This is a genomic window from Phycisphaeraceae bacterium (genome assembly GCA_019636655.1).
Taxonomy (GTDB): domain Bacteria; phylum Planctomycetota; class Phycisphaerae; order Phycisphaerales; family UBA1924; genus JAHBXB01.
The window spans coordinates 575879-633319 of record JAHBXB010000002.1; the positions used below are offsets into that span (position 1 = coordinate 575879).

A 57441-nucleotide genomic window follows, 5' to 3' on the forward strand; every position below is an offset into this window, starting at 1 on the left:
GTTCCAGTCGCTGGCGCAGGCCGTCTGTATCCGGCCCCTGATGGTGAGCAGCAGCGGCGCTGGATTGTCCGAGGCGCCGGGGATGTCCTCATCACTGAACCGGAGGGAGAGCACCTCGGTGAACTCGCCCGGCACGGCCGTGCTGATCGACACAAGGAAGACATGTTGGCCGCCGGGCTCGAGAGCCTGGAACGGCGTCAGGGTGGCGGTGATCGCCGGTGTGTCGGGCGCGGTGAGAACCTCGTCCAGGTCGAGCGCCGCCGTGAGCAACCCGGGCGACGCCACGTTGAAGATCGACACCGGGGCTTCAGGAGCAGCGGAGCCCAGGGTGACGGCGCCGAAGTCGACTTCGAGACTGGTCGTCGCCGCCTCGGCGGAGAATGAGGCACGGGCGTGTTCGGCGACTTCGACATGAATCTCAGACGAGACCACCTGCGTCACGGGGGCGCCCGGGCTGTCGGTCGTCACCGTGACGCTGCCGCTTCGTGGACCGGAGGCCTGAGTGTCGATGGGGCTCTGGACCCGGACCGGCGCGGAGGCCGCCGCGGCGACGCCGCTGATCGGGGGCGCCGCGAGACCCCCAGCGGCCTGGACCGTGAATGAGAGCAGATCCGCGCCGATCGGGATGCTCACGAGCGCCGAGTTGGTGATGGACACATCGAGCGAGAGAGGAGTTCCCCTGATGACCCTCGGCGCGGGCGTGGTCACCACCACGTTCATCCGTGCGGGAAGCTGGTAGTCGGCGACGACGGGGAGATGGTCGGACACGCGTTCCAGGGTCTGGAGGAGACCGGTGATGTCCGCCGGGGTGACACCGGGGAAGTACGGTTGCAGCCATGATGGGGCGGCGACGGAGAGGTTGGCGTTGTAGCTGTGCCCGGAGTTGCCAAGGGCGTGGTACGTGCCGGGGATGTAGGCAAAGCCGCGCCCGGAGAGGACCGGAGCGGTCGTCATCTGCCAATCGAACCGATCGTCAAGGCCGCCGCCGGTCTGGCCCGGGTAGTTCTGGTTCATGGAGACAACGGGCGACTGGGTGTGGACGTCAGCGAAAGCGGGGTTGCTGCCCCAGAGGCCGACGCGATTCAGGGGATCGAACGCCTGGCCGTCGCCGGGAGCGGTCAGCGTGGACCACATGGTCTCGTTGCTGCCGTAGATGTTGAAGTCACCCGAATAGATGATCCGGGCATTGGGGCCGAGCGCGGCCGCATCAGCCCGGACCATCTGCGCCTCGACGTTGCGGCGGATCGCGTCCGAGTCGCCGGCCTTGTAATGGTTTGAGTAGAGGTAGAAGTCCGCCGCGGAGGTGTAGCCAACCGGGCGGAGCCGGAAGCGCATGGGCTGGCGTGGGGCGCCGGAGCCGCTGGTCGTGCCGATGCGATTCTGGCCGATCAACTGGACCGTCTGCGTGTTGAAGATGATCGCCTGCGTGGTGTCGCCGGCGCCGGCCAGTGTGGAGCGGGCGTAGATGCCCGTTCCGTAGGCCGCGTCCAGGGTCGCGAGGATCGATTGCGTTACGGCGAGCGCGGCGTCCTGCTCCTGGAGGGAGAGGACATCGATCGGCCGGGCGATTCCCGAGCGGGTCTCGGTTCCGATCGCGGTCAGGACGTCCTGCATCCCGGCGCGGTTGGCGCCGCCGGTGTTGTACGACACGATGCGGAGCTGTGCGCAGGCGGTCGAGGCGAGGACCATGGCGGCGGCGCAGGCCGCGGTGCGTCGGGCGGCGGGGAGTTCATGTCGTGGGTTCGGCATCGGCGCTTCCCGGGGCGGGGGGGAGGGGGGCAAGCGGAAAAGGGGCTCTCCGCGCGAAGCGGAGAGCCCCCGGGGCAGAAACAAACAGGCGCGGGCCTCTTACGGACAGCCAAGGCCGCCTGGGGTGGTGCCGCCGACCCAGTTCTGAATAAACACGGCGATGTCGGACGGCTCGATGAGGCCGTTGCAGTCGACGTCGGCCTGGAGCGCGATGCTCGGGCCGGGGTTCGCGATCGCGTACGACCACGACTGGATGTACTGCGCGATGTCGGCGGGCTCGACCGTCCCGTTGCGATCCCAGTCGCCGACGCACTCGCTGCTGTCCGAGACGCCGTTCGCGCCGCCCGCCACGGGGAAGCCGTTCTGGGCGGGAGCGCTCTTGGTGAAGCAGTCGGGTCCGATCACCACGGACTCCTCGGTCACCTCCATGCGGAGGTAGGGGGCGAGGTAGACGCCGTTGAAGGTGAACTGGCCTTCGAGCCCGGCGCCGACGTTGGCGACGCCCTCGACGACGATGCGGAACGTGGCGCCGGAGTTGAGGGCGGAGATGATGATCTGCTTGCCGGTCGGATCGATCGTGGTGAGGTCCAGCGTGTGACGCTCGGCGCCGTTGCCCCAGTTGACGTCATAGAGCCCGGACCCGAGCAGGTACTTGGTGCCCAGCTGCGTGCCGCACTGGTCGGCGTCGAGCTGGCACACGATCGGGCTGCCGGGCTGGATGCTGGTGGTGGTGTCGGTCACGACGTAGAACATCAGCGTGCCCGTGGTGTACCAGCTGGACGGTGGGTACCCCTCGGTGAGGTCGATGCTCATGGCGGTGATGTCGCCGACGTTGCCCGAGAACGAGCGGGCAAACGAGTCGGCGTAGCCGTTGTTGCGGTAGTCCAGCACACCGAAGGAGCGGAACTGCCCCTGGCCGGGGCCCTCGATGTTGAAGTAGGACTTGCCGTTGGCGCCGGCGCGGGGGCCGCTGGCCAGCACCGTGGCGTTGTCGAAGCTGTAGCCGCCGATGATCTCGCCGGCTTGCGCGATACCGACAGCACTCGAACAGGCGAGCAGGAACGCGGTCAGGGAACGCTGCATGGGGTTTCCTCCAGAATATAAAGATCATGTCATCGTGGTGTATGGCACACGCCGCCGACCACATAACAAGTGACGTGATGAAATTAGACTGCACGCGGTGCAATCACAACTCTCCGGATGACAAGCTTGGATCAACGTTCCGTGAACGAGCCGCTACACAGAGCGGTCTCGGGCGGCGTCACGCAGGAATACAGGGGTTTCCGTGGGCACGAACCGGCAACATGGTGCGCCGACAGAGGAGTGATCTCTCTCGCTCCGGTGCGCGTGCGTGCGCTAAGAGTGCAAAGATTGCAAAGATCACTGCTGTGATCGTGTGCATTTCTTAACCGGATCGACGCGATCCAGACCTGCGAGAGTTCCGCCTGCGTCCCTAGACTCGAACGAGGCTGCGTGATTTGGGCGGCCGTGTGGAGGACGCATGAGACAACGAGGATTTACGCTGATCGAACTGCTGGTCGTCATCGCGATCATCGCGTTGCTCGTCGGCCTGCTGCTGCCGGCGCTCGCGGGCGCCCGCGAGGCCGGGCGCGCGGTGGTGTGCCAGGCGCACCAGCGCGGCGTCGTGCTCGCCATGGCGGGCTACGAGACCGACAACAAGGGCTTCCTGGTCGGACCGAACACCTCGGGATCGGATCTGCAGCAGAATCGTCCGTATGTCGAGGGATCGGACTCGCCGACCCAGGACTGGGACTTCGTGTCGCCGCTGCTGGGCGACAGCCTCAACCTGCCGCGTGAGCAGCTCCTGAAGTTCCAGGAGATCTGCATGACCAAGCTGCGGTGCCCGTCAAACAGAACGAGGTACCTCCGGCGGTTCGCCGGATCACCCCTGCCGATGGAGGCCCGCGGCGAGCAGCCCTTCACGCTGAGCTACCTCACGCCCGCGTACTTCCAGTTGTACCCGACCGGTGTTAGCACCGTGAACGGACGGTCCGTGGAGTCTGTGCCGTCAAACGAGCCGATCGCCCTGGACCGCGGGTACTCGCCGCGGATCGACCTGATCGGCGACAGCCCGTCGAGAAAGATCATGGCCTTCGAGGGGGCGAGGTACTTCGACCCGGCGTACAACGGCTTCGACTACACGACGAGCACGAACGGCACCGGGCTGGTCGGAACCCCGCAGGGCAACTTCCTCTCCCGCGGCAACGCGTTCATGGGCTCCGGGGAGAACTACATCCGGGAGTCGTGGCGCGGGTACAAGCCCAGCGAGGTGTGCAAGCAGATCTCGCTGAGGCACTCCGAGAAGATGAACGCCGGGATGTTCGACGGCCACGTCGAGGCGCTGGACAATGTCAAGAGCGCGAACCCGGCGCTGTACGCCCCGTCCCGCTCCAGGCTGGTGTCGCCGTTCCAGACGTGGTGGATGAACCTCGGGCCGGCCAACTCGCCGCTCAAGATTCCCAACGCGGTGATCCCCTAACTCAGAGCGGCGTCGTCGCGGGCGCCGGCTTCAGAACCGAGGCCCGGGCGCCGTTTGGCCCGGCCAGCCCCCCGGTCAACGTTCCCCCGCCTCAGGCGGCGGGGAACGGCCCGGGCGGTGATACCATGCGGACAGGCGCGGCTCCTGGGCACGACAACGGGCCACGCCGTGCTGTTGTGCCCGTCCGTCATCCACCCGCCCATCACCTGCCCGGGGATCTGGAAGCCAATGAGCTACGCCGTTCTCGCACGCCGGTACCGGTCGCAGTCGTTCGACGAACTGGTCGCCCAGGATCCGATCACGCGGACGCTGCGCAACGCGATCGAACAGAACCGCGTCGGCCACGCCTACCTCTTCTGCGGGACGCGCGGCGTCGGGAAGACCTCCACCGCCCGCCTCTTCGCCAAGGCCCTCAACGCTCCCGGCGACGAGCCCGCGGACGTTGCCGAGGCGATCATGCAGGGGCGCGATGTCGACGTGATCGAGATCGACGGGGCGAGCACCAACAAGGTGGACGACGTCCGCGAACTGATCGCCAACTGCGTCTACCGCCCGCTCCGCGGCCGTAAGAAGATCTACATCATCGACGAGGTCCACGCGATCTCGACCCAGGCGTTCCAGGCCCTGCTCAAGACCATGGAGGAGCCGCCGGAGCACGTCGTCTTCATCCTCTGCACCACCGAGTCGCACAAGGTTCCCGCGACGATCCAGTCCCGCTGCCAGCGGTTCGACTTCCGGCCGATCCCCACGGCCAAGATCGCCGAGCACCTGCGGCGCGTGCTGGCGGACGAGAAGATCAAGGCCGAGCCCGAGCTGGTGCACATGGTGGCGCGGCTGGGGAACGGCTCGATGCGCGACGCCCTGTCGCTGCTGGACCGGCTGCTCGCCGCGCACGATGCGGACACGAGCGGGGCGCTCTCCGTGGCGCTCCTGGAGAGCCTGCTGGGGATGCCCGACCGGGTCCTCGTCACGGGCCTGATCGACGCGCTTGCCGACGGCGACGCCGCGGCGGCGCTGACCAGGTCCGACGAACTGCTCAAGCGCGGCACGCCGATCGATCAGTTTCTCTCTACGCTCGCCGACCGGCTCCGCGATCTCATGGTCATGGCCGCCTGCGGCGCCAAGACCGACCTTGTGGAGATCTCCCCCGAGGCCCGCGCGGAGACCGCGGCCCAGGCCGCCCGGTTCGACCCCGCGGGGCTGGTGCACATGATCGCGCTGTGCGACTCGGTCGCCCGCGCCGTGAAGAACACGGCGGCGCCCCGCGCGGTGCTCGATGCGCTCATGGTGCGGCTGGCGATGACGGAGAAGCTGGCGGACGTCACGAGCCTCGTCTCGGGGCGCGGCGGCGCCGCCGGGATAAGTGCCCCCGCGGGCAACGGGAGCGCCGGGCCAAAAAAACGCTGAGGGGAGCGGACGAGGCGCCCCCGCCCGCACCCGCGGCGGAGGCCGCACCGCTCCCCGGGCCCAACCCGCCCGCATCGTCCGATCCGCCACGCGCCGCTCCGCCGGCACCGGGTCCGTCCGGGATTGTCCCGCCGTGGAGACTTGCGACCGTGCGCGTTGGCGGCATCACCGGCTCCCCCGCCGCGGCCGCGCCCACCTCACCACCGCCCCCGGCATCTGCACCGCCCGCGGCCCCCGCCCCCCCCCACTTCCATTCCGCATCAGCCGAGGCGGCCCCGGCCGGCGATGACGACAGGGAGCCAACCACCGCTGCGCGGCCGCCGTCAGACCCGATGACGAATCCGCTCGTCAAGAAGGCGGTGGAACTGCTGGGGGCGAAAGTGGTCGACGTCCGGCCGCGAGGGCCTCGCCAGGAGTAGCCGCTACCTCGTGCGACACGCCCCGGTATCGCAGGACGCTCCGCCGGTGACGCGACCGCCAAGCCGGTGCCGGTTCGCCGCGATTACGCGGTAGGAGGCGTCCGCGACCTGCCGCAGGCCGGGGATGTAGTACGCCATGGCAATGGGCCGCAGCAGCGGGCGGGTCGCCAGCATCCGCGACACCGCCTCAAACCCGGCGAAGACCCGACCATCTGGCCGCACCAATCGGATTGCGCGGCTGGCCTCATCGAACGAGACCTGCGGGAACCGGGCCATCACCTTCGGGTCGTTGGAATCGAGGGCCACGACCGAGCCCGGTCGAGCGAGGCGCAGCAGCCGACGCGTGCTGGCGACGCAGAAGCGGCACTGCCCGTCGAACAGCAGCGCTGATGGCGCGGGGACGAGGGCCATGAGCCATCGTAGTCGGTGGGCGCCGCACGCGGGCCCGTTGGTGGTAGGATCCGCACTCGCTCCGGCCGTACCGACCCCGTGCTCCCGCGACACTCCGTGGCGGAGCCGGCGCCGGGCTCGCCGGACGCTTCGAGGAGCACACGCCCATGTCCAGCCGATTCGGGATGATCACGATCGTTGGTGCGATGGCAGTGGTATCCGCCGCGATGCCCGGGTGCAAGAGCCCCGACAAGGGAGCGAGCGGCGCCACGCTGCCCGGTGTCAAAGTGAACCCTGCAAACGTGCAGGCGATCGCGATGTCGCCGACGCCGCCCGCCAACGCCACGCAGACGACCTCGATCGGCGAGGGCGCGACCACGATGTGGACCGCGGATTCGCCGACCGACACAGACACCTCATGGGTCGCCGAGATCGACATCGACGGGGACGGAGTCGTCGAGGAAACGTCGCTCCTCTGGGACGACGAGAACAAGATCCTTTTCGCCTATGCCAGCACCGACGTCCCCTGCGCCCAAGGCGGCATGGCGATGGCCTCGCTCCTGATCGGCGTGAACGGCAAGGACAACCCGCGCGGCAGGGCGCCCGGATCGGGCTTCTATGCCGTGTTCCTCGACGCGAGCGAATGCGGCGCCGCACTCGCGGGTCTGTATGGCGCCAGGTTTGATGCGAGCGGCGTCATCATCGCCGAGGGCGCGGTCGTCATCGATCAGACGGCCGACGATGTGACCATCGTCGCGGTGGGCATGCGTCAGGCCGGGAACTAATCCAAAGAAGCCGCGCCATCGGGCGCTCCCGCACCCCCAGAACGCGTTCGGGAGCGCCCCGCGGGTCCGCATCGAGTCACTGAGCACTTATACTCGCTCCATGAAGGCCCTCGAGTCCTACACGATCCAGGAGTTCCTCGATGCCGTGTCGGCCAGGACCCCGACACCCGGCGGCGGTGCCGTCGCCTCGGCCGTGGGCGCCCTCGGGGCGTCGCTCGCGGGGATGGTGGTCGCGTATTCGGTAGGCAAGAAATCACTCGAAGCCGGACGCAGCGAGCTGGAAAAGGCTGTGCTGGCTCTCACACGGGCACGCGCCGTGCTGGCGGAACTGGCCCGCGAGGACGCGGCGGCGTACGAAGCCGTCAACACGCTGATGCGGCTCCCCGAGACCGATGAGCGCCGCGCGAGGGAGTGGGCGAGCGCGGCCTCGCTTGCCGTGGAGGTGCCCCGGAGCGTCGCCGGGGCGTGCTGCGATCTGCTGCGGCTCTTCGAGCACCTCGCGCCGATCACCAACCCGCAGCTGCGGTCCGACCTCGCGATCGCGGCGGTGCTCGCCGAGGCGGCGGCACGCTCGGCGTGGTGGAACGTGGCGGTCAACCTCCCGCTGCTCGCGGATGAAGCAGAGCGCGGGCGGCTCCGGTCCGGGATGCTGGAGATGCTCGCCTCGGCGCGGGAGCGCCTGGCGAAGATCGAGCGAGCCTGCGGCGGCTAAGGCCTACTTCTTCGCCGGCAGCAGCGGGTGGCGGAGAACCGCCATCGCGGGGATCGGCGGGTAACGCAGGCGGTAGCGAAACAGATGGAAGTCGCCAAGGTTGTGCCCCAGCCGCGACGCGACATTCGCGGCCAGTTCGTGGTACCTCGGCACGTCTGGCGAGGGTGTCTCCGGCTGCATCAGGCCCAGGTCGACGATGTCGGTCGGCACCGGCAGGATCGCGGCCTCCGAGCCCGGATCCGGGTACTGCGGACCGCCCGGGAACTGGCTGTAGACATGCACGCTCGGATTAAGCGCAAACCCCAGATCGCGGTGCACGAACAGATCCAGCGAGAGCGATTCGACCGGGGTGCACAGGTTCGTACCGTGATCGCCGGGTTCGCCAGGGGAGGCCTCGTACATGGAAACCGAGCCGCGGTCGATCCACCCGCTGAAGACCGTCGCCGCCGCGGTATACCCGACGGGCCCTTCCGAGAGCATGTACCGCATCACACCCGGTGGATACTCGACCACGCGGAGTTCCGGAAGCGGCGCGGTGCAGTAGTCGTGCAGGAGCGGCGCCTCGAAGCCCGTGACCCGCGGGTCGATCGGCTCCTCGTGGCTGGCGTGCCCGTTCTGCGTGCCGATCTCCCCCCCCCAGTCCTTGCGCGACGCGATCGCCCACGGAACATCGGGCCGCAGCCGGCAGAAATCGATGAGCCCGACGCACACGGCGAGATCGAGTTTGCCCGCCTCTTTGCTCGGCGCCATGAAACTCAGCCCGATCTGCGATGCCGCACGCACGCCAAGCAAGGCACTATTGGCCTGGAACCCGTTGCGGCGGAAGGTCTCCAGCCTCTTGTGCGCCGATTTCCGCGCCCCCACGCTGACCATCATCTCCAGCGTCTCGCGGTCCCGGGTGTGGGTCTCGATGAACCGCTCGAACTCTTCCTGCGCCCGCCAGAGCGATTCGACCCGCTCCGCCGTGGCGCCGTGCTTGGCCATCGCCGAAGCGAAAATCCGCAGACCCGCGCGGCTGGGAAGGTGCTGCAGCGACTCCCACGGATCTTCCTCACGCACAGCCCGTGCAATCCGCCACGTCAGCGTCTTGTCCAGGCCAAAGCGTCGCGAGACGTCCTGCGGCTCATCAGGGTTTGCTCCGACCGAGGTCAGAAGCTCAACCAGTGCCCGGCGCAGACGGTGGACCGCCAGCTTGCCGTCGTTCAGTATCGGTTTGGGTTCAAGGGTTGTCACTGGATACTTGGGGGGAGTAATCGGCGCGTCATGGTGCTTGGCGTCACCGTACAGGGGTTTCAGCAACGGAACACCGGGAGTGTACGCCAAGACGAGCCGCCGCCCAATGTCAAAAGAAAATTCTCCTGAGAAAACTGGAAAGAAACCTTGCGAGGATCCTTTGCGAAGGTACAGTTGCCCCGTTGCGGTGTCCGTGTGACCGCGGGAGCGGAAGGAGCTCGGCATGACTTCGAGGCGTTCTCGAGAGTTTGACCGGAGCGGATTGCGGAACAGCCGCGTACTCAGGAGAGAGACGATGACGAAGACTGCAGCACTGATGATGGTCGCGGCGGTGGGGTTGGCGAGCGTGGCGAACGCCGACGTCCTCTGGGACCAGCAGCCGGCTTACGACAACTTCAACCTGCCCGGCTTTATCGATACCGCGGGCACCGCGAGCCAGTTCGGCGGCTCGTACGCCAACTTCGTGGTGAGCGACGTCACGGTCCCGGCGGGCGGCTGGACGGTGCAGAGCGTGTCCACCTACTTCAGCGACCTCTCGTTCCAGGGCACGATCAGCACCGCCGTCCTGAACATCTTCCCCAAGTCCGGCGCCCTGCCGGTCGCGGGCAACGACCCCCGCCTGTCGCCCCTGGGCGGCGGCATCTCCGTCCCGGTGGGTGATGTGCGGACAACCGGGGGCGCCACGGTGCAGCCGGTCATGATCCTGACGGCCTCGGGCCTGAACATCAACCTCGCCGCCGGCGAGTACTGGATCGGCCTGACCCCCACGCTCACGGGCGGGTTCTTCGGGGTCGACGGCCACTGGCCGACCGAGCCCACGATCGGCGCCGCCTCGGCGAGCCGGTACTACGACAGCCAGTTCGGCGCGAGCCCGTGGACGAACGACAACCCCGGCGTTGACGCCGCGATCACCGTGACCGGCGTCGTCCCGGCCCCGGGCGCCGTGGCGCTCCTGGGTCTGGGCGGGCTGGTCGCGACGCGTCGCCGCCGCACCAACTGAGTTCTCACGACGTACCTCCGGGGGCTCCGCGGAAGCGCGGGGCCCTCGCTTCCCCAGGTCAACATCCTCAGACACCGATCTCACGGAGGCTTCTAGATGGCGAATCAACGCGTGTTGCGCTTCGTAACGCCCATGGTGTGCGCGGGCATCGCTTCTCTTGCGGCTGCGCAGCAGCCGAAGATGATCATCACCGGCATCAACAACGACATGGCGGCGACGGGCAACGGCGTTTCGGGCCTGGTCAACGTCGGACTCACCGGCGCCAACTCCAACTACTCGACCGTCCCGATCATCTGGTCGCGCGGCTCGGGGTACACGATGATCCCCGGCACGGCGCACCCGGGCGGCACGACCGTCTCGTGCTCCGCGGACATGGGCGCCCTGGCCATGGGCTCGCCCAACACCGCCAACTGGGGTTCGCTGAACTGCTTCAAGGGCTACGACTCGAGCGGCAACCTTCTCCCGCAAACCCAGCCGTGCTACATCCCCGCGATCAGCCACCGCTGGACGCAGGCTGGCGGATGGGTCAGCACCGGCTCGCTCCCCCGCTTCCCGGACCCGGTGACGGGCCGCATGATCGGCGGCACCCGCTGCGACGGGGACATCAACCTTCCCAAGGACATCTCCGGCAACGGCCGGTACGTGCTGGCCAACGCGTGGTCCGCCGTGGCGACCAACAGCTCCGGCGGCGTCGCGACCGGACTCTGCGGCAACTTCTTCCCCTTCCGCTACGACTCGGTGACGGGCGCCGTCGAGCAGCTCCCGGTGCAGCCGGGGACGAAGACCTCGCGCGCCGATTACATCAACTTCGACGGCAGTGTTATGACCGGCTACGACCTCGGCCAGACCGACTACGACGCCAACGACGACGGCATCCCCGACTCGATCGAGATCGGCCGCCGCCTCTGCGTCTGGCGCAACGGCGTGCAGACCCTGCTCGACACGACCTTCGGCGCCAAGGACAACGCGGCAATCAACGGGCCCGGGACGATCCTCGCCTCCGGCGCGACCTCGCTCTACGTCCGCCAGCACTTCCCCGGGCAATCCGGCGTCAAGCTCGTCCGCTGGACCTGGAACGGCAGCGCCTACATCCCCGAGAACCTCGGCCGCCCCGCGGACTATGTGGACCCCAACATCGGGACCCAGATCCCCTTCAGCGACCTGTGGGTCACCGGCGTCAGCGACGACGGCAACACCATCATCGGGTCAGCCCAGTACGGCGACCCGCCACCCGCGACCACCGGCCTCCGCCGGCCCTTCATCTGGCGTCCGTCGATCAACGGCGGCGTCCCGATGGACCTGCAGGCCTACATCGCCTCGATCGACAACCAGGCGTCGCCCATCTTCGTCCCCGGCCTGAGCCCCACCTACGCCTCGTCGCTCAGCGCCGACGGCAACGCCGTGCTCGTCACGCTCTTCGACGGCCGCAGCACCTGCGCCCCGCCGGTGCGCAGCCACCAGACCGGCAACGCGGGCATCATCTATCTCGACGGCAGCGGCATCGCCTGCGACCCGCCGCGCATCGGGATGGGCCCCGAGAGCTGGGCGGACACCTCCGGTCTCCGCTACGGCGTCTCCCTCAACGTGGTCGCCTCCGGCTCCTGGCCCCTCGAGTACCGCTGGCAGCGTGAAGACCCCCAGAACCCCGGCACCTGGAACGACCTCGACGAGTCCTGCCTGAACTTCAACGAGTTCGTCGAGTGGGAATACGAGGGCGTGTACAAGAACCAGCTCCGCATCGGCCCCGGCAACTTCGGAGGCAACCGCGCCGGCAACTACCGCGTGGTCGTCTCCAACTCCTGCGGCAGCGTCGCGAGCGCCCCGGCCACCGTCACCTTCGTCACCGGCGCCTGCTGCCTCAGCGGGGGGTGCTTCATCGACTACAGCTTCAAGTGCGTGACCGAGTACGGCGGCACGTACATGGGCGACAACTCCACCTGCGAGTCCGCCGTCTGCTTCCCGGTTCCCGCGGACTGCTTCAGGAAGGTCGCCGCTCCGCAGAACGGCGTGAACATCGCCGGCGGCAGCGACGGTATCGCCGATGAGACGCAGTGCGTCGGCGACTGGGACCGCAACGGCGTCGTCGAGCCGTCCGACATCGCGCAGTTCATCCAGGCCTGGTCCTACGCCGTGGCCAACCCCGGCACGCCCGGCGTCAGTCTCTACGCCGATGTCGACTGCAACCAGGTGGTCGAGCCCTCGGACATCGCCGTGTTCATCCAGCGCTGGGTGGGCGGCACCACGCCGGGCAACCTCGGCTGCAACTGATTCAACTGATCGGAGTCGGCCTGCCTTTGGGGGCATGTCCGACGCCATCCTGGGGCGATCCGCTCTACCTCCGCGGATCGCCCCTTTTTCATGCGCCGGTCGGACCCTGGACGGTTTCCCGCAGGTGCGTGCGGCCACATTCCACCCGGCATGCCGTCCCTACACTCGCCCGTGAACCCCGCCCTTTCCCGGACCGACCGGCTCACGATCATCCTCGAGATGCTCCGCGCCGTCAGCCGTCAGACCGATCCCAACCTCGCCTCGTTCGAGTTCTCCTCCCGCTACTGGCGCCTCAGGCACTTTGATTTCTTCCTCTCCCTTTCAACCCGCGGCCTCGACAAAGGCCAATACAAGATCACGCGCCGCCGCTCGGTCCAGCAGATCCTCGCCGACATCGATCGCGGCGGCCCCGCCCAGAACCCCTGGGCCGAGTGGTCGAGCAACCCCGTGCTCACCGGCGGCTTCCTCGGCGAGATCATCGCCAAGGCCGAGCCGCAGTTGTTCCGCAACCTCCGGCTCACCAACGACCCGGTCGTCGGCGACCTGCTCGCCGAGATGGGATCGTGCATCGCCGTCCCGCTCTACGACTCCGGCGAGCCCCTCAACTGGGCGCTCACCTTCCGGCGCGAGCCCGACGGCCTGGACGAGGAGGACCTCGAGGAATCGCTCATGGTCGGCAACCTCGTCGGCACCTCCACCCGCAACCTCGTCGCCGCGAACGAGGTGCGCCGCCTGAACGCGACCCTGCGGGCCCAGTTCGACGAGGTCGCGCGCGTGCAGCAGTCCCTCCTGCCGGCCGCCCACCCGGAGATCCCCGGCCTGAAGCTCGCCACCAGCTACCTCCCCTCCGATGTGGCCGGCGGCGACTACTACGACTTCTTCGAACTCCCCGGCGGCCGCTGGGGGATCCTCATCGCCGATGCCTCCGGGCACGGCGTCGGCGCCGCCACCGTGATGGCCATGCTCCACGCCATCCTCCACGCCTACGACGGACTCGCGCACGGGCCCGCCGCGGTCATGCAGTACGCCAACAAGCGGCTCACCGCCGCCCGCATGGACGGCGCGTTCGTCACCGGCGTCTTCGCCACCTACGACCCCGCCACCCACCGGCTGTCGTACGCCCGCGCCGGCCACCCGGCGCCGCTGGTCAAGGACGGCCGCTCGGGCGCCGTCTACCCGCTGGAAGGGGCCGCGACGCTGCCCATGGGCATCACCGACGACTACGACGTCGCTGAAGCCTCCGTCACCCTCCGCCCGGGGGACACCGTGGTCATGTACACCGACGGCATCACCGAGGCCTTCGCGCCGGGGACCAAGTCGATGTTCGGCACCGCCGGAATGATCGACGCCATGCTCCACTGCTCCGGCGATCCGGACTGCATCGTGGACTCCATCCACTCGGCCCTGTACAAGTTCACCGGCGTGCGAACGCGGGCCGACGACCAGACGCTCGTGGCATTGCAGGTCAGCGCCCCGGCACGCGGCTGACGCGCCGCAACGGCACGAACCTACCCTTCCTCCAGATGAGCCCGCGCGACCCGACACCACCAGCCCGCCCGACCGAGTGGTTCGCCCAGCCCGATGGCCCCGAGCAGGGCAAGGGCCTCCGCTTCGGCTGCACCATGTGCGGCAACTGCTGCTCCGGCCCCGAGGGGTACGTGCTGCTCAGCCCCGCCGAGATCACCGCCCTCGCCGGCCGCCTCAAGATCTCCGAGACCGAGTTCCGCCGCGCCTACATGCAAACCACCTCCGAGGGCCCCTCGCTCAAGGAAGTGCCCGCCCCGGCGCCCGCCAAGGGTCTCGACTGCATCTTCCTCGACCGCGCGAAGTTCCCCGGCAAGGCGGTCTGCGGCGTCTACGAAGACCGCCCCACCCAGTGCCGCACGTGGCCCTTCTGGCCCAGCGTGGTCAAGACGCGCCAGACCTGGGAACGCGCGAAGCGCACCTGCCCGGGCATCGACTCGGGCCGGCTCGTGCCCGTCCAGCAGGTGCGCATCCAGCGCGACGCCTTCGAGATCTAGACCGCCCATGACCACCAGCGACGCCCACAACAAGAGCGACCTCGTCGCCGCGTGGCGCCACGCCGCGGCCCGCGCCGAGGTCTGCGAGGGGCTGCTGGGCATCTACGCCGATGTCGCCGCGGCGATTAGCGAGCGCGAGCCTGTCTGCCGCGTCTCGGGCCGGTGCTGCAACTTCGAGCGCTTCGGCCACCGCCTCTACGCCACCGGGCTCGAGACGGCGTACACCCTCTCGCGCGTGGACCGCACCGATTGGGGACGCGCTCCCTGCGGTTCTTCCCCCTCCTCCGGACGGGTCATCACGCTGGAGCAGGTGGGCGCGGCGCGCGTAGCGGGCGGCTGCCCGTTCCAGACCGGCACGCTCTGCGGCGTCCACCAGATCCGCCCCCTGGGCTGCCGCGTCTACTTCTGCGACCCCACGGCCCAGGAGTGGCAGCAGGACCTGTACGAACACCAGATGACGTCGCTCCGCGCCCTCCACGACCGCTTCGGCATCGAGTACCGCTACGGCGAGTGGCGCGAGATGCTCGAGGCCTTCGCCTGATCATCGATCACCGCGGCGACACCCGCGTGAAGACGTACGCCCCCGCGGTCGCGCCCCACACCTGCCGGCCCGAGGCGTCAAACCCGCGGTCCCACGAGACGATCTCGCCCGGCGTGACCCGGATCTGCGTCGTGGCGTACGCCGAACCGCCGATCGAACTCGCGCACCCGGTCCCAGTCGTCCCCCCCTCGAACGCCCCGTCCCCCGCGCGGCTCAGGACGACCGAGCACCCCGGGCTCAGCGTGAGGTCCGTCGGCGCCAGCGCATCGAGCGGAGTCGGCTCATCCCACGCGCCCGCAAAGGCGAACGCCGGCTCGGGGAGCGTGTAGACGTCGCATCGGATCTCGCCCGATCGCAGCGCCGTCAGGTGGTGCACGCGCTGGCGGTAGGGCTGCTGCTGCATGTCGGCCATCGACTGCTCGACGTACAGCCAGACCCCGCCGCTGCCGCTTGCCTGCGGGTTGTCTCCCCAGATCGGAACGATGTGCAGCACCACCGGCTTGTAGTTCGCCGGGTCCTCCTGGGCCTGCCTGGCGTTGGAGAACCCGCCGGTCATCCATGTGGCGAGGGCCTCCAGCCCCGGCCCCGAGCGCGCCGCGTTGTTCGACGAGCACGCCCCGAGCGCCAGCGCGCCCAGCAGCAGGCCCAACAACATCATCACGCGTCCGGTTCGTGCGGTGGTCATCATGCCCGCAGTCTCCCCGATCGCGTCCGCCCGGGCAAGCCGCGGGCTCCGTGCGTCCGTGCAGAAAAACGCCCGCACCGATCCGGCGCGGGCGTTGAGGGTGTTCGGCGAATCGAGGCCGGACCTAGGCCACAGCATCCCCGAGCTGCTCCAGCCGCACGATCGTGCCGCCCGGAACGCCCATCGTCGCGAAGCCGCCGCTGGGCTGCAGGCCGCCCAGGGTCAGGTCGAAGTGCCGCATCTGCACGACCACCGGCAGGTTCGCGGTCACCTCGATGCTGTAGTAGAACCGGCCGTTGTTGATCCCCTGGTCCAGCACGGCCTGGATCGAGTTCATCACGTAGTCGTACCGCCGGCCGCCGTTCACGACCACCGGGTCCAGGTTGAGCACGAAGCCGTCGCTGTACCGCAGGGCCAGGTTGACGGTGACGGGCGTATTGGCGCCCGTGAAGAACACGCTGTTGGGGTTGTACACCGAGATCGTCTCGAACAGGTCTCGCCCGGCGCGGGGGTCAGTCCCCGTGCCGTCCATGAACCCCTCGCCGAAGGCCCACGACGTCGCCGCGATCGGCGAGATCGGGTTGGACGCCGCGTCCACGTTCGTCGGAACCGTCGGGAAGAACTGCGTGTGCACCCAGCCGCCGTAGACCTTCGCCGACCCGGCACTGTACCGCACCGTGTACGCGCCGCGGTTGGCCAGGATCGGCGACTGCACGCCGAAGTTGTACGACCCGCGGCTCTGCGGCTGCACGATCACCGCCGCGGGGATCTGCAGATCGGCCTGCCCCGCCTCGCTGAACGTCAGGTTCAGGTTGATCACCGCGGAGGTGGTCCCGGGGTTGAAGAACGACACGATGTCTGTCGTGCTCGTCCCCACGTTGCCGTAGGGGATGATCCCGAAACTCGACCCCGCGCCGTCGAGCCCGATCTGCGTGAACCCCTGCGGGTCCACCGGCGAGCGGGAATCAAACTGCGTCAGCGCCGCGACCAGCGGCTGGTTGGAGACGACCTGGATCGCGAACGGCGTGTTGTTCGCGATCTGCGCGATCTCCGTCAGCGACAGCCCGCCGCGCCGGAAGTGGTCCGTGTCCACGTTCAGCGTGAACGACGAGAGGTTCTGGAAATAGAAGCTCACCTGGATCGAGGCGGTCTTGTCCGTCGGGTTCTGCCACACCAGGAATGAGTTCACGCCCGCGTTGCCGATGACCTTGAGCGCATCCGCGAAGCCCCACGTCGTCGACGACACGCGGGAGAACGACTCGCCCGTCGCCGTGCCGAAGTCGTAGTGCGAGATCGTCCCCACCAGCGGGTTGGTCCCGTTGATCTCGATCGAGTACGGGATCCCCTGCGGCACCAGGTCGTCCAGCGACGGCGCCCCGTTGGTGCCAAAGTGCGAGATCGTGATCCCGCCGCGGGAGTTGGGCGCGATCGAGCCCGTGTAGATCACCTTGTCGCGGAACCACTTGGTCAGCGACGGGTTGACGCCGATGTTCCCCGGCGTCAGCCCGGAGGAGTCAAGGACGAAGAACGCGTCCGCGTTCGCCAGCGTTCCCACCAGCGTGATCACGTAGTTCCCCGCCTGCCCCGTCACCTGCACGTTCGCCGGGCCGACCCCGCTCAGCGCGCCCAGCGCCGTCTGCAGCTCCGCCGGCGTCGTGTTCACGCTCAGCAGCGCCGTCTGCGCCGACGCCGTCGGGTTGAAGTACACCAGCCGGAACTGCCCCGTCCCGCCGCCCAGGTTCAGGAACTGCGAGTTGTTCGCCACCTCCGACCGGACGATCACCTGGTAGTCCGTCTGCGTCGAGTTCAGGTTGCCGATCGGCAGGAACTCGTTGATCGTGCTCCCGGCGAAGCCCTCCGGGTAGTACGACGTCTGCGAGTAGTACGACTGGATGTTCTTGCCCTTCACCACCTGCGCCGCCTCGACGTACACCAGCTCCTCGCGCGACACGCCGTCCGCCGGGTTGAAGCCGGGGCCGACCGGCGTCGTCGAGAAGTTCCCCGATTGCGGGCCCGTGAACCCCGGCAGCGCCGACAGGTTCTCCGTCTGCAGCCCCACGATCGAGAAGATCACGTTCCACGACGCGTCGTTCGCCACCCGCCCGAACACCGTAAACCCGCCCGAGTTGTTCGGGTTGTCCAGCGCCGCGTTGTCGTCCAGGTTGAAGTAGAACTGATCCGTCGCCGAGTTCGGATCGCTCGTCTTCGCCATCGCGATCGTCCGCTCGACATTCGGCCGCAGCGGGCTGAACTCGTTCACCACCGCCGTCTGCGTCGGGATCGTCCGCACGCCCTGCGTCTGGTTCTCGTAGCGGAACCCGCCGCCCTGCAGCACGAACGGCCGGTTCCGGTCGTCCTCGATGAACGCCAGCCGGTGGAACATCGCGTCACCGTAGTCGCCGCGCTGCACATACCCCAGGAAGTTCTGCACCGTCAGCGTCGGCAGCGGGGCCCCGTTCGGCGCCACCGAGTCGTACAGCTCGATGTACACATCCCCGTAGTTCGTGTCGAACAGCACCACCGTGTTGTTGATGCTCACCAGCTCCGCCGGCGTGGGGAACGGCGCCCCCGAGAACAGCGCCCGGGATTCCAGGTGCTCCAGCATCACGGCTTCACCGGCAGGACGGACCGAGGTCGCTTGGTGGCGGCGCTTCATCAGATGGATCTCCCGAGGTACCAGTGTGTTATGTATTGACCGCCCCCAGCGGCTTGTAGTTTATCCCACAATCCAGCCCGCTGCACGCCCGCCCCGCCGGTGACCCCAAGCCGCCTCGGAGCCTCCGCGCCCGCTACGATCGGTCACGTGACTCCCGCGACACGACAACTCACGCGTGGGGCGGTCGAGGTCCACGTCCCACCCCACGCTCTCGTCGCCCCGCGGCCGGCTCCCGACACCACCCGCCCCGGCCCCGCCGCCACCCGGATCGTTGCCGTCGTCCCCTGCTACAACCGCCCGGACGACCTCGCCCTGCTCCTGCGCGACCTCGCGGCCTCCCGCCACACCGGGATCGACCTCTCCGTCCTCGTCGTCGACAACGCCTCCGACCGCGCCCTGGCCGACACACCCACCCCCCCCTCCCTCGCCGTCCGGACCCTCCGGCTTGACTCCAACACCGGCGGCAGCGGCGGCTTCAACGCCGGCATCGCCCGCGCCCTCGCCGATGGCGCCGCCTCCAACTCACTCCCCGACTTCCTCTGGCTCGTCGACAGCGACGCCCGGGTCCAGCCCGACACCCTCCGTCACCTTGCGACCCCCATGCTCGCCGACCCCGCCATCGCCGCCGCCGGCGCCGCCATCGCCGACCCGCGCACCGGCGAGGTCTTCGAACTCGGCGGCCGCGTCAACCGCCGCAACGGCAAGTTCGAGCCCGTCTGCCGCGGCCGCGCCGGCGCACCGGCCCTTGTCGAGTGCGACTACGTCGCCGCCTGCTGCGCCCTGGTCCGCACCAGCGCCGTCCTCCAGGCCGGCCTCATGCCCGACGTCTTCCTCAACGCCGACGACGTCGAATGGTTCATCCGCCTCGCCCGCGCCACAGGCGGACGAATCGTCGCCGTCCGCGACGCCCTCGCCGCCCATCCCACCTTCGACCGCTTCCCCACCTGGGCCCGCTACTACATCGCCCGCAACGCCTTCGGCCCGATCCAGTCTCTCCGCCTCGGCCCCCTCGCCCGCGCCCGCCGCGCCCTGCGCGAAGTCGCCCGCAGCGCCGGCCAGCGCCTCATGGGCCGGAGCGACCTCGCCGAACTGCACCTCCGCGGCCTCGCCGATGCCGGCCTCACCGGCCCGGCCCGCGAACCGCTCGAGTTCGAGGCCTTCCACCCCTTCCGCCTCCTCGCCGCCCACGCCGAGAGCCTCCGAATCCCCCGCCGCGCCCAGGTCCGCGTCGCCGTGGAGCCCCACCTCGGCGTTCCCTCCGCGGTCCGTGACGAAATCCTCGCCCAGGTCGCCCTCCTCGCCCGCGACGGCCGAACGGTTTCCCCCGTCCGCGCCCGACCGCTCTGGCTCCGCCTGCTCATCGGCCCCGGCGCCCACGTCGCCATCACCCCGGCCCGCGGCCGGCCACGCTCCTGGCTCACCGGCCGCGGCGTCATCGCCGTCACCCCCCAGGGCTTCGTCGCCGTCCGAGTCCCGCCGGTTCGAACCTCTCTCGCCGCCGCGCGCGTCGTCCTCCGCGGCCTGGCCCACACCACTCGCCTCACCCGGCGCGAGCCCGACCCCGTCGCCGCCCCCATCCCCCCGCTCACCGGCCTCCCGCGCCCCTCGCTCGGCGTCGTCGTCGTCTCCTACAAGCGGGCCGCCGCGGTCGTGCGCACCCTCGAGACCCTCACCGGCCCGTGCGGCCTCGATCCCGCCTGCCTTATCGTCGTCGACAACGCCTCCGCCGACGGCACCGCCGACGCCGTCCGCGCCGGTCACCCCGGCGTCGAGATCATCGAACTCGCCCACAACACCGGCGTCGAGGCCTTCAACACCGGCGCCGCCGCGCTCCTCGCCCGGGAGAAGGCCCCCGCGGCGATCCTGGTCCTCGACGACGACGCCGCGCCCGATCCCGCCGCCCTCGCCGCGGCGCTCGACCTCATGGCCGCCCGCCCCGATGTCGCCGCCGTCGCCCTTCACCCCAAGCACCCCAAGACCGGCCAGAGCGAGTGGCGCTTCGGCGTCAACGCCCAGCCGCAGGACCGCTGGCCCGTCATGGGCTGCGGCAACCTCGTCCGCTCCGCCGCCTGGCAGCGCGTCGGCGGCTACGAGCCATCCCTTTTCCTCTACCGCAACGACACCGATCTCGCCCTCAAACTCCTCGGCGCCGGCCTCCTCGTCCACTTCAACCCCCAGTGGGTCGTCTGGCACGACAGCCAGGCCACCCGCCGCAAGAGCCCCCGCTGGCACCAACTCGCCACCCGGAACTGGATCTGGGTCGCTCGCCGGCACGCCCGCGGCGGTCCCCGCCTCGCCGCGATCACCCTCGGCTGGCTCTGGGCCCACGCCCTGGCCGGCCTGAGCCCGTCGCGCCACTGGGCCACCCTGAAGGGTTTGATCCACGGGCTGGCCACGCCGCCGCGCCCCGCCGAGATCGCCGACAACGGTCGCGGCCTCGCCGCCCTCCTCCGGATGCAACTCCGCTCCCGGTCCGGAGCCCAGCCGGGCGAAACCACACGGCCAGCGCAGTAGCGTCGCCGCCATCTCGGCCCCCAATCGCACGCCCGCCGACCCGCGCATTGACCGAAGATCGCCGCCAAATCAGCGCGATGGGCGACCCCACGCCCCGCCGGTGGTACAAACCCCATAACCGCAACGTCCGAAAACCCCCGCAGACCACACCCCTCCCACCCGACCATCCCGAACACGCCGCACACCTTGCCTTGATTCAACGTCTCCCCCGATCCGGTCGATTCAACTCCCTGTCGTGGGCCGGCATCACGGAGTGTCTTTGATGAACGCGACCAGCAGGGCTACGGGTCTCGGCGGCGTGGATTCCATCGGTCGGCTCGAGTCCCTCGAGCCGCGCGTCCTGCTCGCCGCGTTCACATGGACCGCCGAGGAGGTCTACCTCACCGAACTGGTCAACCGCGCCCGCGCCAACCCCATGGCCGAGGCCGCGCGCCTCGGCATCGACCTCACCGACGGCCTCACCGCCGCGGAACTCGCGCGTCTCGTCCCCAGCGAGCCCCTCGCGCTCGAGCCCTCCCTCACCATCGCCGCGCGCCTCCACTCACTCGACATGGCCGAGCGCGACTTCTTCGACCACGTCAACCCCGACGGCCTCAGCCCCACGCAGCGCGCCCAGGACCAGGGCTACGCCGGCACCGCCGGCGAGAACATCGCCGCCGGCTACGACACCATCGACGAGGTCCACAAGGCCTGGCTCGTCTCCATCGGCCACCGCAAGAACGTCCTCAGCCTCCACTCCAACTTCTCCTCCACCTTCCACTACGACGAGTTCGGCCCCGGCTTCGCCTTCACCGAGATCTCGCCGTTCTACGACTACTACTCCCAGGAGTTCGGTGTCCAGTCCGGCGCCCCGGACCGCTACATCCTCGGCGTGGTCTTCACCGACGCCGACTCCAACGGCTTCTACGGCGTCGGCGAGGGCGCCAACGACATCCGCATCGATGTCTTCAGCGCCGCCAACCAGTCCCTCGTCGGCTCCTACACCACCGACTACGCCGGCAACTACCAGATCGCCGTCCCCTCGGGCACCTACAGCGTCGTCTTCACCAACCTCTCCACCGGCAAGACGCTCACCCGCCAGACCGCCGTCTCCGACGTCAACGTCAAGCTCGATGCCCTGACCACCCAGATCATCACCTCCCCCGGCGGAAACCCCGCGCCCATCGACGACCACGCCAACGCCGGCGACTGGTCCGGCGCCACGCCCGTCTTCCTCCAGCCCGCCACCGGCGACGGCGCCGCCGGCGGCATCATCGACCCCGCCACCGACACCGATCTCTTCCGCTTCACCGTCTCCGCCACCGGCACGATGACCATCCGCGTCCTCACCCCCGGCAGTTCGCTGGTCGGGGCCGTCCGCCTCTTCGGCGAGAGCTTCAACCCCCTCGGCTCGGGCATCCCCAGCGGCGACGGCGGCGACTCGGTCCTCTCCATCTCCGTTGTCACGGGCCAGACCTACTACGTGCAGGTCGAATCCGGCGACGCGGCGAGCACCGGCGGCTTCACCCTCTCCATCGACGGCCCCGCGCTTCCCCCCTCCGGCGGCGGCGGCGGCACCGTCCCCGGCCTCCCCAACCCCTACATGGCCGGCACCGGCCAGAACATCTACGGCTCCGCCACCGCCTCCGGACGCCTCACCGTCCTCACCACCAACAACGCCGGGCGGCCCGTCGTCCTCCAGCGCGCCGAGGGCGGCGTCTGGGTCGCCGACGACCTGCTCCAACTCTCCGGCGGCCCCACCAGCGCCAGCGCCCCGCAGACCTGGACCGATCCCAAGGACGGCCTCACCTACGCCGCGGCCCGCTCCTCCCAGGGCCTCTTGCTCTTCATCAACCACGCCAACGGCTCGTGGGATGTCCGCAACCTCACCGCCGAGATCGCCGGCTCCACCGCCATCGTCTCTCAGCCCACCGTCTTCATCGAGACCGTCGGCACCGTCCACATCGCCGGCCTCAACGCCTCCGGCCATCTCGTTATGTACGAGCAGATCGCCGGCGCCGGTATCGCTGGTAAGTGGTCGTGGCGCTACGTCGATCTCACCACCCGCGACCTGAATCCCCAGGGCTTCACCACCCCCGCCTTCGCCGGCGACCTGATCTCCTACGTCACCTCGTGGAACGGCATGAACATCGCCGGCCTCGACTCCAACGGCGACATCCAGGTCGTCTGGATCGCGGGCGACATGACACAGTGGGCCGTCGACAACCTCAGCCAGATCACCGGCGCCCCGGCGCTCACCGGCAGCCTCACCTCGTTCCTCACCCCCTGGGGCGGCATCAACCTCGCCGGCGCGGATGCCCAAGGCAAACTCAGCATCACCTGGTGGCTCCCCGAGTTCCTCGGAGCCTGGCGGACCAACAACCTCACCGACGACGTCGGCGGCCCCGTTCTGAAAGCGACCTCCGCCGCCTCATACGTCACGCCCTGGGGCGGCCTGAACATCGCCGGCATCGACAACGACGGCCGCGTCGTCGTCTACTGGTGGGCCCCGGGCATGAAGGAACTCTTCGGCAGCGACTACTGGCGCGTCGACGTCCTCTCCGACACCGTCCCCGCCGGCACCGACCTCCCCACCAGCCGCCTCATCGGCGTGAGCTACAACGCCACGATCAACCTGCTAGGCGCAGGCGAAACCGGCGAGATCATCCGCTACTTCTGGCAGATCGGCGGCGTCTGGCAGGCCGAGAACGTCTCCGACCTCGTCGCCCCGGCGTGATCACGGCACCAGCCGCTTCGCCGCGTGCAGCAGCGCGCGGAACGGCGCCGACACCACCCGCGGCAGGCGATCCATCACCCCGTACACCGACCGCGAGAACCGCACCGCCGGCTTGGCCTCGTAATGAACCCGCAGCGCCTCGACCTGCGCCGCCGCCGCCTGCACCTCACCCGTAAGCCGGGCCACATCGTTCCACGCCTGGTTGCGCTCGCGGATCAGGTCGTCCTTCCAGGCCCGCAGGTCGCGGATGGGAATCGCCTCGAGGCTCTCGTCCAGCCAGTTCGCCTCCGACCGACGCAGCAGCACGTTGGACTGCACCATCACCTCGTCGGCATGCCGCAGGTAGAACTCCCGGTGGTTCGCCACCAGCCGTGCGAACAGGGCCCCGTGCTTCTTGCCGGACTCGACGATCATCGTCACCGGGCTGTGCCGGCGCCACACGAACAGCGGCTCGCGCACGCGGACCCCGCGCCAGCCGCGGGACGCAAACCGCAGCCACAGGTCCCAATCCTCGTACCCATCGCGCATTGATTCATCGAACCCGCGAACCTCGTCGAAGCACGCGCGCCGGACCAGCGTCGTCACCGGGTGCAGGTTGGTCACCATCAGCAGCACCGGGTCCCAGCCCGGCACCCGCCAGATGCCCGTGCCCAGTTCGACCAGCCGCTCCTGGCAGTACGCGTGCGATACCGGAGCGCCCCCCGGCTCGGCATCGGCCTCCGTCATGGCGCGCCGAAGACGAGCGACGAACGTCGGCTCTACCCAGTCGTCCGCATCCAGGAACACGAGGAACTCGGCCTCCCGCGCCAGCGGGTGCGCCGCCCCCGCGTTGCGCGCGGCGGGAAGACCGGCATTCGCCTGGTGCACCACCTCGAGCCGGCCCCGAGCGCCCGGCAGATCGATGCACCGGTCGCACAGCGCGGGGGTTGAGCCGTCGTTCGAACCGTCGTCCACGATGACGACCCGCATGTCGGCCAGGGGGCACCCCCCCGTTCCCCCCTCTCCCCCTTGCGACTCCTCCTGGATCTGGGCCAGACAGGAGATGACGGCATCCGCCACGAACCGGCCGTGGTTGAAGCACGGAATGACAACGCACACCCCCCCCTTGCTCGGGTCGGCCACAGCGGGCGCGGCGGTTTCGGGTGGGTGCGGCATTGCTCGGGGGACCACCGGGTGCTGGAGGATAAGGTATGGCGGGGGGTCCGTGTTTGGCGGGTGGGTGGGTCTTGTGGTGGAGTCAGGGGGTTGGGGTGCCCATACTTCACCCTCGCATGAAGCCTTTTTGGACCTACGCAAAGCAAATGCTCAGGCACCGCGGGCTCTTCGCGGCGTCGCTGCTGTTCGCGGTCCTGTCGGCCGGGGGACTGGGGGCCGGGCTGCTGGGGCTCGGGCCCATCCTTAAGAACATTCTCCCGGCCCCCGGGGCGGCGGACGCGGCGACCGGCCTGCGGGCGATGGCCCAGGGGCAGCAGGACAAACTGGCCCAGTGGGGCCTCCATATTCCCACGGCCTGGATCGAAGCGCTCCCCACGGACCGGTACACGTCGGTCGTCTGGGTGGTGGTGGCGCTCGGCGTGCTGACGGTCATCGGGGCGGCGTGCAACTTTCTGCACGCGTTCTGCTCGCTGACCGTGGTCAGCCGCGTGATCGCCACCATCCGGCGCGATGCGTTCCGCAAGGCGGTGCACCTTCCCCTCAAGACCGTGGTCGGCACGGGCACCGCGGACGTGGTGAGCCGGATCGTATACGACACCGCCACGCTCGGATCCGGGTTCAACGCCCTGTTGAGCAAGGTGACGGCGCAGGTCAGCAAGGGGATCGCGGCGTTGATCGCGGCGTTCATCCTCGACTGGCGGCTGACGCTGGTGGCGATGTTCGTGGCGCCCGGGGTGGCGATCGTCATCCGCAAACTGGGCAAGAGGATCCGGCGGGCCTCCCGCTCCGCGCTGCAGTCGCTGGCCGGGCTGTACCTCGCCGCGGGGGAGACCCTCGGCGGCCTGCGGGTGGTCAAGGTGTACACCTCGGAGCGCACCGAGGCGGGGCGGTTCCACCGGATCAACAAGGAGGTCGTGCGCCAGGAGATGCGGGTCCGTACCGCCCGGGCGATCTCGAGCCCGCTGATCGAGACCCTGACCATCTTCGTGCTCGGCGCCCTGGCGCTGGTCGCGGCGAAGCAGATCATCGACGGCGGGATCGACCCGCGGAACTTCCTGCTGGTCTTCGGCTCCCTCGGCATGGCCGCGGCGCAGCTCCGGCCGCTCACCGGGTTCATGAACGACGTGCAGCAATCCAGCGCCGCGGCGGACCGGCTGGCGCAGCTGCTGGCCCACGAGCCCGAGCCCGGGCACGGGCGCGGCCCGGACGGGAAGCGGCTGCCGACGCTGGCGCGGCACAGCCGGAGCATCGAGTTCCGCGGCGTGACGTTCTCGTACCCCGCCGCGGCGGCCCCGGCGCTCAGCGGCGTCAACCTGCGGATCGAGTACGGGCAGACCGTGGCGGTCGTGGGGCCCAACGGCTCGGGGAAGACAACACTCCTCTCGCTGGTCCCGCGCCTGTTCGACGCGGACCTTGGCGAGGTGCTGATCGACGGCACGGATGTGCGGAGCGTCTCGGTGCGCAGCCTGCGCCGGCAGATCGGCGTGGTCACGCAGGAGGTCGTGCTCTTCCAGGGGACGATCCGGGAGAACATCGCGTACGGCGCCGACGGCGAGGCGAGCGACGAGGAGGTGCACGCCGCCGCGCGCCGGGCGCGCGCGGAGGAGTTCATCCTCAAGAAGCCCGGCGGGTACGGCTGGATGCTGGGCGAGGGGGGCGGCGGGCTCTCCGGCGGGCAGCGCCAGCGGCTGTCGATCGCGCGGGCCATCCTGCGCGACCCGGCGATCCTGATCCTCGACGAGGCGACCAGCATGGTCGACGCCGACAGCGAATCCAAGATCGCCGAGGCGCTGACGGAGTTCGTGCGCGGCGGGGCGGACCGGCGCGACCGGCGCACCTGCCTCATCGTCGCCCACCGCCTGAGCACCGTCGTCAACGCGGACGTCATCGTCGTGATGGACCAGGGGCAGATCGTGGACCAGGGGCGGCACGACGAGCTGCTCGCCCGCTGCGCCACCTACCGCCTGATTGCCCAGACCCAGCTCCTCCGACCGCCGCCGGAGCCGCCGGACACCACGCAACGGACCGCCCCCGTCGAATCGGCGCCGGCAACGGCGGGGGCGTAGGCGGGCGCCCGACCGGAGTCCAGATCCATGCACACCACTACGCCCGACGGAACGGTGATCGAATCGCGGTGCGATTTCTGCTCCGCGCTGTACGGCGAGAACATCATGATCGAGGGACACCAGGGTAGCCTGCTGTGCCTCAAGTGCCTCACGGCGGCGTACACCGACCTCGTGCTCGCCGGCGGCGGCGACGCGAACCGCGGCCGCAAGTGCACGATGTGCCTCGAAGAGCGGAGCCAGCCGCAGTGGGAGAGCCCGGCGACCTCGGCGTGCGTGTGCCTGCGGTGCATCAAGCAATCCGCCACGGCGCTGGAGAAAGACGGCGAATCGGGGTGGGCGCGGCCGAAACGGCCCGACGGGACCACGCCCGAAATCGGAGACGGCGTGTACACCTGAGCCGTCGCGGCGGGCGGGCGCGGGGTGGTCCGCGGCGAGCCGTTCATGGGATCCATCCAAAGTGCCGGAGCACAGCCCGGGTGGGCGGGATGATCGCGTGGGCGTGCGCGGCGTCGAACTCGGGCGCGTCGCCGCGGGAGAGCCAGGCGGTATCGAGGTACTCCCACGCGCCGGCGGGGCTGGCCGGCGCAGTGCGCGGGTCGATCGGTTCGGCGAGGCGCAGCACGGCGACGAGATCGTCGCTCATCGCGATCGAGTCGCGGGCGAGGCAGGCCACCTCGGCGCCCGACCAGTCCAGATCCAGGCCGAGTTCCTCTCGCGATTCGGCGGCGAGCGCGGCGGCGATCTCGCGGCGGGCGAGGGTGTGCGGAGCCGCGGCCGGCGCGGCGGGCGGATCGATGCCCCCGGAGGGGGCGAGTTCCCACATCGCCGGGTAGATGCGGGTCTCCCGGGAGCGGCGCGCGATCAGGACGTGCTCGGCGCCGCTTCGTGAACGGCCGACGATCACGCCGGTGACGGAGAGTTGGTACGTGCCCGTGGTGACGCTCGCCGCGGCGGGCTCGGCGCGCTGGACGGCGAGGAGTTTGTACGAGCCGATTCGGGCGGTGATGGTGGCGGCTGGGGCATCGACCGAGACCGTCTGCAGGATCGGGGCATCGAAGAGGCGCGGGTTGGCGGCACGCATCGCGGACCAGGCGGCTTCGACTCGGGCGCTTTGGTCCGCGAGCCCGGGGGGCTCGTCGGGGGTTGGCGTGATGACGATCCGGAGTGATCGGCCTGGAGAGAGGGCGGTGACCTGCTGAGAGGCGAGGTAATCCGGCGCGGGGTTGCGGCCGGGCGTGGTCATGCGCCGGTGAGGGAGTCGAGGGTGGGGAGGTTGGGGATTCCGAGGGCCTCGGCCTCGCGGGCGAGTTCGCGGTGGGCCATGGCCTGGGCCTGGCGGATGGCGTCGTTGATGGCCTCGGTGATGAGTGACTCGGCGTACGCGGCGGAGGCGGGATCAGCGAAGGCAGAACGGGCCATGGCGGGATCGAGGCGAACCTCGAGGACCCTGAGTTTGCCGTCCATGGAGACGCGGACGGCGCCGGATCCGGCGGTGCCGGAGGCGCGGATCTCGGTGAGGCGGACCTGGATGCGCTGGCCGGCGGCCTTGAGCGCGTCCTTGTTCTTCATCAGCCCGGCGAGGGCTCCAGCGGCTTTGAGGCCTTCGAACATCGGCGTGTCTCCTGGTTCAGAGGAGCGTACACCAGAGCCGGACGGATCTGTGCCGCACTCGGGCGGAATGCGCCGGGGATTCCGTCATCGCTAGAATCGGCGCCGCCGGTGGGGTGGCAGAGTGGTCGAATGCGCCGGTCTTGAAACTCTGTCATACCCCCTCCAGAACGCCAGAACCGCCATCAAGCAGTCGATTTAGGTCGACTTTGGCTCCATTCTCTAGTATACATTCCTGTATACAGAAACGGCCCTTGTCCGGAGCCGTTTGCCGGCTACGCTGCGGTCCATGAGCAACCACGCCGACGCAATGATCGAGTCGATCTCCAGGGCCGTAGAACCAATCGATGCCAAGTTCGGACCCGGATATGCCGAGAAGAATCCTTCGCTGCTCGCCGGCGTCTTGATTGTCGGTGCCATCCATGATCTGAGCACCGAGGTCAGCATCCTCGTTGAAATCCTCAACGGCATCAACGGCACCACCTTCAAGCGTCGAGACTAAAGCAGCCCCACCTCCTCCGCTGCTCAATCTCTACCACAGACAGGCTCCTGGCCCCTTTTTCGAGCCGCTTCGCATACTCGCAACTGCGCTACCCTTGCCCCATGGCGACCAAGCAGACAATTGCCTCTGAAGCGGCGGCATTGACCGAGGACGCGAATCGACTGCTCCGGTTCATGCGGATCTGCGACAACCGATGCAGACGGAACCGTGAGGGCGAGATCGTCGTTGGAGGGGCGACCTTTGACGAGAGCTGCTTGGAAAAGCTCGGTCGCATCGGGGCTATCGAGGATGCCCCCGGTACAGCTGCGGAGATTCGACTGCGCCGAGAAGGCAAAGCCTTTGCCGATTCTCTCCTCATCCATCGCCCCTGCTAGACAGCCTCAACAATCTTCCGGTCGTTGATCTTCGGCGAGTCTGGCAATCCGACCGAGACGCACCCTGCCTTTCTGCGAACATCGGTGGCAAAGAAATGTCCATGAATTCGATCTGCGCAATGGACAGAAAGTGACACGGCAACGGGGCAATCAGGTAGCATGTCAGAGTGAGATACTGGGTTTCGGCTGGAGGTTCAGTCGTGGGTTCGTTGACTTGATTGGAGAATGTTCACGGTGGTCCCATTTGGATCGTCACTTGATATAGTCGCACATAACCATGCATGGAGCCTTGTCATGGAGAAGGTGGATTCCGGACATCATCGACTTTGGCGGCATGCGCTAGCGGCAATCGGATTGTCGATTGCGATCTGTCCCTCGGTATTGGGGTCGCCCACCTGCCCACCCGACTACGACAACAACGGGTTAGTTGAACCGGCTGATATTGCCGCATTCATTCAAGCTTGGACAAATAGCTTGAACCAAGGCACTCTTGAAGCAGACTATGACCACAACGGCGTTGTCGAACCAGTTGACATTTCAGTGTTTGTCGCCCAGTGGAACGCCCTGGTCAACGCCGGGGGTTGTCCGCCTTCGATTACGCTTTCGGTATCACCGACATCCGGATCGATCGGCACCCCGATCACTCTTTCACTCTCGCCCGCAAATGCTCCCAATGCATTTGACAGCAACTCGACGGCATCATGGACGGGGCGGTATGTTCCTACTGTTGGTTCGCCAACTTCTGTGTTCACGGTCTCTTTTAGTTCTGCGGACGTGCAAGAAACCAGCGGGTCTCAGGCGGTTATTCTGCTCGGATCTGGCACCTGCTCTCTGCCGACAGGAATTGAGAACCTAGGGCCTGGTATTTTCGATGGAGTGATCACCGCAAACCTGACTGGCGGCGCAACACCGGCAAGCGCCGTAACAATATCATGCGAGACAGATGCCGCCACTTGGGAATCTGTCCACTATCCCGATGGACCCGGCGGACTCGGCTCCCCCACTATTGGCGGTGCATTGACGAGCCCTCCGATCATGCGACTTGGCGTCACCCATCCAGATCCGCAGCATCCAGCTGCGGCCACTCTCATGGGCTCAAACGCATTTCACCTGGCGGCAGTGCTCAGGATATCTGAAAACGCTGCGAGCGCAACTTCGGCACCCTCCACAGTATCAGTTGACTTGGTGACATACGATTCTTCGGGTGCCGAGACAGATCGATATCGTGGATTAGTTTTGAATAAGATACTTTCTGATGGCGACCCCTCGCACATCACTTATTCAAACGATCTTCTAAAACCGATCATCATTGTTGATACCGCCATCGATCGGTCGGCATATCCAAATTTCGTACTATTGCGCGGCACGTCTGGCGGCAGCGCCGTAGTAGTTCCCGGAACATAATGAGGAGCCCTAGCGATGGTTTGGCATAGGCGACACTGTTTATTCGTGCTAAGCAGCATATTATGTGCCCTTGCCGGCTTTGGCTGTTCGAGCGGGCGAAGTCCTATCAATGCAGGAACGGGACAGGTTTCTTTATACGCATGGGTTGTGCTTGCCCAAAATGAGGTGATGGGGAATGTGTCAAACCGTGGTTGTAGGCTTACAGTGGACGAAGTAATTGCGACGATGCGTCACCTTCAAGCCAACTCCTCCATCTACGGATTAAATACTCAGTTTGTTTGGACGCCAAACGAGCTCGCGACGGTCCACGATATAGAAATCCCTGCTGGAGGCCCAACCCAACGAACACAGTCATCGGCGTATTGGTACGAGCCCACAAATGGCTATATTATGTGGGAAAATCACTACTGGGATGATAATTGTATAAATGTATATTTTGTCGGCAACGTGCAGCCAGGTGGGAGCGCATTACCTCCAACACCTCCGCCCGACCCACGGGATATACTTGCTGCCACATATGACCCAGGGGCACCGAATGCGTCGTTTGTGCAATCTCCGGCATACATCCGAATCAATGATGCTGGCTTTGATTTGGCTTCCGGGTTCTTCATCAATCCGAGCACTTTCCTTTCGCTCAATGTAATCGAGCACGAAATGACTCACTATTTGGGTCGATTTGCAGGTTCATATCCGGCAACGGGAAGTTTTTATGATGGTACCGAACACGATATCGCTACGCCGCTTCCTCGAAATAATATTCTACGGGCCGGCGGAGCTCCGCCGGCCGCTCCATTGACAATTCCGGGCTCTGTCACGTTGGCGGATTCGGAAAAAAAGCAGATTTGGGACAGAATAATTGCAGGCAGGTGGAATCTCCCGTGATATCCCATCAAAACACCCGAGGTCTATATGATTAGGACGCTTGCTATTACGATGTATTTCCTTTGTCTCTGTGCCCTTTCAGGCGAACCAGATTACGCATTGACTAGGTTGGAAAACTACAAGCCAACCGAAGGATCGTTGGTGCTCAAGGATATTCTGCATTCGGTCAATCAGACCATGCCAACTGGTGATTATCAGAGTTGGCAACGTCTTCGTACGATTATCGGAGACGAATCGCTTGTGCCTCAAGTTCGAATGGGCGCACTAGATATCGTCTTGCAGAAGGCCGACCAGCGGATTGCTAGCGAAGTGCTTGTAGACGGCTGCAGATGGTCTGAGCTTGTGGCATTAGGCCAGGGATCGAACTCTACGCTCGTGTTGCTGGTCGATCGGCTGTTGGAACATCTTGCGACCTCTCCGTGGAGAGAATGGTCGGGATCGTCTGTCGCAGGAATGACCCTTATCCAGAACGGGGCGATTGGCAAAGGACTCGGCTTAGAGTCCCACGGCAAAGCAATGCTCGCTCTATCGAACTCTACTGCGGCCATTGCTGACCGGCAGCAAATAGCATTACGAATCATAGCGGCCACAATGGGACACACTGAGACAAGTCCAGTATTGATTGCCTTGCTCGACGAGTCGTGCTTCCCTGCATTGCGCGAAATGGTGCATCGCAGCGCCGACCCCTTGACATTTCAATACCACGCTACTGCGTATCTAGCCTACCTCGGTGACGAAGGGGTGTTGCCAACTCTACGAGAACGGGAGCGGTCGTTTCGATTATTCACCAATCGAACTCCTGGCTATGAAGACATAGGCCCTCGAATGGCGAACTTGATCGGCATGTGGATCGAAGAGATTGAAATGCAGCATCCTCCGACCGCGCTGCTGGACTTTATAGCATCAAATAGACGACTCGAAATAAACGAATCCCATTGGCGAGAATGGGCCGTAAGACGAGCTGTGGAGATTGGGCTTGACAAGCGCGGTATCCGTGAGGCGATATTGAAGTTCGCTAGTCGAGTGCAGCCAACGGTTGTTCGCCATAAGAAGACTGGGGATAGCCGAGTTTTTTACTATCAGCTTGTTCCGGTCAAGCGAGTTGGATTATCACTGAATATTCTATCGCCCGAGGACTTGCCTCAAGTGCATGTGCCAGTTGATGCCAATCTCGAACAGCACTAAGGGTGTCCTCTTTCGGTGATCGAAAGACACAAGGAATGGCAAACGAGCACTCGTGGTTTGAGATCGTTGGCGCATGGGCAGGGCTGCTCGGGGGAGTGATAGGGGCACTCTCTCTTGTTGTCTCTTGGCCGTACCGCCAAGTCCACGGATGCAAAGCATGCGGAGGAGCGGGAGGCGAAGAAGCCGAGGCCATGCGCCTTGGAGGCGGGTCGCTTGTCATCCGAGTTGTCAATACAGGCTCAGTGCCGATTCAGCTTCGACTCCTGGAACTTGTATACAGCACTTCAAGGGCATTCGGAGATGCCCATAAGTCATTGATCTTAAAAGATTTATAGCCGCCGGTGGGGTGGCAGAGTGGTCGAATGCGCCGGTCTTGAAAACCGGTAGAGGCGTCAGTCTCTCGGGGGTTCGAATCCCCCCCCCACCGCTTGACCGCGGATGCACCGCAACCTTCTGCATGCATCTGGGACCATCGAGCGTTCTTCGCGAGAGCATTGGTTGTTCTCATCGACGGGGGTGGTGTCGGAGGCGCCTGCCGGCGCGATTGGCGCTCAATCGTCATTCGCTCGCGGGTCGCCTAGGCCAGGTCGAAGCGGTCCAGATTCATCACCTTGGCCCACGCGGCCACGAAGTCGCGGACGAACTTCTCCATCCCGTCGGCGCTTCCGTATACCTCCGCCAGGGCTCGCAGCTGAGAGTTCGAGCCGAAGACCAGGTCCACGCGGGTGGCCGTCCATTTCAGATCTCCCGTCTTCCGATCACGCCCTTCGAACGCGTCGGCCGCGGGCGAGGCCGGCTTCCACTGCGTCCCCATGTCCAGTAGGTTCACGAAGAAGTCGTTGGTCAACGCCCCGGGCCGAGTGGTGAACATGCCGTGCTTCGTCCCGTCCGCGTTCGTGCCGAGCACCCGCATGCCGCCGATGAGCACCGTCATCTCCGGCGCCGTCAGGGTCAGCAGTTGGGCCTTATCGATCAGCAGCGCCTCCGCCGGCATCGCGTACCGGCCCTTCAGGTAGTTGCGAAAACCGTCCGCGTTCGGTTCGAGCACCGCGAAGGCCTCCGCATCGGTCTGTTCCTGCGACGCATCGGTACGGCCCGCCACGAACGGGACCGTCGCCTCCACCCCCGCCTTCCGCGCGGCCTCCTCGACCGCAGCGCATCCGCCCAACACGATCAGGTCCGCCATCGTGACCTTCTTGCCGCCGGTCTGCGACCCGTTGAACGTCTCTCGGACGCCCTCGAGCGCCTTGAGTACCTTGGCCAGCTGCGCCGGCTGATTCACCGGCCAGTCCTTCTGCGGCGCCAACCGGACGCGGGCGCCGTTCGCACCGCCCCGCTTGTCCGACCCCCGGAACGTCGACGCCGACGCCCACGCCGCCGAAACCAGCTCCGACACGGAGAGTCCTGACGCCAGCACCTTGCTCTTGAGCAAGGCGATGTCCCGAGCGTCGATGAGCGGGTGGTCCACGGCCGGAACCGGATCCTGCCAGATGAGTTCCTCCGCCGGAACCTCCGGGCCGAGGTACCGCGCACGCGGCCCCATGTCGCGGTGCGTCAGCTTGAACCATGCCCGCGCGAAGGCGTCCGCGAACTCCTCCGGGTGTTCCATGAATCGCCGCGAGATCTTCTCGTACGCCGGGTCGATCCTGAGCGACAGGTCCGTCGTCAGCATCGTCGGAACCAGCTTTTTCGACGGATCGTGCGCGTGCGGGATCGTCGCCTTCGCCCCCTTCGCGACCCACTGGTGCGCGCCCGCCGGGCTCTTGCTGAGTTCCCACTCGTGCCCGAAGAGCATCTCGAAGAACCCGACGCCCCACCTGGTGGGCGTGGCCGTCCACGTTACCTCCAGCCCGCTCGTGATCGTGTCGCCGGCGCATCCCTTGCCGAAGGTGTTGCGCCACCCCAGCCCCTGCTCCTCCATCCCCACTGCCTCCGGCTCGCGCCCGACGTGCGACGTGGGCGCAGCGCCGTGCGTCTTGCCGAACGTGTGTCCGCCCGCGATGAGCGCCACCGTCTCCTCGTCGTTCATCGCCATCCGCGCAAACGTCTCGCGGATGTCCACCGCCGCCTTCACCGGGTCCGGCGTGCCGTCCGGACCCTCCGGGTTCACGTAAATCAGGCCCATCTGCACCGCGGCCAGCGGCCGCTCGAGGTTGCGGCTGTGCGTCTTGGCGTGAGGATCGTCATCGGAGACCGTCACGCCGCCCGGCTTCTCAACCCCCTCGGATCCGCTCGCGTACCGGATGTCGCCGGCGAGCCATGTCCGTTCGGCCCCCCAGTAGACGTCCTGGTCGGGCTCCCATACGTCCTCGCGCCCGCCGCCGAAACCGAAGGTCTTGAGGCCCATCGTCTCGAGCGCCACGTTGCCCGCGAGGATCATCAGGTCCGCCCACGAGATCTTCCGCCCGTACTTCTGCTTGATCGGCCACAACAGCCGCCTCGCCTTGTCCAGGCTCACATTGTCCGGCCAGCTGTTCAGCGGCGCAAAGCGCTGCTGCCCCCGCCCGCCACCGCCGCGCCCGTCTCCGGTTCGGTAGGTCCCGGCGCTGTGCCACGCCATGCGGATGAACAGCGGCCCGTAGTGCCCGAAGTCGGCCGGCCACCACTCCTGCGAGTCCGTCATCAGCGCCGCGAGGTCCTTCTTGAGCCCCGCGTAGTCCAGGCTCTCGAACTCCTTCGCGTAATTGAAGTCGCGCCCCATCGGGTCCGACTTGGACGAGTGCTGGTGCAGGAGGTCGACCCGCAGCTGGTTCGGCCACCACTCGCGGTTCGTCGTGCCGGCGCCGCGGGTGTGCGAGAATGGACACTTGGACTCGGTGGCCATGGCGATCTCCTTCGGGTTGCTCTTCGCAACGGGTCAGTCTTGCTTCGAACCGCGATTCTTCCGGGGTGTCGCCCCCGTCGAACCCCCACGCCTCGCGATGCACGCGGGGCACGTTCCCCAGTAGATCACTTCTGCTTCGTCAACCTGGAAGCCCAGCGCGCGCGCCGGCGTCAGGCACGGCGCGTCGCCGACGGCGCAGTCGACGTCCACCGTCGTCCCGCAGCCGCGGCAGATCATGTGGTGGTGGTTGTCGCCGATGCGGTCCTCGTACCTCGCCGGGGATCCAGCGGGCTGGATGCGACGGAGAATCCCCTTCTCGGCCAGAACGCCGAGCGCGTCGTAGACCGCCTGCCGGGAAATCACGCCGATCTCGGCTCGCACGTCCTGCGCGACCTCGTCCGCCGTGGAGTGCGGCCGACGCGCGACAGCGCGCAGCACCGCGAGCCGCTGCACCGTCACGTGCACGCCGTGCTCACGCAGGATGTCCTCGGGCTCCTCCGGCACGCGAGAGCCTATGAGCCAGTTGTGGACCTTGTCAAGATTTTGATTGAGTCCAATGTCCTGGGTTGCCGCGGGGTTCGGCGCGAGGGTGTCAGGGGGCGCGCGGATGAATGGGGGGCGCGGGGCGGGGCGGAGACGGAGAACGCGCGAGCGAGAATGTCGGCCGTATCGCGGCTCGCGTGCATCGGTGTGTGGGAGATCGATGGCGCGGGGGCGGTTGGCGGTGGGGCTTCGATGTGGGAGGGGGTGGCCGCGGAAGGAGAGGGGGAGCACGGGGAGCCGTCGAGGAGGCGCGATGCCGGGGCGGGAGCGGGCTGCGGGGGCGTTGTGGATTGGCGCTGGGGAGGAGGAGCGGAAGGCGGGGGAGAGGCTGGCCGCGTGTCGGTGGCGCGGCGCGGGCCGGGGGTGAAGTTGGCGAGGCGAAGCAGGAGTGCTGCGGCGCGGCGGGCGGTCTCGCGGGAGCGGCGGCGGAGTTCTAACCCGCGCTGGTCGCCGGAGCGGACGGGGAAGTGGGCTTCGTCGGCGTTGTGCTCGTCGATGGAGCGGCCGAGGGCGATGGTGGCCGCGGGGAGGAAGTTGAAGGCGACGATGCGGGTGCGGCGGGCGATGGTGGACTCGATGTGATCGAGTCGCTCGGCGATCTCGGGCTCGGCGAACCAGAGGACGAGGGCTTCGACGGTGGTGTGGTGGAGGTCGGCGACGTCGCGGAGGGTGAGGGTGGGATCGGTGACGGAGTCGAGGATCTTGGCCGCGAGGTCGGGGGAGGGGTTGAAGGAGGGGAGCATGACCCGGGCATAATACGGGTTTTTAACGGTGTGTCAATAGGGTTTTGATAGGAATGTGGAAAATGCAGCAAGTGGTGGGTGGGGCTTGGGTTGCGCTCAATGCAAGGAGGTGGTGTGGTTGCCATGAGGAGAACTGCTGCCGCCTGGTACCCCAAAACCCGAATGCGACCCCTACGCCCGGGCCGACACCTTCCGCATCACGCGGTACCGTGCCCGACCTTCGCAGGCTTGGCTCGTCGCCAGCGTGACGCAAATCGCCGATTCGAATCACGCGCAAAATCTTCGGAGAGCACAGCCATGCTCAGGTCGTCGTAGCCGAAGAACGAGCCCGCTGACCAGTTGTGACTGCCGATAATTGTCTGCTCCTGGTCGATCACGATCATCTTGCTGTGGAGGAGGCGGTTCTCGCGATCCGTGCGCACCGACACGCCATGCCGAAGCAGATACTGCACTGCCGCCGCGTTGATGACCTGCGATCGATACGGATCACCGCGGCGATCGCGATCAACCAGTACCCGGATGCGGACACCACGATTGTGTGCGGCGATCAGAGCATCAAGAAGCGCTCGAGTGGGATGGTTCTGCTTCGGCCAAGCTATATGGAACATCAGAACGTCGACGGAGCGCTGGGCCGCTCGAATCTCGTCCCGCGTGTAGTAGTAGTACTGGCGCCCCGGAAGCACCATCGATTCTGAGGCCATCCGGGCACGCGGGCGTTCGACCTGGGTGAAGGGCCGGGGCAGGTGGTGCTTGAGATGCGGGTGTCGATGCGAAGCGACGACATGTGCGACTCGCTGCAGAGCGGCGAGCAAGCGACTTCGGGAGTCCTGAGCCGGCTCTTGGGCTATCAATGCCTCAAGGTCGCGACGCCAGTCACCGCTGGCACGGACGTGCGGAGTCGGCTCGCGGCGGAAATTCAGGAACTTCCTGAGGCGACTGGCACGGGCCTGTCCGACGAGAGAAACGCGACGCGCCAGATCGGAAGCGTCGCGAAACGGCCCGTTCTCGTCACGCTCTGCGATGGTGGCCTGGACTCGACGCGGCGTCATATCCGGCAGCGCCCCGAGCGCCTCTCCATCGGCAAAGTTGATTTCGAGGCGCGTCACGGCCTCGATGACCAATCGGCTTCGTTTCTGATGGAACTGGTACCCCGGCGCGGGCGAAGCCGTCCCGCCGAGGGTATGGGAGAAAGCCTCGGCGAGCAGGCGCTGCGCGTGCATACGTGCCTGGCGTTTAGATGGCAGTGCCGCGGCGAAGGGCCAACCGCCCGTCGCGCGCAGTATCCCACCGACAATCGACCGGACCTCCTCGACGCGGAGCGTGCCTGCCAGCCCGGCGACCTCCGCGATGGCCTCCGTCAGCGAGCCATCCACAAGTTGCGGCCATTCAATCTGGTAACTACTCATTGCCACTTTCCCCGCGGTGCTCTGGCCTGAGCCATTGTGCTGAAAAGAGGCTGCAGAGGTACGCGGTCAACGACGCCGACTGGAACCATGCGCTGTCCTGCGTGCTGCTCAGGAAGGCCGATGGCGACCAGTTGTGCGATCCGAGAAGCGCCTCATCATCGGCGATCACGAACTTGCAGTGACTGCCTCGCCGCGCGCGAGCGCCGATCCACTTCGTGGGAATGCCCATCTGGCGGCTCACGGCCACGGAGGCCGCGACCGATTCGGCGATGAGCAGGTTGTCGCGGCTGCCGCCCACAATCAGCCGCACATCCGCGCCGCGCCACTGCGCTGCCGCGAGCTCATTGAGGATTCCCAGCACCGCGTGTCTCGCGTCCGCCGTCACATCGAGATCGACCATGAACAACGAGGCCCAGACACGCTCGCGGGCGCGCTGAATCATCCCGGCGAGCACTCGGGCATAACGGCGATCCGAGACAAGGGCAACACGGGAATCTTCAACCGCCAGTCTACTCGTCTCGGCCATTCAGATGCTCCTGTGCGCGATCCAACTGTCGCAGCAAGAAAGCCGCGCGTGTGATGGCTCGCTCTCGACGAAGGATGCCATCCGCCTGCTGATGCAGAAACTGAACACTTAGGCGTGTAGCGCGTGAGCCTCCGGGTTTCAGGGCTGCCAAGGCCCGTGAAGCGACCCATTCCGCAGCGGCCCCGCGGTGCCGTTCGATGATGGCGCTGCGCAGTTGGTCGCGGACGCTGTCATGAATACTCAGCCAGCGTGCCCGCCGGCCCGAGATCCTCGTAAATCCATGCATCACCAGCCCTCCGGCGCGGCGAACAGGATGTCCACAGACATCTGGCCGCTCTCATCGGTCGAGTCAATCCACACACCCTGGCCCCAGTCGATGTCGAACTCGAAGTCGTCGGGCTTGGGGGCATCGGGATCGCTAGCCGATTCGGCAGCAGCCGCTCCTCCTCCAACCCCCCCTCCGCCCCCGCCCCCAACAGGAGAGAATCCGTCGTTGTCCAGCTCTCTCGCAGTATCCCCGACCTCTTTGTGCGCTTCCATCGAACGGAGATCGTCTTCGGTGAAGTCGAAGTCATCGTCGTCTTTGAGGCTGTAGCTATAGTCGTCGATTCCATCCTCTTCGTTCATGGCGTGAACCGTCTCGTGGTTCGTCACGTGAATTGCGGAAGATGGGTCGGGGTCTTCGATCATGGCCGGATCGAGTGTGATCAATCCATCGTCGTAATAGCCCGGAACATCGCCGGTGTCACCGGTGTCGACATCTACATCGGTGTCGTAGGCGTACGAATCGAGGGTGCTGTTGGCCAGTTGCTCGAGCGCCTCGAGACGTTCGCTGTAGCTCCACTCGTCCCATCCATCTCGGATGTCCTGTGAGCTATCAACTTCTCGCGGATCCATGGAGCGTCTCCTCCGAATTCTGCATCGCGCAACGGCGTGCTCATACGTATTGTAACAACTTGGTAGCCTGATATGCCATACCTGAGTGCCGATTGGCGTGTCAAGGCGTGTTGTCGCCATAATCAACCGATCCCAATGCTTCTAACTCAAGAAAAGACAACCACCTGCGGCATGATGGATAACCGCACGTGCCAGTCTGCGGGCTGGACACTTCATCCGTTATTCTGATGCGGGCGTGGACGATGAGAATGGGAGAGGAGTGGCTCGCGGTATGAAGTCAGCGGGATTCAGGCGGGTGGCGTTGAGCATGCCGTTTGCCGTAGAGGGGGCGCACATGGGGCATGCGGATTTTCGGGTGGCGGGGAAGGTGTTCGCGTCGTTGCCGCCGCCGGCGAAGGGGCGGGAGAAGGAGGAGCGGGGGATGGTGCGGCTTGGGGTGGCGGAGCAGCGGCGGGTGGTGAAGGAGATGCCGGGGGTGTTTGAGCCCGCGGCGGGGGCGTGGGGGAGGCAGGGGTGCACGTATGTGCGGCTGGGCGGGGTGGATCGGGGGACGCTGGGGCGCGTGATGGAAGCGGCGTGGAGAAGGGTGGCGCCGAAGGAGTTGGTGGAGGGGGTGGAGTAGCGGCGTAGACTCTGGCGAGTTGCTGAAGCTCCGGTAGCTCAGCTGGATAGAGCATCGGTTTCCTGTAGGAACGGGACCCGGCCCAGGAATGGGCCGGTGCCAACCGGGTGAACTCGGGGAAACCCAACCGCGGCCGCCGCGGGGGCAATCCCGAGCCGAGCCGTCGGCGGGGTTGGAGGCGTGAGCGCCTTCAAGCCGGCGGAAGGTGTAGAGACCAGCGGGTGAGTCGCCCCGACGATACTCCCGCACCTGATCGCGGCGTCGCGCCGCGAGAGGGAAGCGCCCGGCACCCGACAGCCGCGGGCCAGCGATGGCTCGCGGGAAGGGTGGTGAGATGGTCCGGCCCGGCGGGGTGACCGCCGGAGGGCTGAAACCGAAGGTCGCGCGTTCGAATCGCGCCCGGAGCGTTTTGCGTTTATGGGGTGGGGGCGGCTGGGGGAGCCGGGGCGTCGGCGGCGGGGGCCGGGCCGGGCGAGGGCGTGGGCTCGGGGGGAGTCGCGGGGGGTTGGAAGGCGGGGAGTTCGGGCGCGATGGTGTTGACGGGGAAGAGGCCGGCGTCGCCGCGGGGCGCGGGCGGATCGGCGATGGCCTGCTCGGCGGGGGTTGGTGGGCCGGAGAGCCAGTCGACGCGGGCCTTGCCGAGGAGGGTGCCGGTGGCGAAGGCGAGGTCGACGAGGCCGATCTGGTAGTCGGTGATGGCGCTGATCTCGGAGAACTGGGCCTCGGCGAGGCGGGTGGCGGCGTCGAGGACGTCGGTGCTGGTGCGGAGGCCGACGTCGTTCTGGCGCTGCTCGGCCTCGAAGGTGCGGGTGGCGGCGAGGGTGGCCTGGCGGGCGGCGAGGATGCGCTGCCAGTTGGCGTTGACCTGGTCGATGGCGTTGAGGACTTCCTGGCGGATGGCCTGCTCGCGGGACTCGCGGGTGCTGAGGCGCTGGAGGCGAGCGAGGATGGCGCGGTCGACGCGGGCCTTGGCGGCCTCGTTGCCGATGGGGATCTCGCCGGCGAGGCCGACGGTCCAGCTCTGGAAATCGACGGAGGTCATCTGGCTGTTGGCGGCGGAGAACGAGGCGCCCAGGCCGGGGATGCGGTAGGTGAAGTCGAGGGTGAAGAGGGGAAGGGCCTGGTTCTGGGTGAAGTCGATGGTGGTGGCGTCGCGGGCGAGCTGGAGTTCGAGTTCGAGCATCTCCATGCGGGTGCCGATGGCGGATTCGCAGAGGGAGACGGGATCGAACTGGTAGTGGATGGGCTCGGGGAGCGTGGCGGGGACGATGACGGTGGCGGACTCGATGGGGAGCCCGGGCATGTTGATGATGCGCTTGGTCTCTCGCTGCTGGGTGAGGACGTTGTTCTCGGCGATGATGATGGAGCCGAGGCGTTCGGCGAGGCCGGACTGGGAGCGGAGGACCTCGACCTCCGGGGTGGCGCCGGCGTCGAAGCGGCGCTTGACGCGATCAAGCTGAGCGGAGGCGAGTTCGTACTGCTGCTGGGTGACGTCGAGCTGCTGGCGGGCGGCGTAGAGGCGCCAGTAGGAGCGGTCGACGGCGGCGAGCTGGCGGATGATCTCGAGCTTGGTGCGGGCCTGGGTGATCTGGTCGTCGTAGGAGGCGATGCGGATGGAGTAGGTGGCGGTCTGGCGGCCGGCGTTGCGGAGCAGGGGCTGGCTGATGGAGAAGAGGGTGTTGGCCTGGTAGGACTTGCTGAGGGTGAGGAAGGGATTGGAGGAGTCGGTGGAGTTCTCCTCGATGCTGACGCTGGCGCGGCCGCCGGAGCGGAGGGGGACATCGACGGCGGCGCCGTAGGAGGTGCTGGTCTCCTCGTTGATGGTGGTGACGTCGAGGGTGGGGTCGTTGCGGTCGCGGTAGGTGACGAAGGGCTTGAAGACGGCCTCGAACTTGGCCTCCTCGGCGCGGAGGGTCTGGCCGGCGAGGCGGGGATCGACGAGGACGACCTTGATTTCGAGGTTGTTCTCGACGGCGGAGGCGCGGGCCTGTTCGAGTGAGATGTCGACCTTCTCGAGACCGGCGAAGCGGTTCTTGTCGAAGCGGCGGGCGATGACGTCTTCGGGCTGCTCGGGGAGCGAGGTGGGCCGGGCGTAGTCCTCGATCTTGAGTCGCTCGATGTTGCGGTAGCGCTGCTCGGGGAGGCGGAGGCCGTAGTCGGAATCGGCGGGGCCGAAGGGGTTGGAGCAGCCGGCGGCGAAGAGAGACGCGGCGGCGAGGAGGGAGGCGGGGGAGCGGCGGCGGGGAGGGCGAGGGACCGAGGTGGGTCGCGTCATGTCTGGGTTCCGGGCTGTCCGTCGGCGCGCCGCCGCGGGCTTGGGTCATTCGTGCCTGAGGGCGGCGATCGGGTCGAGGCGTGCGGCCTTGATGGCGGGGAACATTCCGAAGAGGACGCCGGTGACCACACTGAAGCCGACGGAGAGGACGATGGCCCAGAAGGGGACGACCGCGTTCTCAAGGGGCGAGCCGGGGAGCTTGGTCATGGCGAGGGTGAGGCCCTCGCCGACGAGGAGGCCGATGCCCGCGCCGGCGAGGCAGAGGACGACGGCCTCGACGAGGAACTGCATGAGGATGACGGCGGGGCGGGCGCCCATGGCCTTGCGGAGGCCGATCTCACGAGTGCGCTCGCTGACGGAGACGAGCATGATGTTCATGATTCCGATGCCGCCGACGAGGAGGGAGATAGCGACGATACCGCCGGCGCCGGCGGTGATGGCGGTGGCGACCTTGTTGAACTGATCGATGAACTGCTGGAGAACCTGGACGCGGAAGTTGTCTTCCTCGCCCGGGGGGAGGTTGCGCATGCGGCGGAGCATGAAGCCGACTTCGGCCTTGGCCTCTTCAGCCTTGTCGGGGGAGGAGAGTTCGCCGAGGAGGAAGTTGACGTGGCGGCGGCCGGGGTTGAGGCTCATGGCCATGGAGAGGGGGATGTAGACCTCGGCCTCGGCCTCGCCACCGCCGAACATGGGGCTGATGGTCTTGGTCTCGACGACGCCGACGACCTTGAAACGGCGGCCGCCGATGAGGATGGACTCGCCGACTGGCTCGCGGTCGAGGGTGAGCAGTTCGATGGCCTTGTCGTTGACGAGGCAGACGGAGAGACGCTGCTCCTCGTCGATGCTGGTGAAGCGGCGGCCCTGGGTGACGTAGCGGCTCTCGATGTCGTGCCACTGGGGCCAGATGCCGGTGACCTGAATGCTCTTGAGGAGCTGGTCGTTGTAGGCCAGGTCGTAGGAGCCGAAGAAGAGGGGCGTGAACTTGTCGATGGTGGTGGTGTGCTTGACGATGGCGTCGACCTCGGCCATCACGAGCTCGCTCTTCCACCAGGGGATGCCGCGGCCGCGCTTGCTGCGGGGCATCCAGCCGTCGATGTAGACCTTCTTGGTGCCGAAGGTCTCGAACTCCTTGAGGACGAAGCGCTTGAGGCCGTCGGTGGCGGAGACGGTGCCGATGACGGCGGCGACGCCGATGATGATGCCCAGGGTGGTGAGCAGGGCGCGGACCTTGTTGGCCCAGATCTGGGAGACGGCGAGGAAGACGGTCTGGATGAGGACGCGGAGGATGATCATGCGCTGCCCTCGGCGGGGACGGCGACGGGCTCGGCGGCGCGCTGGGCGGCGTCGAGGGCGCGGTTGAGGTAGTCGCGGTGGATGGGGTCCTCGGCGGTGGGGTAGTCGGAGACGATGAGGCCGTCGCGGAGGCGGACAATGCGGTGGGCGTAGCCGGCGATGTCCTCTTCGTGGGTGACCATGACGATGGTCTGGCCCTCGGCGTGGAGGGCGTTGAAGAGGCCGATGATCTCCTCGCTGGTGCGGGAATCAAGGTTGCCGGTGGGCTCGTCGGCGAGGATGATGCTCGGCTCGTTGACGAGGGCGCGGGCGATGGCGACGCGCTGGCGCTGGCCGCCGGAGAGCTGGTTGGGCTTGTGGCGGACGCGGTCGCCGAGGCCGACGCGTTCGAGGGCGCGGCGGGCGCGCTTGCCCGTGCCCCACCAGAAGCGGCGGGAGTAGATGAGGGGGAGGGCGACGTTCTTGAGGGCCGTGGCGCGGGGGAGCAGCTCGAAGGACTGGAAGACGAAGCCGATCTCCTCGTTGCGGACCTGGGCGAGGGCGGCGGCGCCCATGCGGTGGGTGGGCCGGCCGTTGAGTTCGTAGACGCCGCGGGTGGGCCGGTCGAGGCACCCGAGGATGTTCATCAGGGTGCTCTTGCCCGAGCCCGAGGCGCCCATGATGGCGACGAACTCGTTCTTGCCGATGGTCAGGTCGATGCCGCGGAGCGCGTGGACGCGCTCGACGCCGATCTTGTAGATCTTCTCGACCTGACGGATGTGGATGGTCATGCGGCGGGGATCAGTTCTTGGCGGAGGCGGCGGCCGTAGGCGCGGCCTCGCCGGGCTTGTCGGGCTTCTTCGCGTCGTTCTCGTCGATGACGCGGTCGCCCTGCTTGACGGAGACGAGGGCCTTGTAGGGGCCGGTCACGACGCCCCACCCTTCCTCGAGGCCCGCGACGATGACGGTGTGCGAGAGGTCGCTGGCGCCGGTGATGACGGGGACGGCGACGGCCTTGCGGGTGTTGGGGTCGGTCGCGTCGGGGTCGTCGATGACGCGGTAGACGATGCGGGCGTAGGCCTTGCGCTGGCCGAGCGATGCGTTGGCGTCCTGAGCTTCCTTGGGGAGTTCGTCGACGCGCCGATCGACGACGGCCTGGCTGGGGATGCGGATGACGTCGGCGAGGGTCTCGACCTCGATATCAGTGTTGGCCTGGAGGCCGGAGCGGAGGAGCCGCTCCGGCGGCTTGTCGACGAGGATCTCGACCTCGAAGTAGCCGGACTGGTCCTGGGCGATGAGCCGCTTGAGGCCGACCTTGTCGACCCGGCCGCGGAGTTCCTCGCCGGGGTAGGCGTTGATATAGATGCGCGCGGACTGGTTCTCCTTGACCGGGGCGATGTTGGATTCATCGACGCGGGCCCTAAGGAGCATGACGGAGAGGTCGGCGATCTCCATGATGGAGGTGCCGGCGTTGTTGAAGGTTCCCAGAACGGTCTCGCCGACCTCGGAGTTGAGCTTGACGATGCGGCCGTCCATGGGCGAGGTGATGACGGCGTTGTCGAGGTCCTTGGCGGCGCGGGCGATGTTGGCGCGGGCGACCTCGATGGAGAAGGTGGCGGCGCGGAGGGCGGCGTCGGCCCGCCGGTACTCGGCCTCGGCGCGGTCGAGGTCGGACTTGGAGACATCGCGCGAGCTGAACAGTTCCTTCTGTCGGTCCAGTTCGGCCTTGGCGTTCTCGAACGAGGCGCGGGCGCCCTCGAGGCGGGCCTCGTCGGCCTTGAGTTCGGCCTGGGCGGACTCGAGGCGGGCGGCGAGGTCGACCGAATCGAGGCGGACGATGACGTCGCCCTTCTTGACGGCGTCGCCCTCGCGGAACGGGAGGGCGATGATCTTGGCCGAGACCTGGGCGCTGACGATGACCTTGGTCTTGGGCTCAATGGAGCCGGGGGCGTTGACGGTGCGGACCAGTTCGCCGCGGGCGACCTTCTCGATGCGGACCTGGGTGGCGTTCGCCTTGCCGGAGAACTTGCGGGCGAAGGACTTGCCGAAGTCACTGGTGGCGAGGAAGAAGCCCCCCCCGGCGCAGCCGAGGACACAGACTATGAATATGCCAAGGAGCCACTTCCACACGCGGCAAGTCTCCTGTTCGGGGCCGTAGGCGGGATCACCCGCTCTTCTCTCGCCGCGGCGGGCCGCGGAACGGCGAGTGCCACATTGTTGGGAGTTCGGAAGGTGGGTTTCACCGTATCCCGGGACGCACCACTGTATACCCCGCGGCGGGCGCTGAGGTGCGGAAGTCGGGCCTCCCGCTCGACTAGCGGGGCGCGGGCGGTGCGAGGATCGACAGGTAGGCCCGCCACGGGCCGACCTGGTCGCCGTATTGGAACGCCATTGCTTTACAAACCTGCGCGATGTGGTTCAGGTCGTGGACGACCCAGGTTGCCATGAGTTCTCGCAGGGTGACCGGGCCGAACGCGGGGTGCGTTCCGGGGCGATCGAGGTCGGGCTCGGAGAGCGCCATCTGGGCGAGGGCCGTGAGGCTGGCGCGGCGGGCGTGCGCGAACAGGTCGATGAGTGCGGCGGTGGTGTGGGCGCGGCTGAGTTCGGCGTGGCCGGCGCGATCAAGCGGGTCGAAGGGGCGCGCAGGGCCGTGCTGGAGGATGATCCGGGCGCGGGGGACCCAGTCCGCCTCCTCGCAGTGGATGAGGTGGGCAACGACTTCGTGGGCGCTCCAGGTGCCGGGGCCGTAGGGACTGGTGGTCCACTCATCGGGAACGTCGGCGAGGAGCGCGCGGAGGACCTCGGGGGTGCGGGCCAGGAGTGTCTTGGCGTGATCGAGGCGGTACTGCACTATCGATTGTCCCGCGGCCGCGGTCTCCCGCGCCGCCCTAGCGGGCGTACCGCGTAAATACGTAGTCGCGTGCCTTGACCGCCTGGTGGCAATCAAAGCAGCCCTGGAGTTTCGCCTGGTCGGTCATCGGCTTGCCGTCGTCGAACTGGAAGTAGCCCCACCCGCCGGTCGAGGCGTACCGGGCGGAGTCCTTCACCATGAACTGGATCCCGTTCTTGGGCGGGCCGGCCACGAACGACTGGGGCTTGCCGAAGACCTTGTTGTTCTCCTCCGATGGGAGGCAGGCCCAGGCCAGACGGGCGATGACGGCGCCGTCCGGAAACGGAAGGGTCTGCTCTCTGTAGGCGCTGATCGCCGCGTCGTTCCCCAGGACAGCGCGGATGTCGTCGAGGTCGCCTTCCTCGCGCGCGACGGAGATCAGCCTCCAGTCGCGGTATCCCGGAGGAAGTTGGTGTTCAACGTTCGGGTCGGACCCTGCTCCAGTTAATCCTGGCCCGCCGGCAAACGAGGCAACGATCACGGTCGCCGTGGCGGCCGCAACCATGACCAAAGCGGTGCGCTTCGCGGGGTGCATTCTTCAGACCTGGGGGATGACCTGCTTCGGTCCGTGGCCACGCGGGCGAATGGTACCGTCCTGACCGCATCTGAGGAACACCGCCGAGCCGGGCCGCACTGCGGCCATCATCACACGGCAGCACCGGACTTACCCAAGCCGCTCCGTCAGGTAGTCGTTCACCTTGTCGATCGCGATTCGCGACTGGGCGCCGGTGTCGCGGTCGCGGACGGTGACGGTCTGGTCCTTGAGGGTGTCGCCGTCGACGGTGAAGCAGAAGGGGCAGCCGGCCTCATCCATGCGGGCGTAGCGCTTGCCGATGGACTGCTTGGCGTCGATCTCGATGAAGCCGGTGCGGCCGAACCGGGCGGCGATCGCCGCGTGGAGTTTCTCGCCGACCTCCGGCATGCCGTCCTTGTTGACCAGCGGGAAGACCGCCGCCTTGATCGGGGCGAGGCGCGGGTGGAACTTCATGATCTCCGGGCTGGGGCGGGAGGCGTCCTTGGTGTAGGCCTCGCAGAGGATCGCCAGAACGCCGCGGTCGAGGCCCGCGGCGGGCTCGATGCAGTGCGGGAGATAGCGTTCGCCCTTCTTGGAGCCGTTGGGGAGGGTCTCGCCGCGGTCGGTGTCGAAGTACTCGAGTTTGGCGCCGGAGTGCTGCTGATGCTGGCGGAGGTCGTAGTCGCCGCGGTGGGCGATGCCCTCGAGTTCGCCGAAATCGGGGGCGGTGAAGGGGAAGCGGTACTCGACGTCGCTGGTGCCGACGGAGTAGTGGGAGAGTTCGTCCTTGTCGTGCTCGCGGAGGCGGAGGTTCTCGCCGGCGAGGCCGAGGGACTGCCACCACTCCATGCGGAAGTCGCGCCAGAACTTGTACCAGTCGGCGCTCTCGGTGGGGTGGCAGAAGAACTCGAGTTCGGCCTGGTCGAACTCGCGGGAGCGGAAGGTGAAGTTGCGGGGCGTGACCTCGTTGCGGAAACTGGTGCCGGTGTTGCCGATGCCGAAGGGGACGCGGATGCGGGTGGTGTCGACGACGTTCTTGAACTGGACGAAGATGCCCTGGGCGGTCTCGGGTCGGAGGTAGGCGACGTCGTCCTCGGTCGCGGTGGCGCCGATGTAGGTCTTAAACATGAGGTTGAACTGGCGGGGCTCAATCAGAAATCCCTTCTTTCCCGTAAAGGGAGATGGCACCAGCATTGAATTAGTCTTAAGCTGATCCATTGGTACCGCGCGAATGGTAACGCGTATTGGCTTCCCCTTGAACTCCAATTCGCCATACCAGCCACCACCGTCCTCAACTAGCTTGAGATAAAAAATTGCACCGATACCAATGGCCTTTTGGAGCTTTTTGTCAGACTGCAACTGTTCCACCGCTTCGCCTTCGGTGGATGCGATGATCGTTGCCAGCGGAAGAATGTTGATGTCTGGCCGTGCGAGATTAGCAAAATGCCGAACTGTCTGCGATGTGGCCTCGTCCATTCCTGGCTGTGTGTACACGCCGTACAGCTGATCTGCCCGAAACCTCTGCTTAGTCTCCTTATCATCCACCATCGGGTCATTGAACCCCGCGACGTGCCCACTCGCCGCCCACACCTTGGGGTGCTGGACAATCCGCGTCTCCACCGGCACGCACCGCACCGGCTCGTCGTTGGGCCCCTTGCGCCCCCAGCAGGGCTGCATGATCATGTCCTGCCACCATGCCTCGCGCAGGTTCTTCTTCAGTTGTGCGCCCAGCGGGCCGTAGTCCCAGAAGCCGTTGATGCCGCCGTAGATCTCGCTCGCCTGGTACACGAAGCCGCGGCGCTTGCAGAGCGCCATGATCTCGTCCATCGACTTCCTGGTGCTGGTCTCGGGGGCGGTGGGCTGCTCGGACATCGGCTCGGCTCTCCGGCGGCGCGGCGGGGACTTGGGGGCGCAGGGCCGGCGGCCCCGTCGCGGGCGGGGACTATAGGGGCTCGCGCTCAGCGTCCGTTCGCAGTACCATCCGCGGCGTGACCCTGCTGACGTTCACCCTGATCCTGTTCGTGGGCTCGCTCGCCGCGGGCCTGCTGGGTTCGCTTACCGGCCTGGGCGGGGGCGGGATCATCGTTCCGCTGCTGGTGCTGGGGATGGGGGTGGACCTGCGGTACGCGATCGGGGCGTCGCTCGTCGCGATCGTGGCGACCTCGTCGGGGGCCGCCGCGGCGTACGTGCGCGAGGGGTACACCAACGTGCGGCTGGGGATGCTGCTGGAGATCGCGACCTCGTCGGGGGCGATGGCGGGGGCGCTGCTGAGCGCGCTGATCCCTGGCTCGGCGGTGGCGCTGGTCTTCGGGCTGATGCTGGTGTACACCGCGAAGTCGGCGATGCAGAACCCGCCGCCCGCCAACTCCGACGACCTGCCCGATCCGCTGTCATCACGGCTGCGCCTGGCCTCGACCTACCCGGGGGACGCCGCGGCGGGGGTGGTCGTGGGAGCACGAGGCGAGGGGGGCGTCCCCTACAGCGTGCACCGGGTGCCGCTGGGGTTCCTGATCATGCTGCTGGGCGGGGCGATCTCCGGGCTAACGGGGACCGGGGCGGGTGTCGTGAAGGTGCTGGCAATGGACCGCGTGATGCGCGTGCCGTTCAAGGTCTCGACGACAACGAGCAACTTCATGATCGGCGTGACCGCCGCGACGGGGGCGGGCGTGTACTTCGCGCGGGGCCAAGTGGACCCGCGGCTGTGCGTGCCGATCATTCTGGGCGTCTCGGCGGGGTCGATCATCGGGGCGCGGCTGCTGACGCGGATGAAGACGCGGGCGCTGCGGATCATCTTCGCGATCATCGTGGCGGTCATCGGGGTGCGGATGATCATCGGGGCGCTGGGAGGTGGCTTCTGACCCCCCCCACCCCCCCTCCCCCGCCGCTCGCTTCGTCGCCTTCCGGCCGGCCGCCCGAGGCCGCTGCGTCGCCGCCGTCGTACGCGCCGTCGCCGGGGGATCGCCGGCTTCAGGGGCGCATCAGCGTGCTGCTGACGTCGGGGCTGGTGCTGGCGTGCGCGATCTCGCTGGTCGGCGGCGTGATGCTGCTGGTGCAGGGGCACGGCGAGGTGGTTGAGTTCAAGAGTTTCGAGGCCGAGCCCACGGCGATGCGGTCGATCGGCGGGATCTGGAGCGGCGCGACGTCGCTGGACGGGGGCTCGATCGCGCTGCTGGGGGCGCTGGTGCTGGTCGCGACGCCGATCGCGCGGGTGGCGCTGGCGATGGTCGCGTTCCTGCTGGAGGGGGACCGGCTCTATGTCGTCATCGCCGCGATCGTGCTGGCGCTGCTGCTGACGAGCCTGCTGCTGGGCGTGTGACGCGGGGACGTCGCAGTCGCCGGGCCTCAGGCGCGGAAGCGGCGGACGCAGATGGTGTCGTTCTGCCCGCCGAATCCGAAGGAGTTGCTGAGGCAGACGTCGACGCCGCCGGCGGGGTTGAGGTCGCGTGCGGCGTTGGGGACGTAGTCGAGGTCGCACTCGGGGTCGGGGTTGGCGAGGTTCATGGTGGGCGGGAGCCAGCCGGTGCGGATCGCCATGACGCAGGTGATCAGTTCCACCGCGCCCGCGGCCTGGATGAGGTGGCCGAGCATGCTCTTGACGGAGGAGAAGGGGACGCGCGGGGCGAGATCGCCGAAGACGGCCTTGACGGCGCGGGTCTCGATCTTGTCGTTCTCCTCGGTGCCGGTGCCGTGGGCGGAGATGTAGTGCACGGCGGGGCGGCCGTCGGCCCCGGGCTCGCGCGGGCTGATGCCCGCCGCGCGGAGGGCGTGGAGCATGGAGCCGGTGGCGCCCTTGCCGTCGGGCTGGATGTCGGTGATGCGGAAGGCATCGGCGGTGGAGCCGTAGCCGACGACCTCGCAGAGCGGGGTAGCGCCGCGCGCCAGGGCGTGGTCGAGGTCCTCGAGGATGACCATGCCCGCGCCCTCGCCCATGACAAAGCCGTCGCGCGAGGCATCGAAGGGCCGGGCGGCGTGGGAGGGATCGTCGGTGCGCTTGCTCATCGCGGTGAGCCGGATGAAGCCGGTCATGCCCAGCGGGTGGATCATGGTGTGCGAGCCGCCGGCGAACATCACCTCGGCGTCGCCGTGTCGGATCGTCTCGAACGCCTCGCCCACCGCCTGGGTGCTCGCGGCGCACGCGGTCATGCAGTTGCTCGCGGGCCCGCGGCAGCCGAACTGCTCGGCGACGTGCCCGAGGGTCAGGTTGGGCTCCTGCTCGACCTCGCGCGTCGGGTCCATGCGCTGGTAGCCGGCCTTGGCCCACTTGACGGCGTCGACCCGGCGCGATGCGGGGTCCCAGCCGGCGACGTTGGTGGCGAAGTAGTTGTCGTAGTCGAGCGTCCCCTCGCCCGAGCCCAGGTAGATGCCCAGGCGCCGGCGCTTGAGGGCATCGAACCCGTCGAGCCCGCTGGAGCGCCAGGCCTTGGTCGCCGCGGCGAGGGCGAACTGGGTGCTGGTGCCCACGCCCGCGTGCCGCACGTTGGCCGGGACGAGTTCCTTGAAGCGGAAGTCCTTGACCTCCGCGGCGAAGTTGGTCTTGAACGAATGGGCGTCGAAGCGCGTGACCGGGCCGATGGCGTTCTCGCCCCTAAGCAGGCGGGCCCAGACGGACTCGATGTCGTGGCCCAGGGGCGTGACCCAGCCCATGCCGGTGATGACGACTCGTCGATCGCTCATGGGCCAACTATAGACGGGGGCGTCCGGGGCTCGGACCCGCGGCGGAACCCGCGCTCAGGCCTTGTTCCCCGCATCCGGGTTGAAGACGCCGGGCTCGCCGGGGCCTTCGTCCTCGTACTCGTACTCGCCGTCTTCGCCGTCGTCGTCCTCGTACTCGTCCTCCTGCTCGGCGCGCATCGCGTTGAGCTTGTCGGGGTTGAGCACGCGGACGAGGCCGTCCTTGAGCCTCCGCTCGGCGAAGTTGATGATGAGGCCCAGTTCCATGTCCATCACGCGGAGCAGGGCGCGGAGGGCGGCCCGCTCGGTGCCGCCGATCTCGCCTCGCTGCGACATGAGTTCCACGACGAACCGACCGTCGATGACCAGGTCGGCGACGCGGGTGCCGACTTCGCGGCCCTTGTACATCACCGGCGCCGGGTGCTCGGCGTGGTACTTCACGCCGGCAGCGTCCAGTTCGGCCTTGAGGGCCTGGGTGTAGACGGACTTGTCGAAGCCCGGGCCGAGGCCCTTGTGCACCTCGATCGCGCACCCGATGACCTTTCGGCTGACCTCGGTCAGCGCCGGATCGAGTTCGCTCAGGGGCACGCCCTCGCCGCGGCCGTCGCCCCGCCCTCGCCCGCCGCCGCCGCCCCCCCCATTCCCACCGTACCCGCCGCCCTGGCTGCGGTATCCACCGCCCCCGCCCCCACCACCGCCATAGCCGCCACCATGCCCGCCGTAGCCGCGGCCCCCGCCGCCGTAGTTCCCCCGATCGTCACGATTTCGATTCCGGTCGTTGTACACGCCGCGTACTCCGTCTCTTGAGGGTTGTTGCAAGGCACCGTAGTGAAAGGACTTCCGGCCGGTCAACGGCTCGCCCTTGCGCGCCCGCCGCCGGGGCAGGACACTAGCCCTCAACCGAGCGCAGCACCACCGCCCCGTTCTGCCCGCCCAGCGCGCCGCTGCAGACCAGCACGTGCCGGAGCCGGTCGGAGCGTCCGCCGCCGGGGAGTCGCTGGTGACGCAGGCACAGCGCCGCCACCGCGGCCTGGATCCCGCCCGCGCCCGCCATGCAGTTGCCCACGCTGGGGCAGAGCAGGACCTTCGGCACGCTCGCCGCGCGATCGCCCAGCACCGCGCGGAGGGCGCCCGACTCCGGGCGGTCCATCATCGGGATGCCCGAGCCCAGGGGCACGACGGCGTCGATGTCGGCGCCGGTGATCCCCGCATCCTCGATCGCGTTCTCGATCGCGTAGCGGAAGCCCTCGTCGTTCTCGGCGTCCTGGTAGTCAAAGGTCGAGTGCGAGGCCCCGAAGCCCGCGATCTCCGCGTAGGGCTTCGCGCCGCGCTTCGCGGCGGTCTCCTGCGCTTCGAGCACCAGGATGCCGCCCCCTTCGCCCAGCAGCGTGCCGCGGGCCTCGGGGCTGTAGGGGCGGATGATCCCGTCGGGGGAGGTCGCATCGCCGGTGGCCGCGAGGCGCCCGGCGAGGTCCATCCGCAGGATGCCCATGTGGTTGATCTTCGACTCGGCCCCACCGCTGAAGCACAGGTCCGCCGAGCCGCGCTCGATGATGCGCATCGACTCGCCGATCGACAGCAGGCCGCTGGCCTCGGCGCAGGTGATCGTGTTGCTCGGCCCCTCGGCGCCGTGGATGATCGTCACGTGGCAGGCGAGCATGTTGGGGAGGTACTTGAGCAGCCACAGCGGCGTCAGGTTGTCCATCCCGGCAGCGCCGGCCTCGCCCCCCCACCGCGTCAGGCTCACGGCGCCCTGCTCGTCCAGCGACGACGAGAGCGCGAGGGTCAGTTCGTCGGTTTCCGCGGCGATCAGCCCGGCGCCGATGTGGCAGCCCATCCGCTCGCTGGGGTAGGTCCACGGGTCCGTCGAGCCCTCCGGCAGCGAGCCGCGGGTGAGCAGCCGGGCGTCCTCCACGGCGCACTTGGCCGCGGCGACGGCCAGTTCGATGTCGCGGGCCATGACCTTGACGGCCTTGCGGTAACTCTTGGGGACGAAGTCCTTGGCGGAGAAGTCCTTGAGTTCCGCCGCGAGGCGCGAGCGGAAGCCCGAGGCATCCAGGCGGGTGATGGGGCCGATTGCCGAGCGGCCGGCGAGCAGACCCTCCCACAGAGGGCCGGCGCCGATGCCAAGCCCGCTGACGGTACCAAGGCCGGTAATGACCACGCGTCGTCGCATCAGGGCGGATGGTAGGGACGCGGCGGGACGATGGGGCGCCGAGCGGCCTAACTCGCCCGGGCGAGCTCGACCCGCACGACGTGCCGGGCCAGGAGCAGGCCCAGCGTCTCGGCGTCGGCGGCGGTCAGGCCGACGAAGCGGACGCCGGCGATGTGCCGGAACCACCCCGTGCGGCGGGACCAGACGCCGGTCACCCGCAGCCTCAGGGAGAAGGGCGCGGCCGAGAGGGTGATCGTCCTGGATCGCCCGGGACGCCAGCGGCGGGAGGTCTCCAGGCGCATCCCGGTCTGCGAGAAGTCGATCACCCGCCCGAGGGAGCAGGCCAGGCCCGAGACCGCCGCCCGGGAGGCCTCGCGCGAGTCCTCCCGCGGGTCGGGACGGATCAACTGAATGAACTGTCGCACCGGCTCAACCACGCCCATGACATCGTCCATCCCCGGTGAAGGGAGCAGCCGTGACGTAACCGATTCGGGGCGGTCCCCAGCCCCCTCTGGCGTAGCCGTCAGAGTTTCACATCCTTTCTCGGCGTCCACCCGACTTTCGCTCCAGAAGCGAGTTTCACCACTTCCCGGGCCCGGACCGATAAAGAAAGCCGCACATGTCCGCCTTCTCCTCCAGCCCGGCCGGTCCGACCCATGGCTCCGCGCGCGCGCAGCCGCTGATCCGGTTCGACGCCGGGTGGCTGTTCCTGATCGCCGGCCTGTGCATCCTCGGGGCCACGGTGCTGATCCCGGCCTTCGACGACCTCGCGGAAGCCCGATGGCAGCGTGACCGGGCCATCGCCATCGAGGAGCACCGCCTGCAGCGCCTGGAGCGGTACGGCCAGTACCTCGACGCCGTGCAACGCGGCGAGGAATCCGTGGTGCTGGCGCTCGCCGCGGAGCAGTTGAACAAGGTGCCGGCGGGGTGGCGGCCGCTGCTGCCGGTGGTGGAGCCGGGGCTGCGCGGGGCGTCGGTGTTCCCGGCCCTCGAGCCGCCGGCGCTGCGGATCCCGGCCCGCGAACGGTCGGAATCGACGCTGGCCAAGCTGGCGATGGGGGATCGGTCGCGCCTGTGGCTGTTGATCGGCGGGGGCGTCTGCGTGCTGATCGGCCTGCTCCCCCCATCCTCTCGCCCCGCCTCCCCGCACGGTCGAGCGGGTCAGTGAGCGGCCCGACCTACTGTTGAAACATGCCAACCGGCGGCGCCTCTTCCGCGGCCCAAGCCTCCGGCCGGAGCCTCTTCCGCCGCCGGCACCGGCTGACCCACGCCCACGAGTTTCAGGCGGTGTTCGATGCCAAGGTGCGGAAGGTCGCCGGGCCACTGGTGGTCTTTGCCAAGCCCAACGATCTGCCCCACTGCCGGCTGGGGCTCTCGGTGGGCCGGGTGGCGGGGAACGCGGTCAGCAGGAACCGGATCAAGCGGCTGGTGCGAGAGGCGTTCCGGCTGGACCACACCGGCTGGCCGGGGCCGTTTGATGTGGTTGTGAATGTGCGGGCCAACGCCCGGGCGATGCCGCTGGAGGAGGTGCGGGCGGCGTTATCGGACCTGCTGTCGCAACTCGATCGCGAGTGGGCCCGGCGCCAGCGCCGGGCGGAGCAGCGCGAGGGGGGCACCGGGTGATCGCCATGCTGGCAGGCTGGATTCGGGGTGCGGTGGTCGCCGCGCTGGTCCTGCTGGTGCGGATCTACCAGGCAACGCTCGGGCCGTTCCTGGGGGGCCGGTGCCGGTTTGTCCCCTCGTGCAGTGAGTATGCGATCGAGGCGATTCGCGAGCGGGGGCCGGTGGTTGGGGCATACCTCGCGGCCCGGCGGCTGCTGCGGTGCCACCCATTTGGGGGATCCGGATTCGACCCGGTGCCGCTTGCGCAGCACCGGTGCCGAGCAACCGAGGTCAAGTGAGTGTAAACTAAGTTAGTGGCTATCGGGAACGACCGATGGTGGGGTGCGCGTTTGTCTCATAGAAGGAGGGCGCGGCGATGAGCAGGCTGCCGGCGGCCAAACGAAGGGAGCAGCTCCTCGATACCGCCGCGAGGCTGTTCGCGAAGTTCGGCTACGCCGGGGCGACGACCGCGCAGATCGCCCGGGACGCGGGGATCACCGAGCCGATCATCTATAGGCACTTTGACTCGAAGCGAGACCTGTTCATCGCGCTGATCGAGCGCACGGGCGACGACACGATCCGCCTGTGGGAGCACGAACTGAGTACCGCGCCCGACCCGGCGGAGCGGCTCAAGCGGCTGATCGGGGCGAACCCGATGGTCTCGACGCGGCACGAGCCGCCGTCGCCCGGGAGGGCCCTGTACCGGGTGATCATCCAGGCGATGACCGAGGTGGAGGACCCGCAGATCCTGGCGGCGCTGTCGAGCCACATGCGGAAGCTGCACGCCTTCCTGACCGGCGAGGTTCGGCGCGCCCAGGAGGGCGGGCAGGTGTCGCGCCGGTTCAGCCCGGAGGTCACCGCGTGGGCGTTGATCCACATGGGGCTTGGGTACGGCACGCTGGCGGTCCTGGAGATCCCGGGGCACGGGACGGACCAGTCGGGCGTGCACGTGTCGGACCTGATCGGCGAGTTGATGCTGGGGGAGCGGTACCGCAAGCCGGCGGAATAGTCCGTGCAGCGCGGCGACCCGGCGGGTTCTTGCGAATCTCCGAATCTCTCGCGACCGAGTTCGGACTGTTACCTGTATACTCGACGCCGCGCGAACCAACATTGGCGTTGGTTCGGTGGAAGTGGCTCCGGCCTCCTGGTCCGGCGCGGACGAAAACTGAAAAGGAGTGGCGCCGTGCTCCATCGAACGCATATAGCCCTTGGGGTCGCCTTTGCGCTCGGTGCCGCGACCGGGGGGGTGGCGCAGCCTGTTCACGACAGCGGCGGGGCGGCCTCATCAGCCCTTCATGGGAGCGGGCAGCTTGACTTCCGGCAGGTTGTCCAGCAGGGCAAGTCGCGGGTGTTCCCCGCGGTGGTGTTCATCAAGTGTGTCCGCGAGAACAACATGGGCGGGGAGAAGAAGTCCGCGGAGGTCTCAGGCTCGGGCGTGCTGATCTCTCCGGAGGGGGAGGTGCTGACGAACTGGCATGTCATCGACAAGGCCGAGTCGGTCCGGTGCCTGCTGTCGGACGGGCGGCACTTCCCGGCGAAGGTGCTCGGCTCGGACAAGGACACGGATCTGGCGCTCATCGCGCTGCAGACCGACGCAGGAACCGGCTCGCTGCCGTACGCATCGCTGGGGGATTCGACGGTGATAAAGGAGGGAGATTTCGTGATGGCGATGGGGGCGCCGTGGGGGCTCAACCGATCGGTCTCGATCGGCATCATCTCGTGCGCCCGC

50 protein-coding genes, 1 tRNA gene and 1 pseudogene (2 of these 52 only partly in view) are annotated in these 57441 nt (G+C 67.6%); 26 read left to right on the top strand and 26 right to left on the bottom strand.

Annotated elements, in window-relative coordinates; all coding sequences use genetic code 11:
• On the bottom strand, positions 1-1749 hold the 5' portion of the coding sequence (locus KF745_07860; protein MBX3358329.1) for a hypothetical protein. 171 nt of this gene lie to the left of the window's left edge; only the first 1749 of its 1920 coding nucleotides appear in the window; its start codon is at positions 1747-1749; its stop codon lies off the left edge, out of view.
• A gap of 99 nt (positions 1750-1848) precedes the next feature.
• Positions 1849-2832 carry a hypothetical protein gene (locus KF745_07865; protein MBX3358330.1) on the bottom strand — a complete coding sequence of 328 codons (984 nt, stop codon included), beginning with the start codon at positions 2830-2832 and terminating at the stop codon, positions 1849-1851.
• Positions 2833-3250: 418 nt separating this feature from the next.
• Here KF745_07865 and KF745_07870 point away from each other — a divergent pair.
• Positions 3251-3349: pseudogene (locus KF745_07870) on the top strand (prepilin-type N-terminal cleavage/methylation domain-containing protein).
• A 1128-nt stretch (positions 3350-4477) separates the two neighbouring features.
• Positions 4478-5656, top strand: coding sequence for a DNA polymerase III subunit gamma/tau (dnaX, locus tag KF745_07875; GenBank protein MBX3358331.1), 1179 nt, complete (start codon positions 4478-4480; stop codon positions 5654-5656).
• Positions 5657-6078: 422 nt separating this feature from the next.
• On the opposite strand, the gene KF745_07880 is transcribed toward dnaX, so the two are convergent.
• Complete coding sequence (locus KF745_07880) at positions 6079-6486, bottom strand: DUF393 domain-containing protein (GenBank protein ID MBX3358332.1); 408 nt, start codon at positions 6484-6486, stop codon at positions 6079-6081.
• A 146-nt stretch (positions 6487-6632) separates the two neighbouring features.
• On the opposite strand from KF745_07880, the gene KF745_07885 reads away from it, so the two are divergent.
• Both KF745_07885 and KF745_07890 read left to right on the top strand, forming a co-directional pair.
• Complete coding sequence (locus KF745_07885) at positions 6633-7250, top strand: hypothetical protein (GenBank protein ID MBX3358333.1); 618 nt, start codon at positions 6633-6635, stop codon at positions 7248-7250.
• Between the two features lie 100 nt (positions 7251-7350).
• Positions 7351-7962, top strand: a complete 612-nt coding sequence (locus KF745_07890) for a cyclodeaminase/cyclohydrolase family protein (GenBank protein ID MBX3358334.1) — start codon at positions 7351-7353, stop codon at positions 7960-7962.
• A gap of 3 nt (positions 7963-7965) precedes the next feature.
• Here the strand turns inward: KF745_07890 and KF745_07895 are convergent, their stop codons facing one another.
• Positions 7966-9261, bottom strand: coding sequence for a hypothetical protein (locus KF745_07895; protein MBX3358335.1), 1296 nt, complete (start codon positions 9259-9261; stop codon positions 7966-7968).
• A 229-nt stretch (positions 9262-9490) separates the two neighbouring features.
• On the opposite strand from KF745_07895, the gene KF745_07900 reads away from it, so the two are divergent.
• The 5 genes from KF745_07900 (at position 9491) to KF745_07920 (ending at position 15025) form a co-directional block, all read left to right on the top strand.
• Positions 9491-10195 (top strand): PEP-CTERM sorting domain-containing protein, encoded by a 705-nt coding sequence (locus KF745_07900; GenBank protein ID MBX3358336.1) that lies wholly within the window; start codon positions 9491-9493, stop codon positions 10193-10195.
• A gap of 96 nt (positions 10196-10291) precedes the next feature.
• Positions 10292-12463 carry a hypothetical protein gene (locus KF745_07905; GenBank protein ID MBX3358337.1) on the top strand — a complete coding sequence of 724 codons (2172 nt, stop codon included), beginning with the start codon at positions 10292-10294 and terminating at the stop codon, positions 12461-12463.
• A gap of 171 nt (positions 12464-12634) precedes the next feature.
• Entirely contained in the window at positions 12635-13951 is a 1317-nt protein-coding gene (locus KF745_07910) for a serine/threonine-protein phosphatase (protein MBX3358338.1), read from the top strand.
• A gap of 35 nt (positions 13952-13986) precedes the next feature.
• Positions 13987-14484, top strand: coding sequence for a YkgJ family cysteine cluster protein (locus KF745_07915; GenBank protein MBX3358339.1), 498 nt, complete (start codon positions 13987-13989; stop codon positions 14482-14484).
• A 7-nt stretch (positions 14485-14491) separates the two neighbouring features.
• Positions 14492-15025, top strand: coding sequence for a hypothetical protein (locus KF745_07920; GenBank protein MBX3358340.1), 534 nt, complete (start codon positions 14492-14494; stop codon positions 15023-15025).
• Between the two features lie 7 nt (positions 15026-15032).
• On the opposite strand, the gene KF745_07925 is transcribed toward KF745_07920, so the two are convergent.
• Positions 15033-15848 (bottom strand): chromophore lyase CpcT/CpeT, encoded by an 816-nt coding sequence (locus KF745_07925; protein MBX3358341.1) that lies wholly within the window; start codon positions 15846-15848, stop codon positions 15033-15035.
• Positions 15835-18366 carry a peptidylprolyl isomerase gene (locus tag KF745_07930; GenBank protein MBX3358342.1) on the bottom strand — a complete coding sequence of 844 codons (2532 nt, stop codon included), beginning with the start codon at positions 18364-18366 and terminating at the stop codon, positions 15835-15837. The genes KF745_07925 and KF745_07930 overlap by 14 nt, the downstream gene beginning before the upstream one ends.
• A 147-nt stretch (positions 18367-18513) precedes the next feature.
• On the opposite strand from KF745_07930, the gene KF745_07935 reads away from it, so the two are divergent.
• Entirely contained in the window at positions 18514-20880 is a 2367-nt protein-coding gene (locus KF745_07935) for a glycosyltransferase family 2 protein (GenBank protein ID MBX3358343.1), read from the top strand.
• Between the two features lie 262 nt (positions 20881-21142).
• Positions 21143-23596, top strand: a complete 2454-nt coding sequence (locus tag KF745_07940) for a hypothetical protein (protein MBX3358344.1) — start codon at positions 21143-21145, stop codon at positions 23594-23596.
• Here KF745_07940 and KF745_07945 read toward each other — a convergent pair whose 3' ends face one another.
• Complete coding sequence (locus KF745_07945) at positions 23597-24751, bottom strand: glycosyltransferase family 2 protein (protein MBX3358345.1); 1155 nt, start codon at positions 24749-24751, stop codon at positions 23597-23599.
• A 146-nt stretch (positions 24752-24897) separates the two neighbouring features.
• Here KF745_07945 and KF745_07950 point away from each other — a divergent pair, with 146 nt between their 5' ends.
• Complete coding sequence (locus tag KF745_07950; GenBank protein MBX3358346.1) at positions 24898-26817, top strand: ABC transporter ATP-binding protein; 1920 nt, start codon at positions 24898-24900, stop codon at positions 26815-26817.
• 27 nt (positions 26818-26844) lie between these two features.
• Positions 26845-27213 carry a hypothetical protein gene (locus KF745_07955; GenBank protein ID MBX3358347.1) on the top strand — a complete coding sequence of 123 codons (369 nt, stop codon included), beginning with the start codon at positions 26845-26847 and terminating at the stop codon, positions 27211-27213.
• 43 nt (positions 27214-27256) lie between these two features.
• On the opposite strand, the gene KF745_07960 is transcribed toward KF745_07955, so the two are convergent.
• Together KF745_07960 and KF745_07965 are read right to left on the bottom strand one after the other, a co-directional pair.
• The gene (locus tag KF745_07960) at positions 27257-28060 is read right to left on the bottom strand and encodes an NUDIX hydrolase (protein ID MBX3358348.1); all 804 of its coding nucleotides are present in this window, start codon (positions 28058-28060) and stop codon (positions 27257-27259) included.
• Positions 28057-28428 carry a YbaB/EbfC family nucleoid-associated protein gene (locus tag KF745_07965; protein ID MBX3358349.1) on the bottom strand — a complete coding sequence of 124 codons (372 nt, stop codon included), beginning with the start codon at positions 28426-28428 and terminating at the stop codon, positions 28057-28059. The genes KF745_07960 and KF745_07965 overlap by 4 nt, the downstream gene beginning before the upstream one ends.
• 286 nt (positions 28429-28714) lie before the next feature.
• Between KF745_07965 and KF745_07970 the strand changes: the two genes are divergently transcribed.
• The 5 genes from KF745_07970 (at position 28715) to KF745_07990 (ending at position 33199) form a co-directional block, all read left to right on the top strand.
• On the top strand, positions 28715-28927 hold the full coding sequence (locus KF745_07970) for a hypothetical protein (GenBank protein MBX3358350.1): 213 nt from the start codon (positions 28715-28717) through the stop codon (positions 28925-28927).
• A gap of 101 nt (positions 28928-29028) precedes the next feature.
• Positions 29029-29301, top strand: a complete 273-nt coding sequence (locus KF745_07975; protein MBX3358351.1) for a hypothetical protein — start codon at positions 29029-29031, stop codon at positions 29299-29301.
• 294 nt (positions 29302-29595) lie between these two features.
• Positions 29596-30705 (top strand): hypothetical protein, encoded by a 1110-nt coding sequence (locus tag KF745_07980; protein ID MBX3358352.1) that lies wholly within the window; start codon positions 29596-29598, stop codon positions 30703-30705.
• Between the two features lie 909 nt (positions 30706-31614).
• Positions 31615-32772: a hypothetical protein gene (locus KF745_07985; GenBank protein ID MBX3358353.1), complete on the top strand. Its 1158-nt coding sequence runs from the start codon at positions 31615-31617 to the stop codon at positions 32770-32772.
• Positions 32773-33112: 340 nt separating this feature from the next.
• Positions 33113-33199, top strand: a tRNA-Ser gene (locus KF745_07990).
• A gap of 150 nt (positions 33200-33349) precedes the next feature.
• On the opposite strand, the gene katG is transcribed toward KF745_07990, so the two are convergent.
• The 6 genes from katG to KF745_08020 all read right to left on the bottom strand — a co-directional run bounded on the left by katG (position 33350) and on the right by KF745_08020 (position 39711).
• Complete coding sequence (gene katG, locus KF745_07995; protein ID MBX3358354.1) at positions 33350-35596, bottom strand: catalase/peroxidase HPI; 2247 nt, start codon at positions 35594-35596, stop codon at positions 33350-33352.
• A 33-nt stretch (positions 35597-35629) separates the two neighbouring features.
• Positions 35630-36100: a transcriptional repressor gene (locus KF745_08000; GenBank protein ID MBX3358355.1), complete on the bottom strand. Its 471-nt coding sequence runs from the start codon at positions 36098-36100 to the stop codon at positions 35630-35632.
• Between the two features lie 8 nt (positions 36101-36108).
• Positions 36109-36882, bottom strand: a complete 774-nt coding sequence (locus KF745_08005; GenBank protein ID MBX3358356.1) for a hypothetical protein — start codon at positions 36880-36882, stop codon at positions 36109-36111.
• A gap of 197 nt (positions 36883-37079) precedes the next feature.
• A complete protein-coding gene (locus KF745_08010; GenBank protein ID MBX3358357.1) occupies positions 37080-38288 on the bottom strand; it encodes a hypothetical protein in 1209 nt (402 codons plus the stop codon).
• Entirely contained in the window at positions 38281-38814 is a 534-nt protein-coding gene (locus KF745_08015) for a hypothetical protein (GenBank protein MBX3358358.1), read from the bottom strand. Before KF745_08015 ends, KF745_08010 begins: the two co-directional genes overlap by 8 nt.
• Before the next feature lie 285 nt (positions 38815-39099).
• Positions 39100-39711 carry a hypothetical protein gene (locus KF745_08020; protein MBX3358359.1) on the bottom strand — a complete coding sequence of 204 codons (612 nt, stop codon included), beginning with the start codon at positions 39709-39711 and terminating at the stop codon, positions 39100-39102.
• Between the two features lie 271 nt (positions 39712-39982).
• Between KF745_08020 and KF745_08025 the strand changes: the two genes are divergently transcribed.
• The gene (locus tag KF745_08025; GenBank protein ID MBX3358360.1) at positions 39983-40333 is read left to right on the top strand and encodes an MmcQ/YjbR family DNA-binding protein; all 351 of its coding nucleotides are present in this window, start codon (positions 39983-39985) and stop codon (positions 40331-40333) included.
• A gap of 415 nt (positions 40334-40748) precedes the next feature.
• On the opposite strand, the gene KF745_08030 is transcribed toward KF745_08025, so the two are convergent.
• From KF745_08030 to KF745_08060, 7 genes are all read right to left on the bottom strand, one after another.
• Positions 40749-42608 carry a TolC family protein gene (locus KF745_08030; protein ID MBX3358361.1) on the bottom strand — a complete coding sequence of 620 codons (1860 nt, stop codon included), beginning with the start codon at positions 42606-42608 and terminating at the stop codon, positions 40749-40751.
• A 45-nt stretch (positions 42609-42653) separates the two neighbouring features.
• The gene (locus KF745_08035; protein MBX3358362.1) at positions 42654-43901 is read right to left on the bottom strand and encodes an ABC transporter permease; all 1248 of its coding nucleotides are present in this window, start codon (positions 43899-43901) and stop codon (positions 42654-42656) included.
• Positions 43898-44671 (bottom strand): ABC transporter ATP-binding protein, encoded by a 774-nt coding sequence (locus tag KF745_08040; GenBank protein ID MBX3358363.1) that lies wholly within the window; start codon positions 44669-44671, stop codon positions 43898-43900. Before KF745_08040 ends, KF745_08035 begins: the two co-directional genes overlap by 4 nt.
• 10 nt (positions 44672-44681) lie before the next feature.
• Positions 44682-46010, bottom strand: a complete 1329-nt coding sequence (locus KF745_08045; GenBank protein MBX3358364.1) for an efflux RND transporter periplasmic adaptor subunit — start codon at positions 46008-46010, stop codon at positions 44682-44684.
• A 184-nt stretch (positions 46011-46194) separates the two neighbouring features.
• Complete coding sequence (locus KF745_08050; GenBank protein ID MBX3358365.1) at positions 46195-46731, bottom strand: DinB family protein; 537 nt, start codon at positions 46729-46731, stop codon at positions 46195-46197.
• A 37-nt stretch (positions 46732-46768) separates the two neighbouring features.
• Positions 46769-47305, bottom strand: a complete 537-nt coding sequence (locus KF745_08055; GenBank protein ID MBX3358366.1) for a cytochrome P460 family protein — start codon at positions 47303-47305, stop codon at positions 46769-46771.
• Positions 47306-47434: 129 nt separating this feature from the next.
• Entirely contained in the window at positions 47435-49156 is a 1722-nt protein-coding gene (locus tag KF745_08060; protein ID MBX3358367.1) for a glycine--tRNA ligase, read from the bottom strand.
• Between the two features lie 116 nt (positions 49157-49272).
• Between KF745_08060 and KF745_08065 the strand changes: the two genes are divergently transcribed.
• Together KF745_08065 and KF745_08070 are read left to right on the top strand one after the other, a co-directional pair.
• On the top strand, positions 49273-50142 hold the full coding sequence (locus KF745_08065) for a sulfite exporter TauE/SafE family protein (GenBank protein MBX3358368.1): 870 nt from the start codon (positions 49273-49275) through the stop codon (positions 50140-50142).
• A 125-nt stretch (positions 50143-50267) separates the two neighbouring features.
• The gene (locus KF745_08070; GenBank protein MBX3358369.1) at positions 50268-50600 is read left to right on the top strand and encodes a DUF1634 domain-containing protein; all 333 of its coding nucleotides are present in this window, start codon (positions 50268-50270) and stop codon (positions 50598-50600) included.
• 26 nt (positions 50601-50626) lie between these two features.
• Here KF745_08070 and KF745_08075 read toward each other — a convergent pair whose 3' ends face one another.
• From KF745_08075 to KF745_08090, 4 genes are all read right to left on the bottom strand, one after another.
• Complete coding sequence (locus tag KF745_08075) at positions 50627-51958, bottom strand: beta-ketoacyl-[acyl-carrier-protein] synthase family protein (protein ID MBX3358370.1); 1332 nt, start codon at positions 51956-51958, stop codon at positions 50627-50629.
• A 54-nt stretch (positions 51959-52012) separates the two neighbouring features.
• Complete coding sequence (locus KF745_08080; protein ID MBX3358371.1) at positions 52013-52741, bottom strand: GxxExxY protein; 729 nt, start codon at positions 52739-52741, stop codon at positions 52013-52015.
• A gap of 103 nt (positions 52742-52844) precedes the next feature.
• Complete coding sequence (locus KF745_08085) at positions 52845-54131, bottom strand: hypothetical protein (GenBank protein MBX3358372.1); 1287 nt, start codon at positions 54129-54131, stop codon at positions 52845-52847.
• 47 nt (positions 54132-54178) lie between these two features.
• Positions 54179-54565 carry a PilZ domain-containing protein gene (locus KF745_08090; GenBank protein ID MBX3358373.1) on the bottom strand — a complete coding sequence of 129 codons (387 nt, stop codon included), beginning with the start codon at positions 54563-54565 and terminating at the stop codon, positions 54179-54181.
• A 164-nt stretch (positions 54566-54729) separates the two neighbouring features.
• Here KF745_08090 and KF745_08095 point away from each other — a divergent pair, with 164 nt between their 5' ends.
• The 5 genes from KF745_08095 to KF745_08115 form a co-directional block, all read left to right on the top strand.
• Positions 54730-55278: a hypothetical protein gene (locus KF745_08095; protein ID MBX3358374.1), complete on the top strand. Its 549-nt coding sequence runs from the start codon at positions 54730-54732 to the stop codon at positions 55276-55278.
• A 23-nt stretch (positions 55279-55301) separates the two neighbouring features.
• Positions 55302-55733, top strand: coding sequence for a ribonuclease P protein component (gene rnpA / locus KF745_08100; protein ID MBX3358375.1), 432 nt, complete (start codon positions 55302-55304; stop codon positions 55731-55733).
• Between the two features lie 5 nt (positions 55734-55738).
• Complete coding sequence (gene yidD / locus KF745_08105) at positions 55739-56011, top strand: membrane protein insertion efficiency factor YidD (protein ID MBX3358376.1); 273 nt, start codon at positions 55739-55741, stop codon at positions 56009-56011.
• A 77-nt stretch (positions 56012-56088) separates the two neighbouring features.
• Complete coding sequence (locus tag KF745_08110; GenBank protein MBX3358377.1) at positions 56089-56721, top strand: TetR/AcrR family transcriptional regulator; 633 nt, start codon at positions 56089-56091, stop codon at positions 56719-56721.
• 174 nt (positions 56722-56895) lie between these two features.
• On the top strand, positions 56896-57441 hold the beginning of the coding sequence (locus tag KF745_08115) for a trypsin-like peptidase domain-containing protein (GenBank protein MBX3358378.1). The gene runs 861 nt beyond the window's last position; 546 of the gene's 1407 nt are visible here — the first part of the coding sequence; its start codon is at positions 56896-56898; its stop codon lies beyond the right edge, outside the window.

What these genes read in the sequence shown, in the direction of transcription:
- KF745_07865 (MBX3358330.1), bottom strand. Translation starts at nt 2,832, where the DNA reads ATGCAGCGTTCCCTGACCGCGTTCCTGCTCGCCTGTTCGAGTGCTGTC.
- dnaX (MBX3358331.1), top strand. Translation starts at nt 4,478, where the DNA reads ATGAGCTACGCCGTTCTCGCACGCCGGTACCGGTCGCAGTCGTTCGAC.
- KF745_07880 (MBX3358332.1), bottom strand. Translation starts at nt 6,486, where the DNA reads ATGGCCCTCGTCCCCGCGCCATCAGCGCTGCTGTTCGACGGGCAGTGC.
- KF745_07885 (MBX3358333.1), top strand. Translation starts at nt 6,633, where the DNA reads ATGTCCAGCCGATTCGGGATGATCACGATCGTTGGTGCGATGGCAGTG.
- KF745_07890 (MBX3358334.1), top strand. Translation starts at nt 7,351, where the DNA reads ATGAAGGCCCTCGAGTCCTACACGATCCAGGAGTTCCTCGATGCCGTG.
- KF745_07900 (MBX3358336.1), top strand. Translation starts at nt 9,491, where the DNA reads ATGACGAAGACTGCAGCACTGATGATGGTCGCGGCGGTGGGGTTGGCG.
- KF745_07905 (MBX3358337.1), top strand. Translation starts at nt 10,292, where the DNA reads ATGGCGAATCAACGCGTGTTGCGCTTCGTAACGCCCATGGTGTGCGCG.
- KF745_07915 (MBX3358339.1), top strand. Translation starts at nt 13,987, where the DNA reads ATGAGCCCGCGCGACCCGACACCACCAGCCCGCCCGACCGAGTGGTTC.
- KF745_07920 (MBX3358340.1), top strand. Translation starts at nt 14,492, where the DNA reads ATGACCACCAGCGACGCCCACAACAAGAGCGACCTCGTCGCCGCGTGG.
- KF745_07925 (MBX3358341.1), bottom strand. Translation starts at nt 15,848, where the DNA reads ATGCTGTGGCCTAGGTCCGGCCTCGATTCGCCGAACACCCTCAACGCC.
- KF745_07930 (MBX3358342.1), bottom strand. Translation starts at nt 18,366, where the DNA reads ATGAAGCGCCGCCACCAAGCGACCTCGGTCCGTCCTGCCGGTGAAGCC.
- KF745_07940 (MBX3358344.1), top strand. Translation starts at nt 21,143, where the DNA reads ATGAACGCGACCAGCAGGGCTACGGGTCTCGGCGGCGTGGATTCCATC.
- KF745_07945 (MBX3358345.1), bottom strand. Translation starts at nt 24,751, where the DNA reads ATGCCGCACCCACCCGAAACCGCCGCGCCCGCTGTGGCCGACCCGAGC.
- KF745_07950 (MBX3358346.1), top strand. Translation starts at nt 24,898, where the DNA reads ATGCTCAGGCACCGCGGGCTCTTCGCGGCGTCGCTGCTGTTCGCGGTC.
- KF745_07955 (MBX3358347.1), top strand. Translation starts at nt 26,845, where the DNA reads ATGCACACCACTACGCCCGACGGAACGGTGATCGAATCGCGGTGCGAT.
- KF745_07960 (MBX3358348.1), bottom strand. Translation starts at nt 28,060, where the DNA reads ATGACCACGCCCGGCCGCAACCCCGCGCCGGATTACCTCGCCTCTCAG.
- KF745_07965 (MBX3358349.1), bottom strand. Translation starts at nt 28,428, where the DNA reads ATGTTCGAAGGCCTCAAAGCCGCTGGAGCCCTCGCCGGGCTGATGAAG.
- KF745_07970 (MBX3358350.1), top strand. Translation starts at nt 28,715, where the DNA reads ATGAGCAACCACGCCGACGCAATGATCGAGTCGATCTCCAGGGCCGTA.
- KF745_07975 (MBX3358351.1), top strand. Translation starts at nt 29,029, where the DNA reads ATGGCGACCAAGCAGACAATTGCCTCTGAAGCGGCGGCATTGACCGAG.
- KF745_07980 (MBX3358352.1), top strand. Translation starts at nt 29,596, where the DNA reads ATGGAGAAGGTGGATTCCGGACATCATCGACTTTGGCGGCATGCGCTA.
- KF745_07985 (MBX3358353.1), top strand. Translation starts at nt 31,615, where the DNA reads ATGATTAGGACGCTTGCTATTACGATGTATTTCCTTTGTCTCTGTGCC.
- katG (MBX3358354.1), bottom strand. Translation starts at nt 35,596, where the DNA reads ATGGCCACCGAGTCCAAGTGTCCATTCTCGCACACCCGCGGCGCCGGC.
- KF745_08005 (MBX3358356.1), bottom strand. Translation starts at nt 36,882, where the DNA reads ATGCTCCCCTCCTTCAACCCCTCCCCCGACCTCGCGGCCAAGATCCTC.
- KF745_08010 (MBX3358357.1), bottom strand. Translation starts at nt 38,288, where the DNA reads ATGAGTAGTTACCAGATTGAATGGCCGCAACTTGTGGATGGCTCGCTG.
- KF745_08015 (MBX3358358.1), bottom strand. Translation starts at nt 38,814, where the DNA reads ATGGCCGAGACGAGTAGACTGGCGGTTGAAGATTCCCGTGTTGCCCTT.
- KF745_08020 (MBX3358359.1), bottom strand. Translation starts at nt 39,711, where the DNA reads ATGGATCCGCGAGAAGTTGATAGCTCACAGGACATCCGAGATGGATGG.
- KF745_08025 (MBX3358360.1), top strand. Translation starts at nt 39,983, where the DNA reads ATGAAGTCAGCGGGATTCAGGCGGGTGGCGTTGAGCATGCCGTTTGCC.
- KF745_08030 (MBX3358361.1), bottom strand. Translation starts at nt 42,608, where the DNA reads ATGACGCGACCCACCTCGGTCCCTCGCCCTCCCCGCCGCCGCTCCCCC.
- KF745_08035 (MBX3358362.1), bottom strand. Translation starts at nt 43,901, where the DNA reads ATGATCATCCTCCGCGTCCTCATCCAGACCGTCTTCCTCGCCGTCTCC.
- KF745_08040 (MBX3358363.1), bottom strand. Translation starts at nt 44,671, where the DNA reads ATGACCATCCACATCCGTCAGGTCGAGAAGATCTACAAGATCGGCGTC.
- KF745_08055 (MBX3358366.1), bottom strand. Translation starts at nt 47,305, where the DNA reads ATGCACCCCGCGAAGCGCACCGCTTTGGTCATGGTTGCGGCCGCCACG.
- KF745_08060 (MBX3358367.1), bottom strand. Translation starts at nt 49,156, where the DNA reads ATGTCCGAGCAGCCCACCGCCCCCGAGACCAGCACCAGGAAGTCGATG.
- KF745_08075 (MBX3358370.1), bottom strand. Translation starts at nt 51,958, where the DNA reads ATGAGCGATCGACGAGTCGTCATCACCGGCATGGGCTGGGTCACGCCC.
- KF745_08085 (MBX3358372.1), bottom strand. Translation starts at nt 54,131, where the DNA reads ATGCGACGACGCGTGGTCATTACCGGCCTTGGTACCGTCAGCGGGCTT.
- KF745_08090 (MBX3358373.1), bottom strand. Translation starts at nt 54,565, where the DNA reads ATGGACGATGTCATGGGCGTGGTTGAGCCGGTGCGACAGTTCATTCAG.
- KF745_08095 (MBX3358374.1), top strand. Translation starts at nt 54,730, where the DNA reads ATGTCCGCCTTCTCCTCCAGCCCGGCCGGTCCGACCCATGGCTCCGCG.
- rnpA (MBX3358375.1), top strand. Translation starts at nt 55,302, where the DNA reads ATGCCAACCGGCGGCGCCTCTTCCGCGGCCCAAGCCTCCGGCCGGAGC.
- yidD (MBX3358376.1), top strand. Translation starts at nt 55,739, where the DNA reads ATGCTGGCAGGCTGGATTCGGGGTGCGGTGGTCGCCGCGCTGGTCCTG.
- KF745_08110 (MBX3358377.1), top strand. Translation starts at nt 56,089, where the DNA reads ATGAGCAGGCTGCCGGCGGCCAAACGAAGGGAGCAGCTCCTCGATACC.